The sequence below is a fragment of the Ancylobacter oerskovii genome (assembly GCF_018390555.1).
GTDB lineage: Bacteria > Pseudomonadota > Alphaproteobacteria > Rhizobiales > Xanthobacteraceae > Ancylobacter > Ancylobacter oerskovii.
The window spans coordinates 1-44,756 of the sequence record NZ_JAHBGB010000042.1; the positions used below are offsets into that span (position 1 = coordinate 1).

A 44,756-nucleotide genomic window follows, 5' to 3' on the forward strand; every position below is an offset into this window, starting at 1 on the left:
GCTCCCGAAGCGGCAACGTCCGCTCCGCCCGCACCGGCGGTCCTCTCGGCCTCCGCGCGTGGTAGCCGCGATCCCGCGCCATCCGCATCCGTCGCGACACCGTTCGTGTCCGAGCGGCCGCCGGCTCCCGACGCGGCAACGTCCGCTCCGCCCGCGTCGGCGGTCCTCCCGACCTCCGTGCGCGGCAGCAGCGATCCGTCGCCGCCCGCCCCGGTTGCGGCCCGCTGCGATGCGCTTGGCTGCGTGCTGCCGGCGCGGGACGGGCGGCTGGTCGCCTATCCGCTCGATCCGGCGGCGCTCACCGATGATTGTCGCCGTGCGGCGCTGGTGGTCACGCGCTTTGCCGCGCCGCAGGATTGCGCGGCCGAGGTCGTTCGGCTGGATCGGGCGGGTGAGGGGGCAGGCCTCGCGCTGCGGCTTCAGCCGGACGGCACATGGCATCGCGTCGATGCGCGTCCACCGGCCGGCAGCCGTCCATGGCTGCCGCCCGGCCGCTGACAGCCTGTCGGCGTCGGTCTTACGCATGCGGCCGGCCATGCGCCGGTCATGCGGGCACCCGGCGGCTCAGTAGCGGCGGAACAGCCCGACCAGCCGGCCCTGGATGCGCACGCGATCCGGGCCGAAGATCCGCGTCTCATAGGCGGGGTTGGCGGCTTCGAGCGCGACGGAGGCACCCTTGCGGCGCAGCCGCTTCAGCGTCGCCTCTTCGTCGTCGATCAGCGCCACCACGATGGAGCCGTTCTCGGCGGTGTCGCCGCGACGGATCAGCGCCAGGTCGCCGTCGAGAATGCCGGCCTCGATCATCGAATCGCCGCGGACCTCCAGCGCGAAATGCTCGCCGCCGCCCAGCATGTCGGCGGGCATGGCGATGGTCTGGCTCGGCGACTGGATGGCGGAGATCGGCGAGCCGGCGGCGATGCGGCCCATCACCGGCACCGGGATGGAGCGGGCGAGGTCGTCGTCGGCCGGCGGAGGCGCCGTCGGGCGGGCACGGCCGAGGCTGCCCTCGATGACGCTCGGCGCGAAGCTGCGGGGCTGGGCCGGGGCGGCGGCCTTGGGCGGGGCCTGTACCGTCTCGGGCAGGCGGATCACCTCGAGCGCACGGGCGCGGTTCGGCAACCGGCGAATGAAGCCGCGCTCCTCCAGAGCGGTGATCAGCCGGTGGATGCCGGATTTCGACCGGAGGTCCAGCGCTTCCTTCATCTCCTCGAAGGAGGGCGGCACGCCGGTCTCCTTCAGGCGCTCATGGATGAAGCGGAGCAGTTCGTGTTGCTTGCGGGTGAGCATCAGCGCAGGTCCATCCCCGGCAGGTGGCCAAAATGAAACAAATCACGAACAAACACTATCCGTTCTTTTTGTGTTCCACAATCGGTAAATAAACCGCTAAGCGGTCGACGCGACGGCGGGCTCCGGCTAGTGTATGCAATATTGCTTCAATTGCCTAACTCATATGCAGTTTCGTATTCTGCTCATCCGGGAGACCCGCCTTGTCCGCCACGATCGCCGAAATCCTCCAAGCGAATCGCTCCGGCCGCTCGACCCCCGCGCGCACCGTCGCCGCCTGCCTGGAGGCGATCGAGCGGCATGCCGATCCGTCGATCTTCACGGCGCTGGTCGGCCCGGAGGCGCTCGGCGAGCAGCTGGCGGCGCTGGAGGGGCGCGATCCCGCCGGCCTGCCGCTTTACGGCGTGCCCTTCGCGGTGAAGGACAATATCGACGTCGCCGGCCTGCCCACCAGCTGCGCCTGCCCGGATTTCGCCTATGTGGCCACGCGGGACGCCACGGCGGTGGCGCGGCTGAAACGCGCCGGCGCCATCGTCATCGGCAAGACCAATCTCGACCAGTTCGCCACCGGGCTGAACGGCACCCGCTCGCCCTATGGCACGCCGCGCAATGCGGTGCGGGCCGATCTCGTGCCCGGCGGGTCGAGCTCGGGCTCGGGCGTCGCGGTGGCGGCGGGGCTGGTGCCGTTCGCGCTCGGCACCGACACCGCCGGCTCGGGACGCATTCCCGCCGGACTGAACAACATCGTCGGGGTGAAGCCGAGCCTCGGCCTGGTCTCCACCGCCGGCCTGGTGCCGGCCTGCCGCACGCTGGACTGCATCTCGGTCTTCGCGCTCACCGTTGCCGATGCGATGGCGGCGCTGAAGGCGATGGCCGGCCCCGACGAGGCCGATCCGTTCTCGCGCCCGCTGCCGTTCGGCACGCCGGGCGCCTGCCCGCCGGCGCTCCGCATCGCGGTGCCGCGGCCGGAGGACCGGGTCTTCCTCGGCGATCGCCAGGCGGAGGCCGCCTTCACCCAGGCGGTCGCGCGCATGGCCGCGCTGGGCGCCCGGATCGTCGAGGTCGCCATGGAGCCGTTCTACGAGACCGCCCGGCTGCTCTATGAGGGTCCGTGGGTGGCCGAGCGTTACGCCGCCGTCGGTCCCTTCCTCGAATCGAAGCCGGATTCCTTCAACGAGGTGGTCCGCGCCATCATCGAGGAGGGCCGCCGCCGCACCGCGGTGGAGGCCTTCCGCGCCCATTATCGCCGCGTCGAGCTGGCGGCGCGGGCGCGGGCCGCGCTCGAAGGCTGCGACGCGCTGATGGTGCCGACCATGCCGACCGTCTACACGGTGGAGGAGATGCTGGCCGATCCGGTGCGGCTCAACTCCAATCTCGGCATCTACACCAATTTCGTGAACCTGCTCGATATGTGCGGCATCGCCGTGCCCTCGGGGCTGCGGCCGGACGGGGCGCCGGTCGGCGTCACCCTGCTGGCGGGCGCCGGGCGCGATGCGCATCTCGCCGCCATCGCCGCCGCCTTCCATGCCTCGACGGAGCTGGCGATGGGCGCCACCGGCCGGCCGTTGCCGGCGCTGCCGGCCGCGATGCCGCGCGTGGCGGCGGGCCATCACGAGATCGCGCTGTTCGGCGCGCACCTCTCCGGCCTGCCGCTCAATGGCGAGCTGCTGGAAGCGGGCGGGATGTTCCTGCGCCAGGCGCGCACCAATGCCGATTACAAGCTCTACGCGCTTCCCGAGGGGCGGGTGCGCCGGCCCGGCCTGCTGCGCGTCGAGCCGGGCGGCGGCGCGCCGGTCGAATGCGAGATCTGGGCGCTGCCGGCGGAAGCCTTCGCCCGCTTCGTCGATGCCATTCCCGCCCCGCTCGGCATCGCCACCATCCAGCTGGAGGATGGCGGCCGGGTGAAGGGTTTCGCGCTGGAGGCGGTGGCGGCGAAGGGCGCGCGCGACATCACCGGCTTCGGCGGCTGGCGCGGCTTCCTCGCCGAGGAGCAGCGCCAGCGCGAGGCGGCGGGCATTTCGGCGGCGGAGTGACGATGGCGAGACCCGGTCGACGGGTGATCGGCCGGGACGTCGCAACTGGATGTCGCGATAGAAAAGTCCAGCAATATCAGATCAGTTGCGCATATTTCTCATATGCGTCGTGAACGATGGCGATATGGTCGCGCATGGCCGCGGCGGCGCCGTCGCGGTCGCCGCGCAGGATGGCGGTGACCACGCGGTCATGCTCCTGGTGCGACAGGGCGAGGCGGCCCAGCGCGCGGAACTGCGCCCGGCGGAAGGGCGAGAGCCGCTGCCGCGTCGCCAGCGTCAGCTCCACCAGATAGTCGTTGTGGCCGCCGGCATAGATCGAGGTGTGGAACTGCTCGTTCGCCTCGCGATAGGCGGCGAAGTCGCCCAGCCGCATCATCTCGCCCATGTCGGCGTGCAGCAGCTCGAGGCGGCGCCGTTCGGCCGGGGCGATGTTCTGCGCGCACAGCCCGGCACACAGCGCCTCCAGCTCCGCCATCACCTCGAACATGTTCTGCAGCCGCTCGAGGCTCGGCCGGGCGACGAGCGCGCCGCGATGCGGCCGGGCGTCGATGAGGCCGGAGGCCGCCAGCTCGCGGATCGCCTCGCGGACCGGGGTGCGCGAGGCGCCGAAGCGGGCGGCGAGCGCGCTCTCGTCCAATAGAGTGCCGGGGGGCAGCAGGCCGCGGGTGATCTCGTCGGCGATCTGCTCGCGAATGTCCTCGGCGCGGGTCTTGCGGCCGGTGCGCAGCGGGCCGGAGGAGGCCGCGACGGCGAGGGGGCTCTCGGGAAGCGACATGTCAGTCCTGCCGGCCGGTGCGCGGCGGGCGGGCCGGGCGGCGGGGCGCGGCCGGCTCGGGGGCGGCGGAAGGGACGGAAAGGCGAATCATCGGCTCACGCCAGGGGGCACGACGGTCTCGGGATCGGCGCTCACGCGGGTTCATCGCTCAGGCCGGATCGGCGATCAGGCTGACATGGGCGGCGACGACTTTCCATCCCCCGCCGGTGCGCATCCAGGTCTGCATCTGCCGGCCGACCTTGCCGGGCGCCGAGGCCCGGCGGAACAGCGTCGAGGCGGTGGCCATGTCGCGCCCATAGCTGGTGATCACCGTTCCCTCCAGGGTGCGCTCCAGCCCGTGCGGCGAGCGGGCGGCGCGGAAGGCGCGGATGGCGTCGATGCCGTAGAGGTTCTCGCCGCCGCCATAGCGGATGGTGCGCGGATCGTCCCAGAACAGCGCGTCGAGGGCCTCGACATCATTGCCGACCAGCGCCAGCTCGTAGCGGGCGAAGGCCGCCTCGACCTCGGCGAGCACCTCGGGGATATTGATCTCCATCGTCCTGGAATCCCTCGCATCTTTCCATGGGCCAGCACACAGCCTCGGGAGCGCGTGGTCAATCCTCCAGCGGCAGAATCTCGCAAGGCTCGCCGGCTTTGGCGGCGGGGGCCTGCGGGCGGCGCACCAGCAGCGCATCGGCGCGGGACAAGAGGCTCAGCATGGAGGAATCCTGCACCGGCATCGGCGCGACGAGCGGCACGCCGGCGCGGCGCCCGACGATCTGCGCGCGCATGAAGTCCATGCGGTGGTCGTTCGCCTTCACGTCGACGGCGAGCTCGGCCGGCACCAGCTCCAGCCCGTCGACGCCGGCCTCGCCCTGCATCCGCCGCAGCAGCGGGCGCAGGAACAGCAGGGCGCAGACATAGGCCGAGACCGGGTTGCCGGGCAGGCCCAGCACATGGGTTTCCGCTGCGTGTGCGCCGCCGGAAAACCGGCCGAACATCAGAGGCTTGCCCGGCCGCAGCGCGATCTTGTGCACCGCCAGCGCCGCTCCTTCGGCGGTCAGCGCCGGGGCGACGAGGTCGTGGTCGCCCACCGAGGCGCCGCCCGAGGTCACCAGCACGTCGAGCCCGGCCTCGCGCGCGGCGCGGATGCCCGCGCGGGTGTCGTCCATCCGGTCCGGCAAGATGCCGAGATCCGCCACCTCGGCGCCGGCCAGCCGCGCGACGCCGCCGACGGCGTAGATGTTGGACAGGATCACCTGATGCGCCTGCGCCCCCCTTCCGGGCCGCACCAGCTCGTCGCCGGTGGAGAGCAGGCCCAGGCGAGGCCGGCGATGCACGCTCACCTCGGCAAGATCGCAGGCGGCGACCAGCGCGAGGTCGCGCGCCCGCAGCCGGTGGCCGGACGGCAGCACCGTCTCGCCCTCGCGGAAATCGCCGCCGGCCTTGCGTATGTGCCGGCCGGCGGTCGCCGCCTCGTCGATGCGGACGGCGGAGCCCTCGCGCGCGGTGTCCTCCTGGATCACCACCGCGTCGGCGCCGTCGGGCACCACCGCGCCGGTGAACAGGCGCACCGCCTCGCCCGGCCGCAGCGTGCCGGCATAGGGGCGTCCGGCGGCGGATTCGCCCGCCACCTTCAGCACCGCGCCGAGGGTCGCCTCGGCGGCGCGCACGCCATAGCCGTCCATCGCCGAGACGTCGCGCCCCGGCGTGGTGCGGCGCGCCACCACCGGCGCCGCCAGCACCCGCCCGAGCGCGGCGTCGAGCGCCACCGTCTCGGCCGGCAGGGGCGAGGCTTGCGAAAGCAGGCGCTCCAGCGCCTCTTCCAGCGGCATCAAGGCGGGCTTGGCCATGGGTTCGACGTTCTCTCAGTCCGCGGTCCAGTGGCCGGAGCGGCCGCCGGCCTTCTCCAGCACGCGGATGCCCTCGATCCGCATGCCCCGGTCCACCGCCTTGGCCATGTCGTAGATGGTGAGGCAGGCGACGGAGACCGCGGTGAGCGCCTCCATCTCCACCCCGGTCTGCCCGGCGGTGCGCACGCTGGCGCGCACCCGGAGGCCGGGCAGCGCCGCATCCGGCTCGATCTCCACCGCCACCTTGGAGAGCAGCAGCGCATGGCAGAGCGGGATCAGCTCATGGGTGCGCTTGGCGGCCATGATGCCGGCCAGCCGCGCGGTGCCGATCACGTCGCCCTTCTTGGCGTTGCCGCTCTCGATGAGCGCCAGCGTCTCCGGGAGCATCTCGACGCGCCCCTCGGCCACCGCGAGCCGGTCGGTGATCGCCTTGTCGGCGACGTCGACCATGTTGGCGGCGCCGCTGGCGTCGATATGCGAGAGCCTCGGCTCGTCCGGGCCGGCCATGGCTCAGCCCGCCGCGCGCAGCGGGCCGGCGAGCAGCGCCCGCGTCGCCGCCGTCACGTCGTCCTGCCGCATCAGGCTCTCGCCGACGAGGATGGTGCGGATGTTCGCCTGCGCCAGCCGCGCGATGTCGTCCGGGGTGAAGATGCCGCTCTCGCCGACGATGATGCGGTCCGCCGGGATGCGCGGCGCCAGCCGCTCGGAGGTGGCGAGCGTCACCGAGAAGTCGCGCAGGTTGCGGTTGTTGATGCCGACCAGCCGTGCCGGCAGCTTCAGCGCCCGGTCGAGCTCGGCATCGTCATGCACCTCGACGAGGGCGTCCATGCCGAGGCCGTGCGCGACGTCGACGAGGTCGCGCGCCAGCGCGTCGTCCACCGAGGCCATGATGACGAGGATGCAGTCGGCGCCCCAGGCGCGGGCTTCCTGCACCTGGTAGGTGTCGTAGAGGAAGTCCTTGCGCAGCGCGGGCAGCGCGCAGGCGGAGCGGGCGGCGGTGAGGAATTCAGGGGCGCCCTGGAAGGACGGCGTATCGGTGAGCACCGAGAGGCAGGCGGCACCGCCGGCCTCATAGGCACGGGCCAGCGCCGGCGGGTCGAAATCCGGCCGGATCAGCCCCTTGGACGGGCTCGCCTTCTTGATCTCGGCGATCAGCGCGGTCCCGCCGGCGGCGATCTTCGCCTCGATAGCCCTGAGAAAACCGCGCGGCGGCGCGGCGGCGGCGGCGCGGGCGGCGATCTCCGCCGGCGGCACCTTCAGCTTCGCCGCGGCGATCTCCTCGCGCTTGTAGGCGCCGATCTTCTCCAGAATATCGGCCATGGTGCCCTACTCCTCGATGTCGTTGGAGACCGCGACCAGCCGCGCCAGCGCCGCCTCCGCGTGACCGCCGGACAGGCTCCAGCGGGCGAGCTCCAGCCCTTCGCCGACGTCCTCCGCCTTGCCGGCCACCACCAGCGCGGCGGCGGCGTTCAGCAGGGCGATGTCGGCATAGGCGTTCTTCTCGCCGTTGAGCACGGCGCGCAGGGCGAGCGCGTTGGCCTCGCCGTCGCCGCCCTTCAGCGCGTCCGGCGTCGCCCGCGCGAGGCCGAAGCGTTCCGGCTCGATCTCGAAGCTCGACAGCTTGCCGTCGCGCAGCTCGGCGACATAGGTCGGGCCGGTGGTGGTGATCTCGTCGAGGCCGTCCGATCCGTGCACGACCCAGGCGCGCTCGGAGCCGAGCGTCTTCAGCACCTCGGCCAGCGGCTCGATCCAGGCGCGCGCAAAAACGCCCACCATCTGGCGGGTGACGCCGGCGGGGTTCGACAGCGGGCCGATCAGGTTAAAGATGGTGCGGGTGCCCATTTCCACCCGCGTCGGGCCGACATGCTTCATCGCCGGGTGGTGCGCCGGGGCGAACATGAAGCCGATGCCGGCTTCAGTGATGCAGCGGGAGATGCCGGCCGGGGAGAGGTCGATCTTCACGCCGAGCGCCATCAGCACGTCAGCGGCGCCGGATTTGGAGGAGAGCGCGCGGTTGCCGTGCTTGGCCACCGGCACGCCGGTGCCGGCGACGATGAAGGAGGCGCAGGTGGAGATGTTGTAGGAGCCGGAGGCGTCGCCGCCGGTGCCCACCACGTCCACCGCCCCGGCCGGGGCGGAGACGCGCAGCATCTTCGCGCGCATGGTGCTGACCGCGCCGGCGATCTCCTCCACATCCTCGCCGCGCACGCGCAGGCCCATCAGCACCGCGCCGATCTGCGAGGGCGTGGCCTCGCCGGACATCATGATGTCGAAGGCGCCGGCGGCCTCCGCCCGGGTCAGCGTGGCGCCGGTGGCGATCTTGCCGATGACGGCCTTCAGGTTTTCCATGGTCCCCGCTCTATTGTCCCCGGTTCCGTTCCCGCCTCACGCCGCGCGCGAACGGCGGGGACCGGCGTTCCAGGCACGCGCGAGGTCGAGGAAGTTCTTCAGTATCGTGCGCCCGTGCTCGGAGGCGATGCTCTCGGGGTGGAACTGCACCCCGTGCACCGGCAATTCCTTGTGCGAGAGGCCCATGATCAGCCCGTCCTCGGTCTCCGCCGTGACGGCGAGATGGGCGGGCAGGGTGTCGCGCTCGACGATCAGCGAATGGTAGCGCGTCGCCCGGAACGGGCCGTTTATGCCGCGGAACACCGCGTCGCCGCGATGATGGATGTCGCTCATCTTGCCGTGCAGCGGCAGCGGTGCGCGCACCACTTCGCCGCCGAACACCTGGCCGATGGCCTGGTGGCCGAGGCAGACGCCGAACACCGGCACGCCGGTCTCGGCGGCGCGGGCGATCAGGTCGAGGCAGATGCCGGCGTCGTTCGGGGTCGCCGGGCCGGGGGAGATGACGATGGCTTCCGGCTTCAGCGCCAGGGCGTCGCCGGTGGTCAGCGTGTCGTTGCGGCGCACGTCCACCTCCACCCCCAGCCCGCCGAGATAGTGGACGAGGTTCCAGGTGAAGCTGTCGTAATTGTCGACGAGAAGGATCATCGCGGGTCCGTTGGGCAGCGGAAAATCTCTACATGGATGTCAGAAATTTTCCGCACAAGCTCTAGGCGGTGAACCGGCGCCCGGTCAAGCCGCGCCGGTCGGCGAAGCGTTCATCGCCAGCCGTGCCATCGCTCGTTTCGGATGCGGACCATTTCAGTCGTGTTCCTGCGCCGTGTCGGACAAGCGGAAATTTTCCGCTGTTTCTGACTTACACGCCGGATGCCCGTTGGGAAAGGGGCAACCGGAGCCCGGCGCCTCCCGACGCGGCGGGCAAGGCCGGATGCCCCGTGGGAAAAGGGGCAACCGGTGAGGTCCGCCAGCGCCGCCCGCGCGCCTGCTCCCTCTCCCCGGCGGGGAGAGGGGTGGGGTGAGGGGGGAGCAACGCTTCCCGATATGGTTCCCCTTCACCGCCCCGCTTCGCGGGCCACCTCTCCGCCGAAACCGGATGCATCCGGTTTCGACCTTGCCGGAACCGAACTCGGCAGCAGCCGGGTTCGGGCGGGGGGGCGGGGAGAGGGAAGCAAGGGGCGTTGGGGAGGGCGGAGAGGCCGGCCCGGAACGCGGCGCCTCAAAGGCCGAGCGCGACGAAACGCCCCCTCACTGCCCCCGTCCGGCGCGGGCGGCGAAGCGCACGGCTTCCTCGCCGGCGCGGAACAGCGCCTTGGCCTTGTTCACGCATTCCTGCTGCTCGCTCTCGGGCACCGAGTCGTAGACGATGCCGGCGCCGGCCTGCACATGCATCTTGCCGTCCTTCACCACCGCGGTGCGCAGCACGATGCAGGTGTCCATCTCGCCGTCGGCGCCGAAATAGCCGATGGCGCCGGCATAGATGCCGCGCTTGTCGCGCTCCAGCTCGTCGATGATCTGCATCGCCCGCACCTTCGGCGCCCCCGACACCGTGCCGGCCGGGAAGCCCGCCGCGAGGGCGTCCAGCGCGTCGTGCTTCGGGTCGAGGTCGCCCTCGACATTGGAGACGATGTGCATCACCTGGCTGTAGCGCTCGATGAAGAAGCTGTCCGTCACCTCCACCGTGCCGATGGCGGCGACGCGGCCGACATCGTTGCGGCCGAGGTCGAGCAGCATCAGGTGCTCGGCGCGCTCCTTGGGGTCGGCGAGCAGCTCCTCCTCCAGCGCCTTGTCCTCCTGCGGGGTGGCGCCGCGCCGGCGGGTGCCGGCGATCGGGCGGATGGTGACGGTGTTGTCGCGCAGCCGCACCAGGATCTCCGGCGAGGAGCAGACGATGGAGAAGCCGCCGAAGTTGAAATAGACGAGGAACGGCGCCGGGTTGATCCGCCGCAGCGAGCGGTACAGCGAGAAGGGCGGCAGCGTGAACGGCGCGTCGAAGCGCTGGGAGAGCACCACCTGGAAGATGTCGCCGGCGCGGATGTATTCCTTCGCCCGCTCCACCATCGCCAGATAATGGTCGGGCGCGGTGTTGGAGACCGGCACCACCAGCTGGTGCAGCGCGTCCTCGGCCGGCTGGGCGGGGAGGGCGTCCTCCAGCGCCGCCACCACCCGCGCGATGCGCTCGCGCGCCGCTTCCAGCGCCGCAACGGCGGAGACGCCGGCAGCGGGCCGCACCGGAGTGACCACCGTCACCTCGTCGCGCACCGCGTCGAACACCACCATCACCGTGGGGCGGATGAAGATGGAATCCGGCACGCCGAGCACGTCGGGCTTGGCCTCCGGCAGGCGCTCCATCTGCCGGACCATGTCGTAGCCGAGATAGCCGAAGATGCCGGCCGCCATCGGCGGGGCGCCGTCCGGCAGGGCGATCCGCGATTCCTCGACCAGTGCCCGCAGCGAGACCAAGGGCCGCTCGGCGCAGGGCTCGAAGGCGTCGGGCTCGGCGGCGGCGCGGCGGTTGATCTCCGCCCGCCCGTCGCGGCAGCGCCAGATCAGGTCCGGCTCCATGCCGATCATCGAGTAGCGCCCGCGCGTGGCGCCGCCCTCGACCGATTCCAGCAGGAAGGAGTTCGCCCGGTCGGCGGCGATCTTCAGATAGGCGGAGACCGGGGTTTCGAGATCGGCGACCAGCGTCTCGCCGATCACCTGCGCCTCGCCGCGCGCATAGGCGTTCGCGAAGGCGTCCGCATCGGGATTGAGGTTCATCTGCGAGGCCTCAGTTCACCGCGTCGGCGGGCACGCCGACGATCTGGTCGAGCGCGGCGCGGTTGATGCGGGCGCCGAGGTCGCTCTGCAGCTGCACCAGGTACTCCGTCATCAGGTCGTTCTGCAGGCTCTGGCCGATATCGGCGATGATCTTGTCATTCTGCGGCGTGTTGTCGGGCACGGTGACGCCCGTCACCTTGAACAGCAGGCGGTCGTCGCCGGGCAGGGTGGTCGAGCCCACCGCGCCGTCGCGGGTGTCGAAGATGGCGGCGATGGCGTCCTGCGGCACGCCCTCATTGGCGCGGCCGCGGCGCAGGCCGGCGGCGGTGCGCAGCTCCAGCCCGGCATCGGCGACGGTGAGGTCGAAGGCGGCGCCGTCGGCGACCTTCTTCTTCAGCTCGGCGAGCCTGGCGTCGAGCGCCTGCGCCGTCTCGTCCTCCTTCCAGCGCACGAGCACCTGCGCGCGCGCCTCCTCGAAGGTCCGCTCGCGCGGGGCGGTGATGTCGCTCACCTCGTACCAGACATAGCCGGCGTTCTGCGGCAGGGTGATCGGGTCGTTCTCCGCGCCGATCTCGGTGGCGAAGGCGAGGCGCAGCACGTCCGAGCGCGCCGGGATGGCGGGAATCGCCGTGCCGTCGGGCTGCAGGCCCTCGACGCTGGTGTCGAGGCTCAGCAGCGTCAGCCCGGCCTTGGAGGCAGCCTCGGTGAGGGTGGCGCCGGCGTTGCGGTCGTCCTCCACCTTGTCATAGGCGGCGAGCATGGCCCGGCGGGCGGCGTCGAGCTGGAGTTCCCGGCGGATGTCGCCGGCGACCTCGTCGAGCGGCTTCACCGCGGCGGGGGTGATGGCGCCGACATGCACGATCACCGGGCCGAAGCGCCCGTTCACCACGCCGCTGGTGCCCTCGGCGGCGGTGGCGAAGGCGGCGTCGGCGATGGCGGCGTCGAAGATGTCGGCCCGCGTCACCGTGCCGAGCGCGGTGTCCTTGGCTTCCAGCTTCCGCTCGGCGGCGATGTCGGCGAAGGAGGTGCCGGCGGCGATCCGGTCGGCGGCGGCCTTGGCCTCGTCGGCATTGGGGAACACGATCTGGTCGATCACCCGGCGCTCCGGCGTGCCGAAGCGGGCCTGGTTGGCGTCGTAGAACGCCTTCACCTCGGCGTCGGAGATCGCCTCCTTGCCGGCCAGCGCCTCGGGGGTGAGCGCCAGCACGTTGATCTTGCGGAATTCCGGCGCGCGGAACGCCGCCTTGCGGGCGTCGAAGAAGCCCTTGAGCTGCTCGTCGCTGGGCGCGGCGAAGGGGCCGACATTGGCGGCGCCGAGGATGGCGTAGCTCACCGAGCGGGTCTCGCCCTCGTAGCGCTTCACCGCGTCCTTCAGCACCTGCGGCACTTCGATGCCGCCGGCCAGCGACTGGATCAGCTGCTGGCGCTGGGCGAGCCGGCGCTCGGCCTCGACGAAGCGCGGCTCGGTGAAGCCGTTGGAGCGCAGCAATTGCAGGAAGTAGTTGTGGTCGAAGGTCCCGGAGGGGCCGAAGAAGGCCGGGTTGTTCTGCACCCGGTCCACCACCTGCTGGTCGGAGACCGAAAGGCCCATCCGGCGGGCGGCCTCGTCGAGCGCGGCCTCGCCGAGGCGCTCGTTCAGCACCTGGTCGGGAATGCCGAAGGCGCGCGCCTGGTCGGGGCTGAGGCCCTGCTTGAGCTGCTGGGAGATCTGCTGCAGGCGCTGCTGGTAGAGCTGCTGGAATTCCGGCACCGAGATTTCGGTGGAGCCGATGGAGGCCAGCGTCTGGCCGCCGAAGCCACGGAACACATCCGCGATGCCCCAGATGCCGAAGCTGATGATGAGAAGTCCCATCAGGACCTTGGCGACAATACCGGAGGCGCTCTTGCGCAGTGTCTGCAGCATCTTTGTTCTCGTCGGGCGTAGGCCGGCAAAAACCCGGGAGTCTCGGCCCGGGTCGCGAAAGGCGCGCATCATAGGGATGGCGCCTTGGTGTCGCAACGCCGCACATGCGGGCATTTGCGCGCTCCCTTTGCGTCTGTTACGCCGGGTCAGCGAAGTGCGGGTAATCTGAAGGAGCGGGACATTTCATGACGACGCGCCGTCCATTGATCGCCGGTAACTGGAAGATGCACGGGCTGAAGGCGTCCCTGCAGGAATTCGACCGGATGGTCGCCGCCTATGACGGCGAGCTGCGCGCCCGCACCGACCTGATGATCTGCCCTCCGGCGACGCTGATCGCCGCGCTCGCCGCCGCCGCCGGCACCTCCGGCGTCGCGGTCGGCGGGCAGGATTGCCATGCGCAGGCGCAGGGCGCCCATACCGGCGACATCGCCGCCGAGATGATTCTCGATGCCGGCGGCCGCGCGGTGATCCTCGGTCATTCCGAGCGCCGCACCGACCACGGCGAGACCGATGCCGCGGTGCGCGCCAAGACGCTCGCCGCCTGGCGGGCCGGGCTCGTCGCGGTGGTCTGCGTCGGCGAACACCGCCAGCAGCGGGAGGAGGGCGTGGCGCTCGATCTGGTGCGGGTGCAGCTCGCCGGCTCGATTCCCGACGGCGCCACGGCGGAGAATCTCGTCGTCGCCTATGAGCCGGTCTGGGCGATCGGCACCGGCCTCACCCCGAGCGTGGCGGATATCGCCGAGATGCACGGCGCCATTCGCGCGGCGCTGGTGGCGCGCTTCGGCGAGGCGGTGGGCAACGGCATCCGCATCCTCTATGGCGGCTCGGTCAAGCCGGGCAACGCCGCCGAGATCCTGGCGGTCGCCGATGTCGACGGCGCACTGGTCGGGGGCGCCAGTCTCAAGGCGGGGGATTTCCTGGCGATCGCCGGCGCCTATATGTAGGGCGCTCGCCGGCTCGCCCGCCCGCGCGGCCTCCCTCGTGGGGTGCGCTGGAAATGCCGGACGCGATCGTGTAGGAACCCGACCGACAAAAGCCGGCGGCGACGTTTCGTCCGCCGCCGTATTCGATTTTGAAGGCGTCAGATGCAGACCGTACTCATCATCATCCACCTCATGGTGGTGCTGGCCCTTATCGGCGTGGTGCTGATCCAGCGCTCCGAGGGCGGCGGACTCGGGATCGGCGGCGGCGGTGGCGGCGGTGGCGGCTTCTTCAGCGCCCGCGGCACCGCCAACGTGCTGACCCGGGCGACGGCGATCCTGGCGGCGCTGTTCTTCATCACCAGCCTCGGCCTCACCATTCTGGCGGGTTGGGGGCGCGGCCCGTCCTCGATCTTCACCACGCCGACGACGCTGCCCTCCGGTGCGCCGGCGGCGCCCGGCGGCAATGTCCTGGAGCAGTTGCAGGGCGCCCAGCCGGCGCCGGGCGCTGCTGCGCCGGCCGCTCCCGCGGCGCCGGCGGCTCCCGCCGCGCCTCAGGTTCCGCAGTCGCAGTGATCGCGGCGGCGTAATCGCTCGGCGGCGGGCCGTTCCCGCCGCTCCGTTTCGCTCTTTATCCCCAAGGCGGGGGTCGTCCGGCTAAGACGGCCCTCGCCGAATCGCGTTTTCGCAGTTAGAAACCGAACTCCATGGCGCGCTATATTTTCATCACAGGCGGCGTTGTGTCCTCGCTCGGCAAGGGTCTGGCTTCCGCCGCCCTCGGCGCGTTGCTGCAGGCCCGCGGCTACAAGACCCGGCTTCGCAAGCTCGATCCCTATCTCAACGTCGATCCGGGCACGATGAGCCCGTATCAGCACGGCGAGGTCTTCGTCACCGACGACGGGGCCGAGACCGACCTCGACCTCGGCCATTACGAGCGCTTCACCGGCCGCTCGGCCAACAAGCAGGACAACATCACCACCGGCCGCATCTATCAGGAGATCCTGACCAAGGAGCGGCGCGGCGACTATCTCGGCGCCACCGTGCAGGTGATCCCGCACGTCACCAACGCCATCAAGGATTTCATCCTCTCCGGCAACGAGGGCTACGACTTCGTGCTGGTGGAGATCGGCGGCACGGTCGGCGACATCGAGGCGATGCCGTTCCTGGAGACCATCCGCCAGGTCGGGCAGGAGCTGCCGCGCAAGCACTGCATCTATGTGCACCTGACGCTGCTGCCCTATATCCCCTCGGCCGGCGAGCTGAAGACCAAGCCGACCCAGCATTCGGTGAAGGAGCTGCGCGCCCTCGGCATCGCCCCGGACATCCTGCTCTGCCGCACCGACCGCGAGATCCCGCGCGAGGAGCGCCGCAAGCTCGGCCTGTTCTGCAATGTGCGCGAGAGCGCGGTGATCGAGGCGCGCGACGCCGACAACATCTATGCGGTGCCCTCGCTCTATCACGAGGCCGGCCTCGACACCGAGGTGCTGGCCGCCTTCGGCATCGAGCCGGCGCCGGAGCCCGATCTCACCCGCTGGCACAGGATCGAGAGCGGCATCCGCAACCCGGAAGGCGCCGTCACCATCGCCATCGTCGGCAAGTACACGGGCTTGAAGGACGCCTACAAGTCGCTCATCGAGGCGCTGGCGCATGGCGGCATCGCCAACAATGTCCGCGTCAATCTCGACTGGATCGAGAGCGAGATCTTCGAGCGCGAGGACCCGGCGCCGTTCCTGGAGCATGTGCACGGCATCCTGGTGCCGGGCGGCTTCGGCCAGCGCGGCGCCGAGGGCAAGATCCGCGCGGCGCAGTTCGCCCGCGAGCGCAAGGTGCCCTATCTCGGCATCTGCTTCGGCATGCAGATGGCGGTGATCGAGGCCACCCGCAATCTCGCCGGCATCACCGAGGCCAATTCCACCGAGTTCGGCCCGACCTCGGAGCCGGTGGTCGGCCTGCTCACCGAGTGGCTGCGTGGCAACGAGCTGGAGAAGCGCGGCCTCGACACCGATCTCGGCGGCACCATGCGGCTCGGCGCCTATCCCGCCGCGCTGGCGGAAGGCAGCCGGGTGGCGCAGGTCTACGGCGCCACGGAGATTTCCGAGCGCCACCGTCATCGCTATGAGGTGAACCTGCGCTATCGCGAGCGTCTGGAGGCCTGCGGCATGCTGTTCTCCGGCACCTCGCCGGACGGGCTGCTGCCGGAAATCATCGAGTACCCGGACCATCCCTGGTTCATCGGCGTGCAGTACCACCCGGAGCTGAAGTCGCGCCCGTTCCAGCCGCACCCGCTCTTCGCCTCCTTCATCGGGGCGGCGATGGTGCAAAGCCGCCTCGTCTGACCACGGGGCCTCATCCGCTGGAGCCTTTCTGCAGAAGTGTGAAAGCTTTTGTAGAGAAACAGGCTCCATCCTGTTGACGATAGGATGCTTTTCGTCGTTCGGGCGATGTTGTCCGGTCGGCCGGGAAGGGTTCGGAGGAGAAGCCCATGGCCCGTGGCCTCGATCACGTCGTGCATGTCGTCCGCGATCTCGAAGCCGCGGGGGAGCTCTACGACATGCTGGGCTTCACGGTCGGGGCGCGCAACCGCCATCCCTGGGGCACGCATAACCGCATCGTGCAGACCCCCGGCTTCTTCATGGAGATCCTCGAGGTCGCCGAGCCGGACCATATCCCGCCGCATGGCGAGACCAGCTTCTCCTTCGGCGCCTTCAGCCGCGATTTCCTGGCCGATCGGGGGCCGGGCCTGCCGTTCCTGGTGCTCGAGGGGCGCGATCCCGCCGCCGAAAAGGCGGAGTTCGACGCCGCCGGCTTCGGCGGCTTCGACGTGTTCGATTTCGAGCGCACCGCCAAGCGGCCGGACGGCAGCGACGTCGAGGTCGCCTTCTCGCTGGCCTTCGCCCGCGATCCGCTCTCCCCCGAGGCGGGCTTCTTCACCTGCACCCAGCGGCGGCCGGAGAATTTCTGGGCGCCGGACCTGCAGCGCCACATGAACGGCACCACCGGCGTTGCCGGCGCGGTGCTGGCTGCCGAGGACCCGACGGCGCATCTCGACTTCCTGTCGGTGTTCACCGGCGCGCCCTTCCGCCGCGCGGTGGAGGGCTGGTACATCGCCGAGACCCCGCGCGGCCGGATCGAGGTGCTGAACCCCAAGCTGTTCAACGACCGATTCGGCATCGCCGCTCCCGCCGGGCCGGGGCTGCATCTGGCGGCGGTGCGCTTCGCGGTGGAGGATATCGACCGCACCCGCAGGCGCCTCGGCTCCAGCCGCATGACGGCCGAGGAGATCGAGGGCGTGATCGTCGTCGGCCCGAAGGCGGCGCTCGGCGCCATGCTGGTGTTCGAGCCCGCGACCTGAGCGGCACAGCCTTCCCTTAACGCGGTGGAAACCACGTCTCCGGTCTAATGGCCGGATGATGAAGGACGGCGACAGGGCCACGGACGCTTCGGCATCCGGCGCGGAGACGGGGACGATGCCGGCCGGCGGGCCGGCCTCGGCGTTGCACCGTGCCGTGCGGACCGCCCGCCGCCATCTTGCCGCGCCGCTGCTGGTGGGCCTCCTCGCCGCCGGGCTGGTGCATCAGGGCATCGAGCCCCGCTATGTCGCCGAGGCGCGGCTGCGGGTCGAGGGCGGGCCGCTGGATGCCCGCGCCGGCGCGGTGCGGCGCAGCCAGTTCCAGCTCATCACCTCGCGCGAATTCGCTCGCCAGGTCCTGCATCGCACCGGCATCGGCGCGCGGCTCGCCGCCCCCGGCGGTCTCGCGGCGCTCATGTCCTTCCCGTCGGCCTTCGCCGCCGCGCCTTCCGACGACGAGCGGGCGCTGCGCGCCATCGAAGCCGGGCTGCGGCTCTCCACTTCCGGCGACGGACGCGCCACCATCGGCTTCACCGCCGCCGACGGGGTGCTGGCCGCCGATGTCGCCAATGCCTTCGGCGATTCCTATGTCGAGCTGCGCCGGTCGTTCGGTGACGGCGCCGCGCCGGTCAGCCTGTCGCGAGCGGTGCCGCCGCGCCAGGCGCTCGGCCTGTCGCCGCTGGAATGGGGGCTCGGCGCCGGCACCTTCGGATTCGCGCTCACCTGCCTGATGCAGGCGATGTGGCGCCGTCGCACACGCCCGGTGCCGGCGGCGTCGACGCCCGAAGCGGCGGCGGCCGACGTGCCGCAGGCCCCGGTCCAGCATCTGCCCTGGATCGGCTCGCGGCTGGATGAGGAATCGGAGGAGGCGCCCAAGCGCACCCGCTCCCGGCTCGGCCGCGACGGCGAGTTGGCGGATCTCTCGCGCCTGGTGCGCCTGCGCGGGACGGCGGCGCGGCTCGTCGTCGTCACCGGCCCGTCGGCGGACGAGGGTACGGCGCAATGCGCGCTGGCGCTGGGCCGTTCGCTCGCCGCCTGCGAGAAGCGGGTGGTCATCGTCTGCCTCGACGTCACCGCCGCGTCGCTCGCCGAGCTCACGGCCGACCCGCGCGCGCCGGGCCTCACCGACCTGCTGTTCGGCGTCGCCAGCTTCTCCGACGCCATCCACCGCGAGACCGCCTCGCGCTGCCACGTCATCCCGCCGGGCCGCGGCGCCCGCGAGGCCGACGGCCTGGTCGCGTCCGAGCGTCTGGGGCTGATCCTGCGGGCGCTGGTCGAGACCTACGATCACGTCGTGGTGGCGGCGCCGCCGCTCGGGGTGCTGGAAGAGGCGAAACGCGTCGCCGCCCTCGGTCCGACGCTGATCCTCGTCACCCAGCCGGGCGCGCGCACCACCGATGCGGTGCAGGCCTTCGACGCGCTGGCTGCGCGCGGCTTCGGCGACATCGCCATGGTCACCTTCGCCGATCCGGTGCCCGGGCGCCTGCCGCACGCGGCTTAGGCGCGGCGCCGGAGGGGCGCCGGGTCACAGCGTCTCCGGTTTGCGGTCGCCCTTCTGCATCCAGCGGATCAGCAGCGCCGCCGGCACCACCCAGCCGATGCCCAGCACCACATAGGCGAGGAACTGCCAGAAGCCCGGCAGGGTCGTCACCCGTCCCTGCGCCAGGGCCATGGCGCCGAGCGCCCACAGGATCACCAGCAGGATGATCAGGCAGGTGCCGATGAATTTGCGCAGGCGCGGCGGCAGCGCGGGGCTGGTCGAGGGGCGGGAGGCGCCGTCATCCATAAGCGGGGTTGTCCGATAAGTGATCTCAGGGACAATTCGCCCGATTGTGCGGGCGCGCGGAGAGCTATATCCGCTCCGGCGCCGGCTTGAAACCCGGCCTCGGGATCCGGGGTCGACAGCGGCTCGGGCGTGTCCGCCGCGCGGCACGCCGGGCCGCCGGGGCGGGAGCGGCGTACAGGAGCAGCACATGGCCCTATCCGGCACCGTCGATCTTTCCCGCGCACCGGCCACGGACCGCCTGCGCCCGGTGCGGCTGTGGCTTTATGCCGTCGCCGCGCTGATCGTGCTGATGGTGGTGGTGGGCGGCGCCACGCGGCTCACCGAATCCGGCCTGTCGATCACCGAATGGAAGCCGGTCACCGGCACGCTGCCGCCGCTCGGCGAGGCCGCCTGGCAGGCCGAGTTCGAGAAATACCAGCAGATCCCGCAATATCAGCAGATCAATCGCGGCATGAGCCTCGACGAGTTCCGCACCATCTTCTGGTGGGAGTGGGGGCACAGGCTGCTCGGCCGGCTGATCGGCTTCGTCTTCCTGCTGCCCTTCCTCTATTTCCTCTGGCGCGGGCTGGTCACCGGGCCGCTGCGCTGGAAGCTCGGCGGGCTGTTCCTGCTCGGCGGGCTACAGGGCGCGGTGGGCTGGTGGATGGTGGCGTCCGGCCTCGTCGGGCGGGTCGATGTCAGCCAGTACCGGCTGGCGACGCATCTGACGCTGGCCTGCGTCATCCTCGCCGCCACGGTGGCGGTGGCCGACGGGTTGCGGCCGGCCGGCGCGCGCCCCGCCGCCCCGCGCCTTTCGGCGCCGGCACTGGGGGTGTGGCTGGCCTGGGCGCTGTTCGTGGCGGTGCTGCTGCAGATCTTCCTCGGCGGCCTCGTCGCCGGCCTCGATGCCGGGCTCACCTACACCACCTGGCCGCTGATGGACGGGCATTTCATCCCGCCGGCGGAAAACCTGCTGGTGCAGCAGCCGGCCTGGCGCAACCTGTTCGAGAATGTGCTGACGGTGCAGTTCAACCACCGCATGATGGCCTATACGGTGCTGGCGCTGGTGGTGGCCAACTGGCTGGCGCTGCGCGGCAGCGCCGCGAGTGGCCGGGCGACGTGGCTGGTCGGGCTGGTGACGGCGCAGGCGCTGCTCGGCATCCTGACGCTGATCCACCAGGTACCGATCGACATCGCCCTCGCGCATCAATTCGGCGCGACGCTCGTGCTCATCGCCGCGACGGTGCACCTGCGACGCATGCGGGTCGGCGGCTAGGTATGACTTCTGATCAGGTTATTCCGGCGAGTGCCTGAGCCGGCGTTTTTCGGGCGAGGCTACCATGCGGCCTATGGTGATTGTACCAAGCCAGCCATCGTGGCAGGTCGGCGGCTCGGCGATCTGAAGACGGGAACGGGATGGCATAGGCCCATTCGCGCAGCAGGGTCCGGATGAAGCGCTCGGCCTTGCCGTTGGTCTTCGGCATATAAGGCCGGGTGCGGATGTGCCGGATACCCAGCATCCGCAAGGCCTTGCCGAACAGCCGGGCGATGTAGCCCGAGCCGTTGTCGGTCATCGCCCGCTCAACCCGGACGCCACGCACCCGGAACCAGCGCAGCGCCCGCACCAGGAAGCGTGTCGTCGACCCGCGTCGCTCGTCAGGCAGAGCACCTCGATATAAGCGAGGCGCGTGGCGTCATCGATGGCCAGGTGCAGGAAGTCGTAGCCTATGCCTTCGCTGGCGCCACGCCGGTTGCCGGTGATGCGATGGCCGATACCCGTGAAGCGGGCGAGCTTCTTGATGTCGAGATGAAGCAACTCGCCCGGCCGTTCGCGCTGATAGCGTAGCACCAGCTCCTTCGGTGCCAGCGCGGTGAGGCTTCCGAGCCGCATCCGCGTCAGCCATCCAGCCACCGTGGAGCGGGCAAAGCCCAGCCGGAGGGCGCGATCTCCTCGCCGCTCGGCCGATAGTCCCGGCGCAGGCGGGCGGCCAGTACCGCCAGAACCGGCCGGCCTCATCGCCTGCGGCGTGCGGCCGGGAGGAGCGGTTCTCAAGGGCCTACCGCCCCCTCCGCCCGCCAGCGGGCGAGCCATTTGCGGGCGGTCCTCCTGCTGATCCCGAAGCCGGCCGCCGCCTCGGCAACCGGCCGTTGCTCCTCAACGATCCGTCGAACCATCTCGGCTCGACCAAGCGGCGTCATGCGCGCATTCTGATGTGGGTTGTTCATCCTCATGTCCTGCGGTCGGTCGTATCGCAACAACCACCTTCAGGCTCTCACGGACGATGAACAACCTCTCCAGAAGCCACAGCCAGCTCGGCGTCCCGGGGCGGAAGGTCCGGCTCACCCCGGCCTCGCCGGCGATGCCCAGCATCGGCGTCGAGGCGAAGCGGCCGGGATGTCCGCCTGACCTGACGCCTTCAGGCCGGGCATGTACCGATGTGGACTCGGCGGGTCCGCTTTCATGTAGGCGACAAGGGTAGTGGCTCGCAGAGCTTGGCGAGAGGTCGTCCTTGGAAGTAAAATTAAACTTGAATGCCAGGCCGGAAAGGCTGCGAACGGGATATGGCCACCGGCGATCGTGGCGTGTGGGGCGGGAACGGGCAGCTGCGGTTCGACCTCCCGGTGAAAGGGGGCCGTACGAGACTGCCGGCGCACGCAAGTCGTATGGGCCGGCTCGCATTGTTGTCCCGCCGATGTGTCCTACTGAGGTGTCGCCCCGACGAGGCCGAACCATCGGATCCGACATCTCCAAAGTGGGGAACGGCCAGCGTGAACCCGGAGGATGCCGCTTCTCATGCGGGGATAAGGTACTGGATCGCAACGCTTGGATTGAGGCCGTCCCTCCAGGCAGCGAGGCGCTGCCGAGATGCCGGGGCGGAGGGGCTGCGAACGGAATATGGCCACCGGCGGTCCGTCGCGTGCCGGGGCAGGAAGGGGCGTGCTGTTCGACCTCCCGGTGAAAAGGGGGCCGTACGAGACTGCCGGGGCATGCAGGTCGCACGGGCCGGCTCGCATTGTCGTCCCGCCGATGTGTCCTACCGAGGCACCGACCCGACGAGGCCGAACCATCGGATCCGACATCTCCGAAGCGAGGAACGTGCCGGCGTGAACCCGGAGGAGGCCGCTTCTCATGCGGGCCACAAGGTTACTGGATCGCAATGCTTGGATCGAGGCCATCCCTCCGGTCAACGAGGCGCTGCCGAGATGCCGGGGCGGAGGGCTGCGAACAGGCTATGGCCACCGGCGATCCGTCGCATGCCGGGGCGGGAAGGGGCAGCCGCGGTTCGACCTCCCGGTGAAAGGGCCCGATATGAGACTGCCGGGGCATGCAGGTCGCACGGGCTGGCTCGCATTGTCGTCCCGCCGATGTGTCCTATCGAGGTGCCGAGCCGACGAGGCCGAACCATCGGATCCGACATCTCCAAAGTGGGGAACGCGCCGGCGTGAACCCGGGAGGAGGCCGCTTTTCACGCGGGCATAAGGTACTGGATCGCAACGCTTGGATTGAGGCCATCCCTCCGGTCAACGAGGCGCTACCGAGGTGCCAGGCCGGAGGGGCTGCGAACGGGATATGGCCATGATGGTCCGTCGCGTGCCCCGGGTGGGAGGGGGTAGTCGCGGTTCGACCTCCCGGCGAAAGAAGGCCCGTACGAGATTGTCGAGGCATGCAGGCGGTACGGGTAGAGATACGCCGAGCGGGGGGATCGTCCGCGGGGCGGTGAGGGCGATGATGATCCGCCGCATGTGGGGATAAGCCGGTTGGCCGGGGGGGGGGCGGTTCACGAGCGAAGGGGACGGACGGACCCCGCCCAGCCGAAACCGGAGGTCCGCCACCGGCTATCGGCAGGCCGAGCGATCGTCCGGCTGTTCATCGAGCCCGCCTCCCTTGGGCGCGCCGAAGCGGTGGCATGCCGGCGATATCCTGTGTCGGGGCGGACAGCGAGACGAGGCGAGACCAAAGCGCCCTTAGCCGGACGATGCCCGCCACATGGTTCGGTTGCCAGAACGCGGCCATGGTTTCTCGAAATGCCAGCCCGTCGCGTTTCGATCCGGGCACTCCACCGGAAGCCCCGACGGCGCCCCCCCCCCCGCCGGTGCCGTGAACTCGAAATGTCGCACAGCCGGCAATCCGGGCGAAAAGGGGCCGGAAGCGGTACGTCCGCGACATGCCGTCGATGCTGCCAGCGTCGCAACGCGCCGGCGGCGGCCGCATGCACCATCATGTCGACAGTGCCGGATGGTGCGGCCTCGCCGTTGCATGCCCCCGGACGTGTCTCCGCCCGGAAGGCGGTCATCCTCATCGGACAGGATGCCGTCATATCGGCCCCATCCTACACCTGACTGCACACGTCCCGTGTGGCGGCGCGTCCTCTCCGGCTTACTCCGCCGCGTCCGGCCGGTTCTTCAGCGGCCGGCGTGCCAGAACCTCGGCGAGGAAGCGCCCGGTATGGCTGCGCGGCGCCTTGGCGATCGCTTCCGGCGGCCCTTCGGCGACGATCTCGCCGCCACCGTCGCCGCCCTCGGGGCCGAGATCGATCACCCAGTCGGCGGTCTTGATGACCTCGAGATTGTGCTCGATCACCACCACCGTATTGCCCTGCTCGACCAGTTCGTGCAGCACTTCCAACAGCTTGGCGACGTCGTGGAAATGCAGGCCCGTGGTCGGCTCGTCGAGGATGTAGAGGGTGCGGCCGGTGGCCCGGCGCGACAGCTCCTTGGAGAGCTTCACCCGCTGCGCCTCGCCGCCCGACAGCGTGTTGGCCTGCTGGCCGACCTTGATGTAGTCGAGCCCGACTCGCGACAGCGTCTCCAGCTTCTCGCGCACCGCCGGCACCGCCTTGAAGAACTCCGCGCCCTCCTCGACGGTCATGTCGAGCACGTCGGCGATCGACTTGTTCTTGAAGGTGACCTCCAGCGTCTCGCGATTGTAGCGCTTGCCCTTGCAGACGTCGCAGGTGACGTAAACATCTGGCAGGAAATGCATTTCGATCTTGATGACGCCGTCGCCCTGGCAGGCCTCGCAGCGCCCGCCCTTGACGTTGAAGGAGAAGCGCCCGGGCCCGTAGCCCCGTGCCTTCGCCTCCGGCAGGCCGGCGAACCATTCGCGGATCGGCGTGAAGGCGCCGGTATAGGTCGCCGGATTGGAGCGCGGGGTGCGCCCGATCGGCGACTGGTCGATGTCGATCACCTTGTCGAGATGCTCCAGCCCCTCGATGCCGTCATGCGGCGCCGGCGGCTCGGAGGCGCCGTTCAGCCGCCGCGCCACCGCCTTGTAGAGCGTGTCGATCAGCAGGGTCGACTTGCCGCCGCCGGACACGCCGGTCACAGCGGTGAACAGGCCGAGCGGGATGCCGGCGTTGACGTTCTTAAGGTTGTTGCCGCGCGCCCGCGCTACCCGCAGCATGCGCTTGCCGTTCGGCTTGCGGCGCTTGGGTACCGGTACGCTGAGCTCTCCGGTGAGGTATTTGCCGGTCAGCGAATTGGGGTTGGCGAGGATCTCGGGTGGCGTGCCCTGGGCGACGATCTGCCCGCCATGGACGCCGGCGCCGGGGCCGACATCGACCACGTAATCGGCCGCGAGGATGGCGTCCTCGTCGTGCTCGACCACCACCACGGTATTGCCGAGGTCGCGCAGCCGCTTCAGCGTGCCGAGCAACCGTTCATTGTCGCGTTGGTGCAGGCCGATGGACGGCTCGTCCAGCACATAGAGCACGCCGGTGAGGCCGGAGCCGATCTGCGAGGCGAGGCGGATGCGCTGGCTCTCGCCGCCCGACAGCGTGCCGGAGGCGCGGGCAAGGGTGAGGTAGTCGAGCCCCACATCGAGCAGGAAGGCGAGGCGCTCGCGGATCTCCTTGAGGATGCGTACCGCGATCTCGTTCTGCTTGTCGGTGAGCGCGCCCGGCAGGGCGGAGAACCACTCCAGTGCCGACCGCACCGAGAGTTCCGCCGCCTGGCCGACATGGCAGCCGGCGATCTTCACGGCGAGCGCTTCCGGCTTCAGGCGATAGCCGTTGCAGGCGGCGCAGGGCACGTCGGAGAAGTACTTGCTGATCTCCTCGCGGGCCCATTCGCTCTCGGTTTCGCGCCAGCGCCGCTCCAGATTGGTGACGATGCCCTCGAAGGTCTTGGAAGTCTCGTAGGCGCGCACGCCGTCGTCATAGACGAAGCGGATCACCTCGCCTCCCGAGCCGTGCAGGATGACGTCGCGGACCTTTTCCGGCAGCTCGGACCAGGCCGTGGTGAGCTTGAAGCCGTAATGGCGGGCGAGGGCATCCAGCGTCTGGCCGTAATAGGGCGAGCTGGATTTGGCCCAGGGGGCGATGGCGCCCTGCTTCAAGGCGCGTGCGCCGTCCGGCACGATGAGGTTGGGGTCGATCTTGCTCTCGTGGCCGAGGCCGTCGCAGGTCGGGCAGGCGCCGAACGGATTGTTGAAGGAGAACAGCCGCGGCTCGATCTCGGGAATGGTGAAGCCGGAGACCGGGCAGGCGAATTTCTCCGAGAAGACGATGCGCTTCGGTGTGCCGTCCGCCTCGGTCTCGTCGGCGAACTCGATCACCGCGATGCCGTCGGCGAGGCCGAGCGCGGTCTCGAAGCTGTCGGCGAGGCGGCTGGCGAGGTCGGCCCGCACCACCAGACGGTCCACGACCACGTCGATGTCGTGCTTGAACTTCTTGTCGAGCGCCGGCGCCTCGGCGATCTCGTGGAAGACGCCGTCGATCTTGACGCGCTGGAAGCCCTTCTTCTGGAAGTCGGCCAGTTCCTTGCGGTATTCGCCCTTGCGCCCGCGCACCACCGGCGCGAGCAGATAGAGGCGGGTCTTCTCCGGCAAGGCGAGGACGCGGTCCACCATCTGGCTGACGGTCTGGCTCTCGATAGGCAGGCCGGTGGCGGGCGAATAGGGTACGCCGACGCGCGCCCAGAGGAGGCGCATGTAGTCGTAGATCTCGGTGACGGTGCCGACGGTGGAGCGCGGGTTCCTGGAGGTGGTCTTCTGCTCGATGGAGATGGCCGGCGAGAGCCCGTCGATCTGGTCGACGTCCGGCTTCTGCATCATCTCCAGGAACTGCCGGGCATAGGCCGACAGGCTCTCGACATAGCGCCGCTGGCCCTCGGCATAGATGGTGTCGAAGGCGAGCGACGACTTGCCGGAGCCGGACAGACCGGTGAACACCACCAGGCTGTCACGCGGAATCTCGAGATCCACATTCTTCAGATTGTGCTCGCGTGCGCCGCGAATGGTGATCGAGCGGGCATCGCGGCGCGACGACTGCGAAAGGTCCTTCATTCCTGTCTCTCAATCCCGGCCCCAGGCGGGCCGGCACGACCACGCCCGTTTCCCGGGGGACGGCCGGGCCGTCTCGGGAGGGGCGCTCGCGCTGGCTGCATGGCGTCAAACATAGTGTCGCTTGGCCGAAACGTCATCGGGCTTGCGTCGCACTATGCACGATGATACGAACATAACAAGAACATTATTCGGGCATGCGTCTCGCGGATCGGCGCGGCCGGTGCCAAATGTGTGGATGAGGGCGGCGCTTGTCCGGTGGTCGGCGGCGCAATGGTCTATAGTGGCCGACCCTATGCGACGTGGATTTTGGAGGACGGAATGGCCGGCAGCGTCAACAAGGTGATCCTGGTCGGCAATCTGGGCCGGGACCCGGAAGTGCGGACGTTCCAGAACGGCGGGCGGGTGTGCAACCTGCGCATCGCCACGTCGGAGACCTGGCGCGACAAGGCCTCGGGCGAGCGCCGCGAGCGCACCGAGTGGCATAGCGTGGTGATCTTCAACGAAAACCTCCTACGCATTGCCGAGCAGTATCTGCGCAAGGGCACCAAGGTCTATATCGAGGGCCAGCTGGAGACCCGCAAGGCGACCGACCAGTCGGGCGGCGAACGCTATTTCACCGAGGTCGTACTGCGGCAGTTTCGCGGCGAGCTCACCATTCTCGACAGTCGCGGCGGTGGCGAGGGAGCCGGCGGCGGTGACGACTATGGCGCGAGCAGCGATTTCGGCTCCGGCGGGTCGTCCTTTGGCGGCTCCTCGGCGCGCGGTTCCTTCGGCGGCGAGCGCAAGCCGGCCGCGGTCGGCGGCGGTTCGTCCTCGCGCGGGTCGTTCGGCGGCGGTGGCAGCAGCGACATCGACGACGAGATTCCCTTCTGAGGGCCGCCGCCGGGTGTTTCCGGTCCTTTGGACGGCGGCGCCGGAGGGGATGATGCGGAGGCGGACCATGGCGTCGGCTCGTCCTCGCGAGAAGTGAATATTGGAAGCCTGCCGGGCTCGCGGGCTTGGGGCGCGGGGATCCAGATGGGACGCCGTGCCGCAAGCGGAGTGGGATCTGCTCGGGTGGCTCTTGTGCCGCGTAGGGTGCTGGTGGCGAGCCGTTCGATCTCGTCGGTGGCTGTCCTTCAACGGTGAGGGGGATGCTCCTCGATCGATGGGCTGATGCGGGCGGCACCGGATGTGTCGCCGGCGGCCGGGCGGTGCGCTCCGTGCGGATGGTTTCCGCCTCGGTGCGAGAGTACCTGGCGATGAGGCTGTGCCCGTTCATATGGGCCTGACGGATGCCGCTCGTGGCGGTTATTGGCGGGGCCGGAATGCTTGTCGGTGGTGCCGGTCAGAACCCGAAGGAGGTCTTGACGCCGTCGATGACGAACTGGACGGCGAGGACGGCCAGCACGACGCCCAGCAGGCGCGTCAATATGGCGTTACCGGTGATGCCGAGCCAGCGGTTCACCCGGTCGGCCGCGAGATAGACGATCAGGCAGGCGGCGATCACCAGCAGCGTGATGGCGAAAAGAGCGCCTAGGCGGCCGAGATCGCCATGCGCTTCGCCGGCAAGCAGCATCATGGCGGTGATGGCGCCGGGGCCCGCCATGAGCGGGATGGCGAGGGGAAATACCGCGAGATTGTGCAGCAGATGCTCGCGCATCGCCGCTTCCGTGGCGTCGGATTTGCGCTCGCTGCGGCGGCCGAACACCATCTCGAACGAGATGGTGAACAGCAGCAGCCCGCCGGCGATGCGGAAGGCGGGCAGGGTGATGCCGAGCGCCGCGAGCAGCGGCGCGCCGACGAGGCCGAACAGGGCGAGAATGGCGAGGGCGATCGCCGAGGCGCGCCAGGCGACATGGCGCCGCTCCTCCGCCGACAGGCCGGTGGTGACGGCGAGAAAAAGCGGGGCGAGGCCGATGGGGTCGATGACCACCAGCATCGTTGCCGCTGCCGATATCACGTAGTCGAGCATCGTCCCCCGCCCTGGAATACCTCCCGCTGGGCACGGCGAGGGGAGGCGTCCGTCGGCATCATCCTATGTCCGGGAGGAAAAAGGGAAGGCGTTTCCGGGCGTTTTCGTCATGGTTTCGCCATCTTTTGACATGGCATGAAAAATATCTCTGTAACTATCTGATTTTCAATAGGAATTTGTGGCCGTCGCGCAGTCGCCGCGCTGGCGTCGGCGAGCGGAATCGGCTAGATGAAACAACTCGCCAAGCAATCTACGGAAAGTCGCTTCCTTGTCCGATTCCGATACGCTGAGGCCTGAGGACGAAGGTCCTTCGGATATCCGGCCCGTCTCGATCACCGAGGAGCTCTCGCGCAGCTATCTCGACTACGCGATGAGCGTGATCGTCTCCCGCGCCCTTCCCGACGTGCGCGACGGGTTGAAGCCGGTGCATCGCCGCATCCTGTTCTCGATGCGCGAGAACAACTACGTTCCCGAGCGCCCCTACAACAAGTCGGCCCGCGTCACCGGCGACACGATGGGCAAGTACCATCCGCACGGCAACCAGGCGATCTACGATGCGCTGGTGCGTCTGGCGCAGGATTTCTCCATGCGCCTGCCGCTGATCGACGGCCAGGGCAATTTCGGCTCCATCGACGGCGACCCGCCGGCGGCCGAACGCTATACCGAGGTCCGCCTCGCGCGGCCGGCCATGTCGCTGCTGGACGATCTCGACAAGGACACGGTCGATTTCCAGGACAATTACGACGGCCGCGAGCAGGAGCCGACGGTCTTGCCGTCGCGCTTCCCCAATCTGCTCGCCAATGGCGCCGGCGGCATCGCGGTCGGCATGGCCACGAACATCCCGCCGCACAATCTCGGCGAGGTGATCGACGCCTGCATCGCCCTGATCGACGAGCCGGACATCGATGTCGAGAAGCTGCTCGACATCCTTCCCGGCCCGGATTTCCCCACCGGTGCGCTCATCCTCGGGCGCAGCGGCATCCGCCAGGCCTACATGACCGGGCGCGGCTCGATTGTCATGCGCGCCCGCGCCACGGTGGAGACCATCCGCAAGGATCGCGAGGCGATCATCATCACCGAGATTCCCTATCAGGTGAACAAGGCGACGATGATCGAGCGCATGGCCGAGCTGGTGCGCGACAAGCGGCTGGAAGGCATCGCCGAGATCCGCGACGAATCCTCGCGGGAAGGCCTGAGGGTGGTGATCGAGATCAAGCGCGACGCCCAGGGCGACGTGGTGCTCAACAACCTCTACCGCATGACCGCGCTGCAGACCTCCTTCGGCGCCAATATGGTGGCGCTGAACGGCGGCCGGCCGGCGGTGATGACGCTGCTCGACCTGCTCACCGCCTTCGTCGCCTTCCGCGAGGAGGTGGTGAGCCGGCGCACCAAGTTCCTGCTGCGCAAGGCCCGCGATCGTGCCCATGTGCTGGTCGGCCTCGCCATCGCGGTCGCCAATATCGACGAGGTGATCCGCACCATCCGCACCTCGCCGGATCCGGCCACGGCGCGCGAACTGCTGATGACGCGCGACTGGCCGGCGCAGGATGTCGCGCCGCTGATCGCGCTGATCGACGATCCGCGCCACCGCCTCGGCGAGGACGGCACCTACCGGCTTTCGGAAGAGCAGGCCCGGGCGATCCTCGATCTTCGCTTGCAGCGTCTCACGGCGCTGGGCCGGGACGAGATCGCCGACGAGCTCGACAAGATCGCCGTCGAGATCCGCGAATATCTCGAGATCCTCGCGAGCCGCGTGCGCATCCGCCAGATCGTCAAGGACGAATTGCTGGAGGTGAAGGCGCAGTTCGGCACGCCGCGGCGTACCGAGATCACCGAAGCCGAGGGCGATTTCGAGGATGAGGACCTCATCGCCCGCGAGGACATGGTCGTCACCGTCTCGCATGCCGGCTATGTGAAGCGTGTGCCGCTCTCGACCTATCGGGCGCAGCGGCGCGGCGGCAAGGGCCGCTCCGGCATGTCGACCCGCGACGAGGATTTCGTGACGCGGCTGTTCGTCGCCTCCACCCACGCGCCGGTGCTGTTCTTCTCCTCCAAGGGGCAGGTCTACAAGCTCAAGGTCTGGCGCCTGCCCATCGCCACGCCGCAGGGGCGCGGCAAGGCGCTGGTGAACATCCTGCCGCTGGATTCCGACGAGCGCATCACCTCCATCATGGCGTTGCCGGAGGAGGAGGCCTGGGGCCGCATGCAGATCATGTTCGCCACCACCGGCGGCACGGTGCGGCGCAACGAGTTGTCGGATTTCACCAATGTGAACCGCAACGGCAAGATCGCCATGAAGCTGGAGGAAGGCGAAGCCATCGCCGACGTCCAGCTCTGCACCGAGAATGACGACGTGCTGCTGACCACGGCGCATGGCCAGTGCATCCGTTTCCCGGCGACGGAAGTGCGCGTCTTCAAGGGGCGCGATTCCATGGGCGTGCGCGGTATCCAGCTGGATGGCGAGGACCGCATCATCTCGATGGCGATCATCCGCCATGTCGAGGCGACTGCTGAGGATCGCGCTGAATATATCAAGCGTGCCAATGCTGTGCGCCGCAGTCTTAATGGGGTGGATGAGGGGACTGAGGCCGAGGTTGAAGCCATCGACGCGGCGGATGCCGATGCCGAGGAGATCGGTGCCGGCGGCGGCGAACTCGGCCAGGCGCGCTATGCCGAGATGGGAGCGGCCGAGCAGTTCATCCTCACCCTGTCGCAGAATGGCTATGGCAAGCGCACCTCGTCCTTCGAGTATCGGACGACGCGCCGCGGCGGCAAGGGCATCGTCGCCATGGCGGTGAATGACCGCAACGGACCGCTGGTGGCCTCCTTCCCGGTAGAGGAGGCCGACCAGATCATGCTGGTGACGGATGGCGGCCAGCTGATCCGCTGCCCGGTCAACGGCATTCGCGTCGTCGGGCGCGGCAGCCAGGGCGTCATCGTCTTCGACACCGCCGAGGACGAGAAGGTGGTGTCCGTCGAGCGCGTCAGCGAGGAAGAGGGCGAGGAAGGGCTCGGCGAGGAGGCGGCCGACTGAGTCGTCGCTTGCTCTCCCGATGATTCAAGCAACGGCGCCGGCGACGGCGCCGTTGCCGCTTCAAGGAGTAGGTTCATGCGTCGCATCTGCGTGTTTCTCGGTTCGAATGCCGGCCGGCGGGCGGAATACGCCGAGGCCGCCGCGGCGGTCGGCACCACGCTGGCGCGGCAGGGCATCGGCCTTGTCTATGGCGGTGCCTCGGTCGGCCTCATGGGCATCCTCGCCGATGCCGCCCTTGCCGCCGGTGGCGAGGTGATCGGGGTCATTCCGCGCGGCATTCTCGAACGCGAGGTCGCGCATAAGGGGCTCGCCGATCTGCGGATCGTCGACTCCATGCATGAGCGCAAGGCGCTGATGGCCGAGCTTTCGGATGCCTTCGTCGCGCTGCCGGGTGGGGCCGGCACGCTGGAGGAACTGTTCGAGGTGTGGACCTGGGCCCAACTCGGCAGCCACGAGAAGCCCTGCGCGGTGCTCGATGTCGCCGGCTATTTCGAGCGGCTGCTCGGCTTCGTCGACCACATGGTCGCCGAGGGCTTCATGCGCGCCGAGCATCGCGACATGCTGCTGGTCGCCGGGGATCCCGAGAGCCTGCTGGCGCGGCTGCGGGATTACCGGGCGCCGCAGGTCGCGAAGTGGATCGGCCGCGGCGAGAGATAGGGCGGCCGGGGCGTGTCGAACCTCTCCTGCCGACAGGCCGGCCGGCGCCAGGTTCCGGGTTTGGCGCCATTGTGCCCCTTGCGTCCGCCGCGTGGTGCCGTTAACCCTTGCGGCGCAACGAGAGGCTCCGCATGAGCGCCCTGCGCACCGCCTTCTATCCCGGTTCCTTTGATCCGCCGACCAATGGCCATGTCGAGGTGGCGCGGGCTGCCGCCCGCATGGTCGATCGGCTGGTGATCGGCATCGGCGTGCATCCCGGCAAGGCTCCGCTATTCACGGCAGAGGAGCGGCTGGGCATGCTCACCGAGATCTTCGAGCCGATCGCGCGCAGCGAGGGTGCCGCCTTCGAGTGCATCACCTTTGCCGATCTCGTCGTCGAGGCGGCGCACCGCCATGGTGCGCGGCTGCTCGTGCGCGGCCTGCGCGACGGTACCGATCTCGACTACGAGATGCAGATGGCGGGCATGAACGCCGTGCTGCGGCCCGAGGTGCAAACGGTGTTCCTGCCGGCTTCCGCCGTGTCCCGCCCCATCACCGCCACCCTTGTCCGGCAGATCGCCGGCATGGGAGGCGACGTCTCGTCCTTCGTGCCGACCGCCGTGGTCGGCCGCCTGGCCGACAAGCTGCGCCGCCCTATCTGATCGCGCACGGCCGAAAACCCTATCCGTACCGGAGTGTCCTGATGATCCGCAGTCTGATCGCCGCCTTCGCCGTCACCACCGTGCTGGCGCTGCCTGCCGTCGCCCAGACGGCTCCCAAGCTGCCGGCCAATGCCGACCCGCAGAACACCATCATCATGCAGACCACCAAGGGACCGGTGGTGTTCGCGCTGCGGCCGGACATCGCGCCCAAGCATGCCGAGCGCATCAAGCAGTTGGCGCGCGAGGGCTATTACGACAACGTGCCGTTCCACCGGGTGATCGACGGCTTCATGGCCCAGACCGGCGACGGCCAGTATGGCAACGGCACCGGCGGCTCGCGCTATCCCGACCTGCCGGCCGAATTCTCCAACGTGCCCTTCAAGCGCGGCACGGTCGGCATGGCCCGCGCCCAGAGCCCGAACAGCGCCAATTCGCAGTTCTTCATCACCTTCGGCGACGCCTCCTTCCTCAACGGCCAGTACACGGTGATCGGCCAGGTCGTGTCCGGCATGGAGAATGTGGACAAGATCAAGCGCGGCGAGCCGGTGCAGAACCCCGACAAGATCGTTTCGATGAAGGTCGCCGCCGACGCGAAGTGACGTCGGGCGACATCCGTTTACGGCGAGCCTATCCGCCAGATTTCCCCCAAGGAGTGACGACAATGAGCGATACCGAATCCATCCTCCTGCTGGAGACCACCCAGGGTCCGGTGAAGATCCGCATGCGCCCCGACCTCGCCCCGGGCCATGTCGCCCGCATCACCGAGCTGGCGAACCAGGGCTTCTATGACGGCGTGGTGTTCCACCGCGTCATCGACGGCTTCATGGCGCAGACCGGCGATCCGACCGGCACCGGTCGCGGCGGCTCCGGCCAGAAGCTGAAGGCCGAGTTCAACAAGGGGCGCCATCAGCGCGGCACCGTTTCCATGGCCCGCGCCATGGATCCGAATTCCGGCGACAGCCAGTTCTTCATCTGCTTCGCCGATGCCTCCTTCCTCGACGGCCAGTACACCGTCTGGGGCGAGGTGATCGAGGGCATGGACAATGTCGACAAGATCAAGCGTGGCGAGCCGGTGATCAACCCGGACAAGATCGTCTCCGCCAAGATGGCGGCGTGAGACACCGAGGCGACGTCGGGCGGTACGGCCGCCCGGCTTCGCTTCCGCTGAGCGGCGTTCCGGCGTTCGGGTGGCGACATCCGGCCGCCGGAGCGCCGCTTCCATTATAATGTGCCTCAATTCCCGGCCCTGCCGCGATCGGCGCAGGACGGCGTTGCCACCGAGCAGACCATGCGTGTCGACCTCTTCGATTTCGAACTGCCACCCGAGCGCATCGCGCTGCGCCCGATCGAGCCGCGCGAGGCGGCGCGTCTGCTCGTGGTGCGGCCCGGTGTTGTGCCGGAGCTGGAAGATCGCCACATTCGCGATCTGCCGGATCTGCTGGCGCCGGGCGACGCGCTGGTGGCGAACGACACGCGCGTGCTGCCGGCCCGGCTGGACGGCCTGCGCCACCGGCCCGGCGGCTCGGATGTGCGCGTGGAGGCGATGCTGCACAAGCGCACCGCACCGGACCGCTGGCTGGCGCTGGCCCGGCCCGGCAAGCGCCTGGCGGTGGGGGATCGCATTGCCTTCGGCTCGCAGGGCAATGCCTGCCTGCTCGGCGCGCTGGACGCGACGGTGGAGGGAAAAGGCGAGGGAGGCGAGATCGAGTTGCGCTTCGATCTGGCCGGCGTCGCGCTGGACATGGCCATTGCCGATGTCGGCCATATGCCGCTGCCCCCTTACATCGCCGCCCGCCGGGCGGAGGACGTCCGCGACCGCGCCGACTACCAGACCATGTTCGCCGATGCCGAGGGATCGGTCGCCGCACCGACTGCGGGCCTGCATTTCACGCCGGCGCTGGTCGACGCGCTGGCGGCACGCGGCGTCGAGCTGCACCGGGTGACGCTGCATGTCGGCGCCGGCACCTTCCTGCCCGTGAAGGCCGAGGATACCGCCGGCCACAGGATGCACGCCGAATGGGGCGAGGTCTCCGCCGCCACCGCCGAAGCGCTCAACGCGGTGAAGGCGCGGGGAGGGCGGATCGTCACCATCGGCTCCACCGCGACGAGGCTGATCGAGAGCGCCTCCGCTTCCGGCCGGCTGGAGGCCTGGCGGGGCGAGACCGACATCTTCATCACGCCGGGCTACCGTTTCCGCTTCATCGACGCGATGATGACCAACTTCCACCTGCCGCGTTCGACGCTGGTCATGCTGGTCGCCGCGCTTGTCGGCCATGACGCGCAGAAGCGCGCCTATGCACACGCCATCGACGCCGGCTATCGCTTCTATTCCTACGGCGATGCCTGCCTGCTGTTTCCCGAAAGATCCCGATGACCGAAGCCTTCTTCTATCGCCCGCTTGCCCGTGACGGCTCCGCCCGCCTCGGCGAGGTGGTCACGCCGCGTGGCGAGGTGCGCACGCCGGCCTTCATGCCGGTCGGCACCGCCGCGACGGTGAAGGGGATGTACCCCGAGCAGGTGCGCGAACTCGGCGCCGACATCCTGCTCGGCAACACCTATCACCTGATGCTGCGCCCCTCGGCTGAGCGCATCGCCGCACTGGGCGGGCTGCATCGCTTCATGCGATGGCCGCACCCCATTCTCACCGATTCCGGCGGCTTCCAGGTGATGTCGCTGGCGGGTCTGCGCAAGCTCACCGAGAAGGGCGTCACCTTCCGCTCGCATATCGACGGCAGCTATCACGAGATGTCGCCCGAGCGGTCGGTGGAGATCCAGGGGCTGCTCGGCTCCGACATCCAGATGCAGCTCGACGAATGCGTGAAGCTGCCGGCCGCTCCCGAGGAGGTGGCGCGGGCGCTGCGGCTGTCGCTGCGCTGGGCGGAGCGTTCGAAGCGCGCCTTCGAGGCGCAGCCTGCCGGCCGGGCGCTGTTCGGCATCGTGCAGGGCGGCGATGTGCCCGCGCTGCGTGAGGAATCGGCGCGCGGCCTCGTCGATATCGGCTTCCCCGGCTATTCGATCGGCGGGCTGGCCGTGGGTGAGCCGCAGGCAGTGATGCTCGCCATGATCGAGGTGGTGAACGCCATCCTGCCGGCGGACAGGCCACGCTATCTGATGGGTGTCGGCACGCCGGACGACATCGTGGAGGCGGTGGGGCGCGGCGTCGACATGTTCGACTGCGTGATGCCGACCCGCGCCGGCCGCCATGCGCTGGCCTTTACCCGCTTCGGCAAGATCAACCTGAAGAACGCCCGCCATGCCGACGACCCACGCCCGCTGGACGAGGAAAGCGATTGCCCGGCGGCGCGCGATTATTCGCGCGCCTATCTCCACCATCTCATCCGCTGCGACGAGATGCTCGGCTCCATGCTGCTGACCTGGGTGAACCTTGCCTATTACCAGAGCCTGATGGCCGGCATCCGCGCTGCCATCGCGCAGGGGCGGTTCGAGGACTTCAAGGCGCAGGTGAAGGACGGCTGGGCGCGCGGCGACATTCCCGCGCGGGGCTGACGCGGCTCCAAATAAAAATGGCTGGACCCGCGGGTCCGGCCATTTGTCTGTTCGCTTGCGCCGCGCTCAGCCGTGCAGCTTGCCGGCGATGGTGGCGACGTGCTTGCCCTGGAAGCGGGCGGCGTCGAGTTCCACCTTGGACGGCTGGCGCGAGCCGTCGCCATCGGTGATGGTGGAGGCGCCATAGGGCGAGCCGCCCTTGATCTCGTCCACGCCCATCTGGCCCTGGAAGGCATAGGGCAGGCCGACGACGACCATGCCGTGGTGCAGCAGGGTGGGCACGAAGCCGAGGATGGTGGATTCCTGACCGCCATGCTGGGTAGCGGAAGAGGTGAACACCGAGCCCACCTTGCCGACGAGGCCGCCGGTGAACCACAGGCCGCCGGTCTGGTCGATGAAGGAACGCATCTGCGAGGCGACGGTACCGAAGCGGGTGCCGGCGCCGAAGATGATGGCGTCATAATCCTTCAGCTCGTCGACGGTGGCGACGGGCGCCTTCTGGTCGAGCTTGAAGTGGTTCTTTTCGGCGATCTCGACCGGCACCGTCTCCGGCACCCGCTTCACCACCACGTCGGCGCCGGCCTCGCGAGCGCCTTCGGCGACGGCTTCCGCCATCGTCTCGATATGGCCATAGGTCGAATAATAGAGAACGAGAACCTTCGCCATGTCGCTATGCTCCTTGAGTCCTGGCGTGGCCGGGAGGCCGGGTGAGGTGTTGGCAGAACGCTACTCATTCGGAGCGTGCATCGGAAGCGCGATGATCGACAGCGTACCCTTGCGCAAATGCAATGGGAAAGATCGCTCCTGTCATCGGAGTGTCGATGGCCTGGCGCAGGCGGGTCCAGCTTCTTGCCATTCGGCGCCGAAACCCTTAAGCCCCAGTCGCGTGGGAGCCCGTAGCTCAGCCGGTAGAGCACGTGACTTTTAATCATGGGGTCTCGGGTTCGAATCCCGACGGGCTCACCACCCTCTCACTTGTCCATTGATTTTCCATCGCTTTTCCTCGCATTGCTCCAAACTAGACAGGTCGGGTTGGGAGCTGGGGCTCGCTGCCTGTTCCGATAGCCGCCGGATAGCGGGCTGGGCGAGTCTGTTCTGATCCTCGCCAGGGTGTCGCTGCCGTCCTTGGAATCTCATCCAAACGAGTCCCTCTGCCGATGTTCTCGGGTCCACTGCGGTTCTGCTGGGTGTCGGAGTTGGCTATCTCTCATTACCCGCTCTCTCGGCCGAGGAATGGAGCCGCATCGCCTCTCCGAGGTTGTTGAAGGTTGGTATCTTCTCCTCGAGGGCGGTGCAGGCGGGCGGGAGCGAAGCTTCGATCCCTGGGAGATGGCGGTCGTTCTGGTGGTGATGGCGATCGCCTTCATCGCCGTCCATACGCTGCATCTCGGCCTGGCGCTGCGTTGGGCAGGGCGGCGCGAGCGAGGGGACGGATCGCGGCGATGGCGCCGCTGCGTGCGCTCATCTCCGGGAAGTGATGGGCGCCCGCCTGCCAATCGGCATTTGATAGCCTCCTTTCACCGTCTCGTTCGATAAAGGTCGGCTCATGCTCCCGTTCGCGAAACGCTCGACGTTAATTGTCGCTGCAGTGGCAAGCGCCTTCGTTGCCGGAAGCGCCATGGCGCAGGGGGCTCCGCCTGTCGTCCGCCTCGCCGCCACCGTTGTGAAGGCGGATGGCGATCGGCTGGAGGTCACCGATGCCAATGGCAAGCCGGTGAGCCTGAAGGTGCCGGGCGACATACGGATCATGTCGGTGGCGACCGCCGAACCGGAGGAAATCAAGCCCGGCAGCTTCGTGGGCAGCGCGGCGCGGCCCGGGCCCGATGGCAAGCTGACTGCGCTGGAGGTGCATGTGTTCCCGCCGAACATGCGCGGCACGGGCGAGGGGCACCGCCCCTGGGGATCGGACCCCAGCGCCTCCATGACCAACGGCACGGTGGGCGATCTCGTCGTGTCCAATGGCCGTACCATGACCTTGAAATATGGTGAGAGCGGCACGCAGACCATCGTGGTGCCGCCGGACGTGCCGGTCGTCACCATCGACAGGGGCGACCGCACGCTGCTGGTGCCGGGCGCGCACATCGTGGCTTTCTATACGCGCGGCGAGGATGGCACGATGACCGCGACCCGACTGACGGTGGGCAAGGATGGCACGGTGCCTCCGATGTGAAGTGGCAGTGCGCTCTCCCACCCGCGATCCTCGCGTGGATCTCGGCCGCTCGACGACATTGCCGGCCCGGTGACTGGCTTTCCCTAAATGTCGTTGAGGCTGGGGCTCGCAATCGCGTCGGGAGGCGACGGCGGATCCCAGCCGGACCATCCATCGCCCAGCTTACTCCCCGCGAGCAAAACAGGTCGCCGGTTGGGACAACTCGATGACGCTCAACAGATCCGATACCTCTCATTCCCATGGAGACGCTCTGCGCAAAAGGCTATTGTCCCAGCGGCAGCGCCTTTGAAATTGTGCCTGCGCAAGGAAGTGAATGATGCTTCGACCGACTTTGATCAGTAGCCTTGCCTTCATTCTCGCGGCAGGCCCCGCCTATTCCGACGTATCCGCCGAAACGGTCAAATCGCTGTCGGCGCCCAACTCGGTCGAGACGCGGGCCGGCCGGCTCGATTTCCACGACGGCGCGCCAACGGAGGAGACCGCACGGAAGGTCTATGACACGCTGGATTTCACCAATGCGCTGAATGTCTATAACAACAGCTTCCGGGGGGCATCCGCGCTCGCCATCGTCAAGGGCGTCCAGGAAATCGGTGCCAAGCCGGGCGATGTACTCATCTTCTCCGAGTTGATGGACTCGAGTTCGCTGTTTCTGACTGCCAATGCCGACACGGTCCACTATCTGACCGGCCTCGACCTGAGCAAAGGGCCGATGGTGATCGAGCAGCCATCGGGCGGAATCGGCACGATCAACGATATGTGGTTCTCGTGGATCATCGACATTGGCGCGCCAGGTCCGGATCGCGGGCTCGGCGGAAAGTACCTGATCGTCGGGCCGGACTATAAGGGGCCGCTGCCCGAGGGCGGTTACTTCGTCGGCCGTTCGAAGACGAACTTCGCGCTCTACGCCGGGCGGGCGAATCTGGTGGGCAACGACCCGAAACCAGCGGTTGAGAACATCAAGCGCACCATGAAGGTCTATCCCTACGCGCCCGGCGCGTTCGGATCCAGCATCGCCCAGGCCCTTGACGGCTCCGTGCGCATCGCCGGCGAGCCCAAGATCCCCGAAACCAGGTTCATCGAGGCGTCCGGGCGTTCCTTCAACACCATTCCGCCCAGCGACTACGGCTTCTTCGAACTGATCAACGAAAACGTACAGAACGAGCCCGCCACCAGCTACGACGTGGAGCTGGCCGGCCAGCTGGCCGCGATTGGGATCGTGCACGGCAAGCCGTTCAGGCCGGACGAGCGGATGAAGAGGATCCTCTCCGACGCCGCCGCGGTCGGGCAGGCGACAGGCCGTACGCTCAACTGGCGCTTTGCGATCCAGCACCCGGCTTGGGCCTATTACGAGGGGTCGCACTGGGGCAGCATGCTTTGGGAGGGCGGCGCCTCCTTCGAGACCCCGCCACCGCTTTTCGAGGACGGCATGTTCAAGCCGTTGCCGCCGACCGGCGCTCGTACCCTCGATTCGCGTACCGCCTTCTACTATGGCTACACGCTTGATTCGCCAGGCATGATCATGCGGATCCCCGGCGTCGGCTCGCAATATCTGATGGGTTTCCTTGCCTCCGATGGAAAGCCCTTCGACGGCGCGAGGACTTACAAGGTGAGCCTTCCCAAGGATGTCCCGGCGGCGGCCTTCTGGTCGTTCACCCTCTATGACAACCAGACGCGTTCGATGCTGCAGACGCCGCAGAAATACCCGCGCGCTGGTAGCCAGAGCTACCCGTCGCCGGCGGCGGAGGCTGCCGCCGATGGAACCACGACGGTCTACTTCGGCCCTACCCAACCGAAGGGTGTCGCGCGCGGCAATTGGATCCAGACCGATCCCCAGAAAGGCTGGTTCACGATCCTTCGGCTCTACAGCCCGCGTCCGTCGTTCTTCGACAAGAGCTGGCGCCCGAGCGAGATCGAGCCGGTTGAGTGAGTTGAGGTGAAGCGGATGGCGGCGAAAGCGCGAGTTCGCGCGATTGCCGTCACCCGATCGTCGCAGATGGCTGGACTTTGCAATCGATCGCCATGTGCATTCCCGCACCGCGCGGCAAACGTCGTGTCATGGCGGGGTACGCAGACCAGATATTTCGAGGTCCGGGCTCCCTCGCGGAGCCCGTCACGCCCCGACGCTCTCTCGCGGGTTGGAGCGCCGACCTGGCAAGCCCGGATGGCTGATGGCCGTGCTAAATGAATGCTGCACGAGGCATTGTCGATGTAGCGTCGGGTTGTGGCTGCGTGAGGCGAGCGAGGAATGTCAGACGTTCCGCATTGCTGCTGACGCGCAGGAGCGACGTTCTCGCGATGTGCACCATGGCGTTCCGCGAACTCCTGTCGGGCACTCCATTTTCACAGCAGGATAAAGAGGCAGCCTTTGACCGCCCCCACGCTCTTCACTCCCCTCACTGTCGGCAAACTTCGGCTCGCGAACCGGATCGTCATCGCGCCCATGTGCCAGTACTCGGCCGAGGATGGCTGCATGACGGATTGGCACCTCATCCATCTGGGGCAGCTCGCGCTTTCCGGCGCGGCTTTGCTCACCATCGAGGCAACCGCGGTCGTTCCTGAGGGACGCATCTCCTATGGCGATGTGGGGCTTTACGACGACGCGACCGAGGCCGCGATGGGCCGGACGCTCGATGCCGTGCGCCGCTGGTCCGGCATGCCGATCGCGATCCAGCTTGCTCATGCCGGTCGCAAGGCATCGACCGAAAAGCCCTGGCTGGGTGGCCAGCACATCGCACCGTCCTCACCCAATGGTTGGCAGACGGTCGCTCCATCCGCCATTCCGTTCGCGGAGAGCAACACGCCGCCTCACGCACTGGATGCCGAGGGCCTGAAGAGAGTGCGTGATGGTTTCGCCGCGGCGACCGTCCGCGCCGCCCGGCTGGGGCTCGACGCCATCCAGATCCACGGCGCGCACGGCTATCTGCTTCACCAGTTCCTGTCGCCGATCTCCAACCAGCGTGACGATGCCTATGGCGGCACTCTCGAGAACCGCATGCGTTTCCCGCTCGAGGTCTTCGACGCCGTGCGCGCCGCGTTCCCGGCCGACCGCCCGGTCACGATGCGCGTGTCGGGGACCGATTGGGTGGAAGGCGGCTGGGACGTGGACCAGACGATCATCTTCGCCAAAGCGCTCGAAGCGCGGGGCTGCGCCGCCATCCATGTATCGAGCGGTGGCTTGCACCCGTCGCAGGCGATTCCGCTCTCTCCCGGCTATCAGGTTCCTCTGGCGCGCGCCGTGAAGAGCCACGTCGCGATCCCGGTCGTGGCCGTCGGGCTGATTACTGGCTACGAGCAGGCGGAAGCGATCGTTGCGACCGGCGATGCCGATCTCGTCGGCCTCGCGCGCACCATCCTCTACGATCCCCGCTGGCCCTGGCACGCCGCTGCCGCGCTCGGCGGTCAGGTCGCCGCCGCCGACCAGTATCTGCGCTGCCAGCCGTCCCGTTTGAGAGACCTCTTCGTGAAGGTCTCGCGCTAGGTTTTCGGGGCGTGGCGATGTGTGTGGGTTCAAATCGACCTACACCATCTCCACGCCCCCGCCCATCGAGCTTTTCGATCTCGTAACGGCTGGCCTTTCTGTCTTTGCGCTGCCGATCATCCTGCTCCCGCGTATTTGACGGGGCTGTCGGGATCCGCGCTTCAGTTACCTGTTACTTCGCGATGGCCGCGATGTGTTCGCCGCTTTAATTTGGTCTATGGAGAGCCAATCTCAGGCGAATATGGGAGCCGGACGAATTGAGCGTTGCATTTGCAAAGGAAGAAAGCGCCGAGGCGGCTTCCGAGACCATCTTGCCGGCGCGTCCCATCTCCGACCGCATCAATCTCGTCACGGAGGTTGGCCTCCAGATGCTGCAGGAGGAATTGGCCCGTGCCCAGCACGCTCTCGCGGCAGCTCATGCATTGGAAGACGTCAATGAGCGGCGACGGCAGTCGGCGATACCCACCCGGGACGTCCACTACTATACCCAGCGCGTGAAAACGGCCCGGGTCACTCCGCCGCCTGCATCGAATGACGTCATTGCCTTCGGTCACACCGTGGCCTTCGAGCGCGATGACGGGCGTACCCAGACCTACCGCATCGTTGGCGAGGATGAGGCGAACCCGTCTCGGGCGACGGTATCGCATGGCTCTCCGCTCGCTATCGCGCTGATGGGCAAGGCGGTTGGCGACATTGTCCCGCTGGGGCCGCGCAGTCTCGAGATCCTGTCCATCTGCTGACGGCACGCTTGTCCTCGCCTGCCGATCATCCGCGGGTCAGTGAGCGAGCGATGAGGGGGGCTGGGGTGGTCGCACGCCCGACCATTGCCGCTCAGGGCGCCGACGGCGCGAGCGTGTCCCGCCGCTAGACCTGTGACGAAAGTGGCGAGACGCGTCGGTTGGCGGGCCGTCTCTTGGTAAGACGGTGCTGCATTCTGCCAACGGCGCCGAAACCTCTTCCGCACACCCGTCCAGGCCGCGATGTCGCTACCGGCCGTGCCGGTCGTCGATGAGGAGCATCATGGGGCAAGTTTTCACCCCGTGATCTCCTCGCCGCCCGACCGTTGTTTACGTCCGAGAAGGTCATTGAGCCCGCCGCTCGTTTGTTGACGCGGGACCGCGTCCCACTAGAGTGACGCGGCAACGATCTCGACACGGCAGGAACAGCGAAATTGCGATTGTGGCTCCGGCCGTGTGGCGCCGGTATGCAACGCCGTCGGCAGCATGGGGAAATAAACCTTGGTCACGAAAGTCGCCACCCAGAATAATGAAGTCGTCAACGGCAGCGAAGATGCCGATGAGCTCTTCGCTGGCGGGTTCAACAACGTCACGCTGAACGGTCTTGGAGATGCCGACCGGCTTTACGCCGATGGTGGAACCGGCGGCGAGTTCAACGGCGGCGGCGGGGACGATTACCTCACAGCCGGGGGCAAGGACACCGACGACACCCCACACACCGGAGGCGTCTTCAATGGCGGCGATGGTGATGACCTCCTCGATGCCAATCTGGGTTCGGGCGGCACGTTTAACGGAGGAAACGGCAATGATCGGCTCGACATTACGCTAGCCAAGAGCGCCACCCTGAACGGGGATGCCGGTGACGACATAATCTATGGCAATTCTGCCACGAGCGGGACTTTCGCCTTCAACGGCGGAACCGGCTACGACACGCTCTACATCGATCGGGATGTCAACGATTTCGGTATCGTCAAGGCCGGCGATACCGTCTTCCTGTCCCATATCGGTTACAAGGCGAACATTACTGGCATCGAGCATTTCTATTTTTACGACTGGGATACGCAGCAGCAGCAAGAATTTACGCTGGAAACGCTCGGAACCAATCCCGATCGCGCCACGACGGTCGCGGCGACCGGTAACGATTATATCGACGGGCTCATCGACGGCGAGAAATGGACCGATGAGATAACGTTCAGCTTCGGGCCGGGAGTGGGATCGTCGCAAATCGACAGTCTCGGCGCTTTGTTGCTCGGCTCATATCTCAATTCTTGGGACGAAATTGATCCGCCGCTCGCACTCTACGGCAGCGCGGCGAGCCTCGTTGCCACCGGCATCAAACGATCACCTCCGGTGGATAACGATGAGTACGGGTATCCGAGCTATGCAAACGACGGCGACATCAGATTCCAGAATGGAACCGGCTTTGACGATCGGTATTTCGCGAATCCACCGAGCATCGGCAGCGTATTGTTCAATTCGGCGCTGAACAACTTGTCGAGCCGAACAAGCGTCGGCAACGAACAGCACCTCGTCTACCTGCAGGCGGCCGGCCGCGCACTGGGCCTGAAATCAGCCAGCGAAGCTGGCGGTATCGCCGAGGTCGCCGTACCGGCGGACAAAGATGCGCTCGAATACACCGTGATGAGCCAGCGCTCCTATCCGGGCGGGCCGGCGGATGGCGATTACACGCTCGGGGAGTGGGACTTTCCGCAAACCTTCATGGCGCTCGACATCCAGGCGCTGCAGACCCTGTATGGCGCGGACTACACCACCAATGCCGGTAATTCGGTCTACAAATGGGATGCGACGGGCGCCATGTCCGTCAACAGCGTGAAGGCGGTGACGCCCGGCGCGAACAAGATCTTCCTGACGATCTGGGACGGCGGCGGCACGGACACCTACGATTTCTCGAACTACACCGAGGCGATGTCGATCGACCTGTCGCCCGGCGGCGCCAGCCTGTTCTCGCAGGCGCAGCTGGCCTCGCTCGGCGGCGGCAGGCTGGCCGGCGGCAACGTCTACAATGCCTATCTGCACAACGACAATCCGGCCTCGCTGATCGAGAACGCCCTCGGCGGCTCGGGCAATGACACGCTGCGCGGCAACATCGCCGACAATGTGCTGAACGGCGGCGCCGGTGCCGACACCATGACCGGCCTCGCCGGCAACGACCGCTACATCGTCGACAATGCCGGCGACCGGGTGGTCGAAGCCGCGAATGAGGGCCTCGACCGCGTCATCGTGCGGATCGCCGATTACGTACTGCCGGCGCATGTGGAGGAGGCGATCGCCGAGGAAGGCACGCTCGCCACCGATCTGGGGGGCA

34 protein-coding genes, 1 tRNA gene and 2 pseudogenes are annotated in these 44,756 nt (G+C 68.3%); 22 read left to right on the forward strand and 15 right to left on the reverse strand.

Annotation, left to right across the window (positions count from 1 at the left end; all coding sequences use genetic code 11):
- A pseudogene (locus tag KHC19_RS20430) lies at positions 1 to 498 on the forward strand (hypothetical protein); the annotation flags it as partial.
- A gap of 66 nt (positions 499 to 564) precedes the next feature.
- Here the strand turns inward: KHC19_RS20430 and lexA are convergent.
- Positions 565 to 1,287 carry a transcriptional repressor LexA gene (lexA, locus tag KHC19_RS20435; RefSeq protein WP_213355186.1) on the reverse strand — a complete coding sequence of 241 codons (723 nt, stop codon included), beginning with the start codon at positions 1,285 to 1,287 and terminating at the stop codon, positions 565 to 567.
- Positions 1,288 to 1,487: 200 nt separating this feature from the next.
- Between lexA and atzF the strand changes: the two genes are divergently transcribed.
- A complete protein-coding gene (atzF, locus tag KHC19_RS20440; RefSeq protein WP_213355188.1) occupies positions 1,488 to 3,317 on the forward strand; it encodes an allophanate hydrolase in 1,830 nt (609 codons plus the stop codon).
- A 76-nt stretch (positions 3,318 to 3,393) separates the two neighbouring features.
- Here the strand turns inward: atzF and KHC19_RS20445 are convergent, their stop codons facing one another.
- From KHC19_RS20445 to KHC19_RS20485, 9 genes are all read right to left on the reverse strand, one after another.
- Entirely contained in the window at positions 3,394 to 4,092 is a 699-nt protein-coding gene (locus KHC19_RS20445; protein WP_213355190.1) for a GntR family transcriptional regulator, read from the reverse strand.
- Positions 4,093 to 4,240: 148 nt separating this feature from the next.
- Positions 4,241 to 4,627, reverse strand: coding sequence for an oxalurate catabolism protein HpxZ (gene hpxZ / locus KHC19_RS20450; RefSeq protein WP_213355192.1), 387 nt, complete (start codon positions 4,625 to 4,627; stop codon positions 4,241 to 4,243).
- A gap of 58 nt (positions 4,628 to 4,685) precedes the next feature.
- Positions 4,686 to 5,924, reverse strand: a complete 1,239-nt coding sequence (locus KHC19_RS20455) for a molybdopterin molybdotransferase MoeA (RefSeq protein WP_246549286.1) — start codon at positions 5,922 to 5,924, stop codon at positions 4,686 to 4,688.
- 15 nt (positions 5,925 to 5,939) lie between these two features.
- Positions 5,940 to 6,431 carry a cyclic pyranopterin monophosphate synthase MoaC gene (gene moaC, locus KHC19_RS20460; RefSeq protein WP_213355193.1) on the reverse strand — a complete coding sequence of 164 codons (492 nt, stop codon included), beginning with the start codon at positions 6,429 to 6,431 and terminating at the stop codon, positions 5,940 to 5,942.
- Between the two features lie 3 nt (positions 6,432 to 6,434).
- Positions 6,435 to 7,244 carry an indole-3-glycerol phosphate synthase TrpC gene (gene trpC / locus KHC19_RS20465; protein ID WP_213355195.1) on the reverse strand — a complete coding sequence of 270 codons (810 nt, stop codon included), beginning with the start codon at positions 7,242 to 7,244 and terminating at the stop codon, positions 6,435 to 6,437.
- A gap of 6 nt (positions 7,245 to 7,250) precedes the next feature.
- Positions 7,251 to 8,273 carry an anthranilate phosphoribosyltransferase gene (gene trpD / locus KHC19_RS20470; RefSeq protein ID WP_213355197.1) on the reverse strand — a complete coding sequence of 341 codons (1,023 nt, stop codon included), beginning with the start codon at positions 8,271 to 8,273 and terminating at the stop codon, positions 7,251 to 7,253.
- A 36-nt stretch (positions 8,274 to 8,309) separates the two neighbouring features.
- Positions 8,310 to 8,918: an anthranilate synthase component II gene (locus tag KHC19_RS20475; RefSeq protein ID WP_213355199.1), complete on the reverse strand. Its 609-nt coding sequence runs from the start codon at positions 8,916 to 8,918 to the stop codon at positions 8,310 to 8,312.
- A 597-nt stretch (positions 8,919 to 9,515) separates the two neighbouring features.
- Entirely contained in the window at positions 9,516 to 11,030 is a 1,515-nt protein-coding gene (trpE, locus tag KHC19_RS20480; protein WP_213355200.1) for an anthranilate synthase component I, read from the reverse strand.
- Positions 11,031 to 11,040: 10 nt separating this feature from the next.
- Positions 11,041 to 12,933 carry a SurA N-terminal domain-containing protein gene (locus KHC19_RS20485; RefSeq protein ID WP_213355201.1) on the reverse strand — a complete coding sequence of 631 codons (1,893 nt, stop codon included), beginning with the start codon at positions 12,931 to 12,933 and terminating at the stop codon, positions 11,041 to 11,043.
- Positions 12,934 to 13,118: 185 nt separating this feature from the next.
- On the opposite strand from KHC19_RS20485, the gene tpiA reads away from it, so the two are divergent.
- The 5 genes from tpiA (at position 13,119) to KHC19_RS20510 (ending at position 18,703) form a co-directional block, all read left to right on the forward strand.
- Positions 13,119 to 13,877, forward strand: coding sequence for a triose-phosphate isomerase (gene tpiA, locus KHC19_RS20490; RefSeq protein WP_213355202.1), 759 nt, complete (start codon positions 13,119 to 13,121; stop codon positions 13,875 to 13,877).
- Between the two features lie 141 nt (positions 13,878 to 14,018).
- A complete protein-coding gene (gene secG / locus KHC19_RS20495) occupies positions 14,019 to 14,429 on the forward strand; it encodes a preprotein translocase subunit SecG (RefSeq protein WP_213355203.1) in 411 nt (136 codons plus the stop codon).
- A 131-nt stretch (positions 14,430 to 14,560) separates the two neighbouring features.
- Positions 14,561 to 16,189: a CTP synthase gene (gene pyrG, locus KHC19_RS20500; protein ID WP_213355204.1), complete on the forward strand. Its 1,629-nt coding sequence runs from the start codon at positions 14,561 to 14,563 to the stop codon at positions 16,187 to 16,189.
- Positions 16,190 to 16,335: 146 nt separating this feature from the next.
- Positions 16,336 to 17,205: a VOC family protein gene (locus KHC19_RS20505; protein WP_213355205.1), complete on the forward strand. Its 870-nt coding sequence runs from the start codon at positions 16,336 to 16,338 to the stop codon at positions 17,203 to 17,205.
- Positions 17,206 to 17,320: 115 nt separating this feature from the next.
- Positions 17,321 to 18,703 (forward strand): tyrosine-protein kinase family protein, encoded by a 1,383-nt coding sequence (locus KHC19_RS20510; RefSeq protein ID WP_246549288.1) that lies wholly within the window; start codon positions 17,321 to 17,323, stop codon positions 18,701 to 18,703.
- A gap of 24 nt (positions 18,704 to 18,727) precedes the next feature.
- Here KHC19_RS20510 and KHC19_RS20515 read toward each other — a convergent pair whose 3' ends face one another.
- Positions 18,728 to 18,988, reverse strand: coding sequence for a DUF2842 domain-containing protein (locus KHC19_RS20515; protein ID WP_213355207.1), 261 nt, complete (start codon positions 18,986 to 18,988; stop codon positions 18,728 to 18,730).
- Positions 18,989 to 19,175: 187 nt separating this feature from the next.
- Here KHC19_RS20515 and KHC19_RS20520 point away from each other — a divergent pair, with 187 nt between their 5' ends.
- Entirely contained in the window at positions 19,176 to 20,243 is a 1,068-nt protein-coding gene (locus tag KHC19_RS20520) for a COX15/CtaA family protein (RefSeq protein ID WP_213355209.1), read from the forward strand.
- A gap of 13 nt (positions 20,244 to 20,256) precedes the next feature.
- Here KHC19_RS20520 and KHC19_RS26500 read toward each other — a convergent pair.
- Positions 20,257 to 21,193, reverse strand: a pseudogene (locus tag KHC19_RS26500) (IS481 family transposase).
- Positions 21,194 to 23,345: 2,152 nt separating this feature from the next.
- Entirely contained in the window at positions 23,346 to 26,252 is a 2,907-nt protein-coding gene (gene uvrA, locus KHC19_RS20540) for an excinuclease ABC subunit UvrA (RefSeq protein ID WP_213355215.1), read from the reverse strand.
- Positions 26,253 to 26,570: 318 nt separating this feature from the next.
- Here uvrA and ssb point away from each other — a divergent pair, with 318 nt between their 5' ends.
- Positions 26,571 to 27,125 carry a single-stranded DNA-binding protein gene (gene ssb, locus KHC19_RS20545; protein WP_213355217.1) on the forward strand — a complete coding sequence of 185 codons (555 nt, stop codon included), beginning with the start codon at positions 26,571 to 26,573 and terminating at the stop codon, positions 27,123 to 27,125.
- Positions 27,126 to 27,579: 454 nt separating this feature from the next.
- On the opposite strand, the gene KHC19_RS20550 is transcribed toward ssb, so the two are convergent.
- A complete protein-coding gene (locus KHC19_RS20550; RefSeq protein ID WP_213355219.1) occupies positions 27,580 to 28,206 on the reverse strand; it encodes a MarC family protein in 627 nt (208 codons plus the stop codon).
- 268 nt (positions 28,207 to 28,474) lie between these two features.
- On the opposite strand from KHC19_RS20550, the gene gyrA reads away from it, so the two are divergent.
- The 7 genes from gyrA to tgt all read left to right on the forward strand — a co-directional run bounded on the left by gyrA (position 28,475) and on the right by tgt (position 36,045).
- Positions 28,475 to 31,240, forward strand: a complete 2,766-nt coding sequence (gene gyrA / locus KHC19_RS20555; RefSeq protein WP_213355221.1) for a DNA gyrase subunit A — start codon at positions 28,475 to 28,477, stop codon at positions 31,238 to 31,240.
- A 75-nt stretch (positions 31,241 to 31,315) separates the two neighbouring features.
- A complete protein-coding gene (locus KHC19_RS20560; protein WP_213355222.1) occupies positions 31,316 to 31,897 on the forward strand; it encodes an LOG family protein in 582 nt (193 codons plus the stop codon).
- Positions 31,898 to 32,028: 131 nt separating this feature from the next.
- Positions 32,029 to 32,538, forward strand: a complete 510-nt coding sequence (gene coaD, locus KHC19_RS20565; RefSeq protein WP_213355223.1) for a pantetheine-phosphate adenylyltransferase — start codon at positions 32,029 to 32,031, stop codon at positions 32,536 to 32,538.
- A 41-nt stretch (positions 32,539 to 32,579) separates the two neighbouring features.
- Positions 32,580 to 33,137 (forward strand): peptidylprolyl isomerase, encoded by a 558-nt coding sequence (locus tag KHC19_RS20570; RefSeq protein WP_213355224.1) that lies wholly within the window; start codon positions 32,580 to 32,582, stop codon positions 33,135 to 33,137.
- Positions 33,138 to 33,199: 62 nt separating this feature from the next.
- On the forward strand, positions 33,200 to 33,655 hold the full coding sequence (locus KHC19_RS20575) for a peptidylprolyl isomerase (RefSeq protein WP_213355225.1): 456 nt from the start codon (positions 33,200 to 33,202) through the stop codon (positions 33,653 to 33,655).
- Positions 33,656 to 33,826: 171 nt separating this feature from the next.
- Positions 33,827 to 34,912, forward strand: a complete 1,086-nt coding sequence (gene queA, locus KHC19_RS20580; RefSeq protein WP_213355226.1) for a tRNA preQ1(34) S-adenosylmethionine ribosyltransferase-isomerase QueA — start codon at positions 33,827 to 33,829, stop codon at positions 34,910 to 34,912.
- Positions 34,909 to 36,045: a tRNA guanosine(34) transglycosylase Tgt gene (gene tgt / locus KHC19_RS20585; protein WP_213355227.1), complete on the forward strand. Its 1,137-nt coding sequence runs from the start codon at positions 34,909 to 34,911 to the stop codon at positions 36,043 to 36,045. The genes queA and tgt overlap by 4 nt, the downstream gene beginning before the upstream one ends.
- 66 nt (positions 36,046 to 36,111) lie before the next feature.
- Here the strand turns inward: tgt and wrbA are convergent, their stop codons facing one another.
- Complete coding sequence (gene wrbA / locus KHC19_RS20590; RefSeq protein WP_213355229.1) at positions 36,112 to 36,711, reverse strand: NAD(P)H:quinone oxidoreductase type IV; 600 nt, start codon at positions 36,709 to 36,711, stop codon at positions 36,112 to 36,114.
- 224 nt (positions 36,712 to 36,935) lie between these two features.
- Between wrbA and KHC19_RS20595 the strand changes: the two genes are divergently transcribed.
- From KHC19_RS20595 to KHC19_RS20620, 6 genes are all read left to right on the forward strand, one after another.
- Positions 36,936 to 37,011, forward strand: a tRNA-Lys gene (locus KHC19_RS20595).
- A 652-nt stretch (positions 37,012 to 37,663) separates the two neighbouring features.
- Positions 37,664 to 38,215, forward strand: a complete 552-nt coding sequence (locus KHC19_RS20600; RefSeq protein ID WP_213355230.1) for a hypothetical protein — start codon at positions 37,664 to 37,666, stop codon at positions 38,213 to 38,215.
- Between the two features lie 316 nt (positions 38,216 to 38,531).
- A complete protein-coding gene (locus tag KHC19_RS20605) occupies positions 38,532 to 40,142 on the forward strand; it encodes a DUF1254 domain-containing protein (RefSeq protein WP_213355237.1) in 1,611 nt (536 codons plus the stop codon).
- A gap of 438 nt (positions 40,143 to 40,580) precedes the next feature.
- Positions 40,581 to 41,693 (forward strand): NADH:flavin oxidoreductase/NADH oxidase, encoded by a 1,113-nt coding sequence (locus KHC19_RS20610; protein ID WP_213355231.1) that lies wholly within the window; start codon positions 40,581 to 40,583, stop codon positions 41,691 to 41,693.
- Positions 41,694 to 41,950: 257 nt separating this feature from the next.
- Positions 41,951 to 42,433, forward strand: coding sequence for a transcription elongation factor GreA (greA, locus tag KHC19_RS20615; protein ID WP_213355232.1), 483 nt, complete (start codon positions 41,951 to 41,953; stop codon positions 42,431 to 42,433).
- Between the two features lie 498 nt (positions 42,434 to 42,931).
- The coding region (locus KHC19_RS20620) for a M10 family metallopeptidase C-terminal domain-containing protein (protein ID WP_213355233.1) at positions 42,932 to 44,756 on the forward strand (1,825 nt) is incomplete at its 3' end.

Excerpts from the sequence above, each read along its gene's own strand:
- lexA (WP_213355186.1), bottom strand. The coding sequence starts at position 1,287 with ATGCTCACCCGCAAGCAACACGAACTGCTCCGCTTCATCCATGAGCGC.
- KHC19_RS20445 (WP_213355190.1), bottom strand. The coding sequence starts at position 4,092 with ATGTCGCTTCCCGAGAGCCCCCTCGCCGTCGCGGCCTCCTCCGGCCCG.
- hpxZ (WP_213355192.1), bottom strand. The coding sequence starts at position 4,627 with ATGGAGATCAATATCCCCGAGGTGCTCGCCGAGGTCGAGGCGGCCTTC.
- KHC19_RS20455 (WP_246549286.1), bottom strand. The coding sequence starts at position 5,924 with ATGGCCAAGCCCGCCTTGATGCCGCTGGAAGAGGCGCTGGAGCGCCTG.
- moaC (WP_213355193.1), bottom strand. The coding sequence starts at position 6,431 with ATGGCCGGCCCGGACGAGCCGAGGCTCTCGCATATCGACGCCAGCGGC.
- trpC (WP_213355195.1), bottom strand. The coding sequence starts at position 7,244 with ATGGCCGATATTCTGGAGAAGATCGGCGCCTACAAGCGCGAGGAGATC.
- trpD (WP_213355197.1), bottom strand. The coding sequence starts at position 8,273 with ATGGAAAACCTGAAGGCCGTCATCGGCAAGATCGCCACCGGCGCCACG.
- KHC19_RS20475 (WP_213355199.1), bottom strand. The coding sequence starts at position 8,918 with ATGATCCTTCTCGTCGACAATTACGACAGCTTCACCTGGAACCTCGTC.
- trpE (WP_213355200.1), bottom strand. The coding sequence starts at position 11,030 with ATGAACCTCAATCCCGATGCGGACGCCTTCGCGAACGCCTATGCGCGC.
- KHC19_RS20485 (WP_213355201.1), bottom strand. The coding sequence starts at position 12,933 with ATGCTGCAGACACTGCGCAAGAGCGCCTCCGGTATTGTCGCCAAGGTC.
- tpiA (WP_213355202.1), top strand. The coding sequence starts at position 13,119 with ATGACGACGCGCCGTCCATTGATCGCCGGTAACTGGAAGATGCACGGG.
- secG (WP_213355203.1), top strand. The coding sequence starts at position 14,019 with ATGCAGACCGTACTCATCATCATCCACCTCATGGTGGTGCTGGCCCTT.
- pyrG (WP_213355204.1), top strand. The coding sequence starts at position 14,561 with ATGGCGCGCTATATTTTCATCACAGGCGGCGTTGTGTCCTCGCTCGGC.
- KHC19_RS20505 (WP_213355205.1), top strand. The coding sequence starts at position 16,336 with ATGGCCCGTGGCCTCGATCACGTCGTGCATGTCGTCCGCGATCTCGAA.
- KHC19_RS20510 (WP_246549288.1), top strand. The coding sequence starts at position 17,321 with ATGCCGGCCGGCGGGCCGGCCTCGGCGTTGCACCGTGCCGTGCGGACC.
- KHC19_RS20515 (WP_213355207.1), bottom strand. The coding sequence starts at position 18,988 with ATGGATGACGGCGCCTCCCGCCCCTCGACCAGCCCCGCGCTGCCGCCG.
- KHC19_RS20520 (WP_213355209.1), top strand. The coding sequence starts at position 19,176 with ATGGCCCTATCCGGCACCGTCGATCTTTCCCGCGCACCGGCCACGGAC.
- uvrA (WP_213355215.1), bottom strand. The coding sequence starts at position 26,252 with ATGAAGGACCTTTCGCAGTCGTCGCGCCGCGATGCCCGCTCGATCACC.
- ssb (WP_213355217.1), top strand. The coding sequence starts at position 26,571 with ATGGCCGGCAGCGTCAACAAGGTGATCCTGGTCGGCAATCTGGGCCGG.
- KHC19_RS20550 (WP_213355219.1), bottom strand. The coding sequence starts at position 28,206 with ATGCTCGACTACGTGATATCGGCAGCGGCAACGATGCTGGTGGTCATC.
- KHC19_RS20560 (WP_213355222.1), top strand. The coding sequence starts at position 31,316 with ATGCGTCGCATCTGCGTGTTTCTCGGTTCGAATGCCGGCCGGCGGGCG.
- coaD (WP_213355223.1), top strand. The coding sequence starts at position 32,029 with ATGAGCGCCCTGCGCACCGCCTTCTATCCCGGTTCCTTTGATCCGCCG.
- KHC19_RS20570 (WP_213355224.1), top strand. The coding sequence starts at position 32,580 with ATGATCCGCAGTCTGATCGCCGCCTTCGCCGTCACCACCGTGCTGGCG.
- KHC19_RS20575 (WP_213355225.1), top strand. The coding sequence starts at position 33,200 with ATGAGCGATACCGAATCCATCCTCCTGCTGGAGACCACCCAGGGTCCG.
- queA (WP_213355226.1), top strand. The coding sequence starts at position 33,827 with ATGCGTGTCGACCTCTTCGATTTCGAACTGCCACCCGAGCGCATCGCG.
- tgt (WP_213355227.1), top strand. The coding sequence starts at position 34,909 with ATGACCGAAGCCTTCTTCTATCGCCCGCTTGCCCGTGACGGCTCCGCC.
- wrbA (WP_213355229.1), bottom strand. The coding sequence starts at position 36,711 with ATGGCGAAGGTTCTCGTTCTCTATTATTCGACCTATGGCCATATCGAG.
- KHC19_RS20600 (WP_213355230.1), top strand. The coding sequence starts at position 37,664 with ATGGCGCAGGGGGCTCCGCCTGTCGTCCGCCTCGCCGCCACCGTTGTG.
- KHC19_RS20605 (WP_213355237.1), top strand. The coding sequence starts at position 38,532 with ATGCTTCGACCGACTTTGATCAGTAGCCTTGCCTTCATTCTCGCGGCA.